Origin of the sequence: Chitinophaga solisilvae (assembly GCF_009928525.1) — a bacterium.
In the GTDB taxonomy this organism is placed as follows: domain Bacteria; phylum Bacteroidota; class Bacteroidia; order Chitinophagales; family Chitinophagaceae; genus Chitinophaga; species Chitinophaga solisilvae.
Genome location: NZ_JAABOK010000013.1, coordinates 1 through 57,671 on the forward strand (window position 1 = coordinate 1; position 57,671 = coordinate 57,671).

Annotated in this window: 48 protein-coding genes and 2 tRNA genes (1 of these 50 running past the window's edge); 25 read left to right on the forward strand and 25 right to left on the reverse strand. The window is 47.8% G+C overall.

Annotated elements, in window-relative coordinates:
* The 5 genes from GWG06_RS23565 to GWG06_RS23585 form a co-directional block, all read left to right on the forward strand.
* On the forward strand, window positions 1-325 hold a 325-nt coding region (locus GWG06_RS23565), incomplete at its 5' end, for an IS3 family transposase (protein WP_160716435.1).
* 112 nt (window positions 326-437) lie between these two features.
* Entirely contained in the window at window positions 438-1,334 is an 897-nt protein-coding gene (locus GWG06_RS23570; RefSeq protein WP_127044378.1) for a type 1 glutamine amidotransferase, read from the forward strand.
* Between the two features lie 29 nt (window positions 1,335-1,363).
* Window positions 1,364-2,560, forward strand: a complete 1,197-nt coding sequence (locus tag GWG06_RS23575) for a hypothetical protein (protein ID WP_127044377.1) — start codon at window positions 1,364-1,366, stop codon at window positions 2,558-2,560.
* Between the two features lie 212 nt (window positions 2,561-2,772).
* A complete protein-coding gene (locus GWG06_RS23580; protein ID WP_127044376.1) occupies window positions 2,773-3,894 on the forward strand; it encodes a hypothetical protein in 1,122 nt (373 codons plus the stop codon).
* Window positions 3,895-3,942: 48 nt separating this feature from the next.
* A complete protein-coding gene (locus GWG06_RS23585; RefSeq protein WP_160716437.1) occupies window positions 3,943-4,335 on the forward strand; it encodes a RidA family protein in 393 nt (130 codons plus the stop codon).
* 124 nt (window positions 4,336-4,459) lie between these two features.
* Here the strand turns inward: GWG06_RS23585 and GWG06_RS23590 are convergent, their stop codons facing one another.
* From GWG06_RS23590 to GWG06_RS23605, 4 genes are all read right to left on the reverse strand, one after another.
* A complete protein-coding gene (locus GWG06_RS23590; protein ID WP_127044309.1) occupies window positions 4,460-4,765 on the reverse strand; it encodes a rhodanese-like domain-containing protein in 306 nt (101 codons plus the stop codon).
* A 31-nt stretch (window positions 4,766-4,796) separates the two neighbouring features.
* Window positions 4,797-5,612, reverse strand: a complete 816-nt coding sequence (locus tag GWG06_RS23595) for a PASTA domain-containing protein (RefSeq protein ID WP_160716439.1) — start codon at window positions 5,610-5,612, stop codon at window positions 4,797-4,799.
* A gap of 148 nt (window positions 5,613-5,760) precedes the next feature.
* Window positions 5,761-6,747: a D-alanine--D-alanine ligase gene (locus GWG06_RS23600; RefSeq protein ID WP_160716441.1), complete on the reverse strand. Its 987-nt coding sequence runs from the start codon at window positions 6,745-6,747 to the stop codon at window positions 5,761-5,763.
* 184 nt (window positions 6,748-6,931) lie between these two features.
* Complete coding sequence (locus GWG06_RS23605) at window positions 6,932-7,279, reverse strand: 4Fe-4S dicluster domain-containing protein (RefSeq protein ID WP_127044312.1); 348 nt, start codon at window positions 7,277-7,279, stop codon at window positions 6,932-6,934.
* 90 nt (window positions 7,280-7,369) lie between these two features.
* Here GWG06_RS23605 and GWG06_RS23610 point away from each other — a divergent pair, with 90 nt between their 5' ends.
* Both GWG06_RS23610 and GWG06_RS23615 read left to right on the forward strand, forming a co-directional pair.
* Window positions 7,370-8,371 carry an acyl-CoA reductase gene (locus tag GWG06_RS23610; RefSeq protein ID WP_127044313.1) on the forward strand — a complete coding sequence of 334 codons (1,002 nt, stop codon included), beginning with the start codon at window positions 7,370-7,372 and terminating at the stop codon, window positions 8,369-8,371.
* 331 nt (window positions 8,372-8,702) lie between these two features.
* Window positions 8,703-10,280 (forward strand): trypsin-like peptidase domain-containing protein, encoded by a 1,578-nt coding sequence (locus GWG06_RS23615; protein WP_127044314.1) that lies wholly within the window; start codon window positions 8,703-8,705, stop codon window positions 10,278-10,280.
* Between the two features lie 241 nt (window positions 10,281-10,521).
* Here GWG06_RS23615 and GWG06_RS23620 read toward each other — a convergent pair whose 3' ends face one another.
* From GWG06_RS23620 to proS, 3 genes are all read right to left on the reverse strand, one after another.
* Complete coding sequence (locus GWG06_RS23620; protein WP_078672331.1) at window positions 10,522-11,283, reverse strand: LytR/AlgR family response regulator transcription factor; 762 nt, start codon at window positions 11,281-11,283, stop codon at window positions 10,522-10,524.
* Complete coding sequence (locus tag GWG06_RS23625) at window positions 11,280-14,222, reverse strand: sensor histidine kinase (RefSeq protein ID WP_160716443.1); 2,943 nt, start codon at window positions 14,220-14,222, stop codon at window positions 11,280-11,282. Before GWG06_RS23625 ends, GWG06_RS23620 begins: the two co-directional genes overlap by 4 nt.
* A gap of 163 nt (window positions 14,223-14,385) precedes the next feature.
* Window positions 14,386-15,861, reverse strand: coding sequence for a proline--tRNA ligase (proS, locus tag GWG06_RS23630; protein WP_127043956.1), 1,476 nt, complete (start codon window positions 15,859-15,861; stop codon window positions 14,386-14,388).
* A 284-nt stretch (window positions 15,862-16,145) separates the two neighbouring features.
* On the opposite strand from proS, the gene GWG06_RS23635 reads away from it, so the two are divergent.
* Window positions 16,146-17,162, forward strand: coding sequence for a hypothetical protein (locus GWG06_RS23635; RefSeq protein WP_160716445.1), 1,017 nt, complete (start codon window positions 16,146-16,148; stop codon window positions 17,160-17,162).
* Between the two features lie 157 nt (window positions 17,163-17,319).
* Complete coding sequence (locus GWG06_RS23640) at window positions 17,320-18,900, forward strand: OmpP1/FadL family transporter (protein WP_127043958.1); 1,581 nt, start codon at window positions 17,320-17,322, stop codon at window positions 18,898-18,900.
* A gap of 141 nt (window positions 18,901-19,041) precedes the next feature.
* Here GWG06_RS23640 and miaA read toward each other — a convergent pair whose 3' ends face one another.
* From miaA to GWG06_RS23665, 5 genes are all read right to left on the reverse strand, one after another.
* Window positions 19,042-19,938: a tRNA (adenosine(37)-N6)-dimethylallyltransferase MiaA gene (miaA, locus tag GWG06_RS23645; RefSeq protein ID WP_160716447.1), complete on the reverse strand. Its 897-nt coding sequence runs from the start codon at window positions 19,936-19,938 to the stop codon at window positions 19,042-19,044.
* 149 nt (window positions 19,939-20,087) lie between these two features.
* Window positions 20,088-20,663: an IS1096 element passenger TnpR family protein gene (locus tag GWG06_RS23650; protein WP_127044485.1), complete on the reverse strand. Its 576-nt coding sequence runs from the start codon at window positions 20,661-20,663 to the stop codon at window positions 20,088-20,090.
* Between the two features lie 104 nt (window positions 20,664-20,767).
* Window positions 20,768-22,204 carry a CCA tRNA nucleotidyltransferase gene (locus tag GWG06_RS23655; RefSeq protein WP_127044486.1) on the reverse strand — a complete coding sequence of 479 codons (1,437 nt, stop codon included), beginning with the start codon at window positions 22,202-22,204 and terminating at the stop codon, window positions 20,768-20,770.
* Window positions 22,205-22,276: 72 nt separating this feature from the next.
* Window positions 22,277-22,855: an L-threonylcarbamoyladenylate synthase gene (locus GWG06_RS23660; protein ID WP_160716449.1), complete on the reverse strand. Its 579-nt coding sequence runs from the start codon at window positions 22,853-22,855 to the stop codon at window positions 22,277-22,279.
* A gap of 7 nt (window positions 22,856-22,862) precedes the next feature.
* Window positions 22,863-23,990: a glycosyltransferase family 4 protein gene (locus GWG06_RS23665; RefSeq protein ID WP_160716451.1), complete on the reverse strand. Its 1,128-nt coding sequence runs from the start codon at window positions 23,988-23,990 to the stop codon at window positions 22,863-22,865.
* Window positions 23,991-24,234: 244 nt separating this feature from the next.
* Between GWG06_RS23665 and GWG06_RS23670 the strand changes: the two genes are divergently transcribed.
* From GWG06_RS23670 to GWG06_RS23685, 4 genes are all read left to right on the forward strand, one after another.
* Entirely contained in the window at window positions 24,235-25,047 is an 813-nt protein-coding gene (locus GWG06_RS23670) for a 2,3,4,5-tetrahydropyridine-2,6-dicarboxylate N-succinyltransferase (protein ID WP_127044555.1), read from the forward strand.
* Window positions 25,048-25,167: 120 nt separating this feature from the next.
* Window positions 25,168-25,251, forward strand: a tRNA-Leu gene (locus tag GWG06_RS23675).
* A 253-nt stretch (window positions 25,252-25,504) separates the two neighbouring features.
* On the forward strand, window positions 25,505-25,711 hold the full coding sequence (locus GWG06_RS23680) for a hypothetical protein (RefSeq protein ID WP_160716453.1): 207 nt from the start codon (window positions 25,505-25,507) through the stop codon (window positions 25,709-25,711).
* Entirely contained in the window at window positions 25,712-26,185 is a 474-nt protein-coding gene (locus GWG06_RS23685; protein ID WP_127044553.1) for a DUF6036 family nucleotidyltransferase, read from the forward strand. It abuts the gene before it with no gap.
* A gap of 636 nt (window positions 26,186-26,821) precedes the next feature.
* Here GWG06_RS23685 and GWG06_RS23690 read toward each other — a convergent pair.
* From GWG06_RS23690 to GWG06_RS23710, 5 genes are all read right to left on the reverse strand, one after another.
* Window positions 26,822-29,290: a TonB-dependent receptor gene (locus GWG06_RS23690; protein WP_160716455.1), complete on the reverse strand. Its 2,469-nt coding sequence runs from the start codon at window positions 29,288-29,290 to the stop codon at window positions 26,822-26,824.
* Window positions 29,291-29,532: 242 nt separating this feature from the next.
* Complete coding sequence (locus tag GWG06_RS23695) at window positions 29,533-30,378, reverse strand: hypothetical protein (protein ID WP_160716457.1); 846 nt, start codon at window positions 30,376-30,378, stop codon at window positions 29,533-29,535.
* Between the two features lie 37 nt (window positions 30,379-30,415).
* Window positions 30,416-33,775, reverse strand: a complete 3,360-nt coding sequence (locus GWG06_RS23700) for a TonB-dependent receptor (RefSeq protein WP_235938507.1) — start codon at window positions 33,773-33,775, stop codon at window positions 30,416-30,418.
* Between the two features lie 130 nt (window positions 33,776-33,905).
* Window positions 33,906-35,051, reverse strand: coding sequence for a FecR family protein (locus GWG06_RS23705; protein ID WP_160716461.1), 1,146 nt, complete (start codon window positions 35,049-35,051; stop codon window positions 33,906-33,908).
* Between the two features lie 146 nt (window positions 35,052-35,197).
* Window positions 35,198-35,761, reverse strand: coding sequence for an RNA polymerase sigma-70 factor (locus GWG06_RS23710; protein ID WP_160716463.1), 564 nt, complete (start codon window positions 35,759-35,761; stop codon window positions 35,198-35,200).
* A 293-nt stretch (window positions 35,762-36,054) separates the two neighbouring features.
* Here GWG06_RS23710 and GWG06_RS23715 point away from each other — a divergent pair, with 293 nt between their 5' ends.
* A complete protein-coding gene (locus GWG06_RS23715; protein WP_160716465.1) occupies window positions 36,055-37,077 on the forward strand; it encodes a hypothetical protein in 1,023 nt (340 codons plus the stop codon).
* Window positions 37,078-37,168: 91 nt separating this feature from the next.
* On the opposite strand, the gene GWG06_RS23720 is transcribed toward GWG06_RS23715, so the two are convergent.
* Window positions 37,169-38,536, reverse strand: coding sequence for a SpoIID/LytB domain-containing protein (locus tag GWG06_RS23720; protein WP_160716467.1), 1,368 nt, complete (start codon window positions 38,534-38,536; stop codon window positions 37,169-37,171).
* 293 nt (window positions 38,537-38,829) lie between these two features.
* The gene (locus GWG06_RS23725) at window positions 38,830-38,976 is read right to left on the reverse strand and encodes a hypothetical protein (protein ID WP_158631480.1); all 147 of its coding nucleotides are present in this window, start codon (window positions 38,974-38,976) and stop codon (window positions 38,830-38,832) included.
* An 11-nt stretch (window positions 38,977-38,987) separates the two neighbouring features.
* Between GWG06_RS23725 and GWG06_RS23730 the strand changes: the two genes are divergently transcribed.
* Window positions 38,988-41,372, forward strand: coding sequence for an ABC transporter permease (locus GWG06_RS23730; protein WP_160716469.1), 2,385 nt, complete (start codon window positions 38,988-38,990; stop codon window positions 41,370-41,372).
* A 129-nt stretch (window positions 41,373-41,501) separates the two neighbouring features.
* Here GWG06_RS23730 and GWG06_RS23735 read toward each other — a convergent pair whose 3' ends face one another.
* From GWG06_RS23735 to GWG06_RS23745, 3 genes are all read right to left on the reverse strand, one after another.
* Window positions 41,502-42,083 carry a methyltransferase family protein gene (locus tag GWG06_RS23735; protein ID WP_127038965.1) on the reverse strand — a complete coding sequence of 194 codons (582 nt, stop codon included), beginning with the start codon at window positions 42,081-42,083 and terminating at the stop codon, window positions 41,502-41,504.
* A gap of 88 nt (window positions 42,084-42,171) precedes the next feature.
* Window positions 42,172-42,774: an SMI1/KNR4 family protein gene (locus GWG06_RS23740; protein WP_160716471.1), complete on the reverse strand. Its 603-nt coding sequence runs from the start codon at window positions 42,772-42,774 to the stop codon at window positions 42,172-42,174.
* 20 nt (window positions 42,775-42,794) lie between these two features.
* The gene (locus GWG06_RS23745) at window positions 42,795-43,184 is read right to left on the reverse strand and encodes a nuclear transport factor 2 family protein (RefSeq protein WP_160716473.1); all 390 of its coding nucleotides are present in this window, start codon (window positions 43,182-43,184) and stop codon (window positions 42,795-42,797) included.
* Between the two features lie 175 nt (window positions 43,185-43,359).
* Here GWG06_RS23745 and GWG06_RS23750 point away from each other — a divergent pair, with 175 nt between their 5' ends.
* Complete coding sequence (locus GWG06_RS23750) at window positions 43,360-44,058, forward strand: hypothetical protein (RefSeq protein WP_160716475.1); 699 nt, start codon at window positions 43,360-43,362, stop codon at window positions 44,056-44,058.
* Between the two features lie 131 nt (window positions 44,059-44,189).
* Here the strand turns inward: GWG06_RS23750 and GWG06_RS23755 are convergent, their stop codons facing one another.
* Complete coding sequence (locus GWG06_RS23755) at window positions 44,190-44,687, reverse strand: YdeI/OmpD-associated family protein (RefSeq protein ID WP_160716477.1); 498 nt, start codon at window positions 44,685-44,687, stop codon at window positions 44,190-44,192.
* Window positions 44,688-44,771: 84 nt separating this feature from the next.
* Here GWG06_RS23755 and GWG06_RS23760 point away from each other — a divergent pair, with 84 nt between their 5' ends.
* The 4 genes from GWG06_RS23760 (at window position 44,772) to GWG06_RS23775 (ending at window position 47,406) form a co-directional block, all read left to right on the forward strand.
* Window positions 44,772-45,359 carry a Crp/Fnr family transcriptional regulator gene (locus tag GWG06_RS23760; RefSeq protein WP_160716479.1) on the forward strand — a complete coding sequence of 196 codons (588 nt, stop codon included), beginning with the start codon at window positions 44,772-44,774 and terminating at the stop codon, window positions 45,357-45,359.
* A gap of 61 nt (window positions 45,360-45,420) precedes the next feature.
* Window positions 45,421-45,792, forward strand: coding sequence for a DoxX family protein (locus GWG06_RS23765; RefSeq protein WP_160716481.1), 372 nt, complete (start codon window positions 45,421-45,423; stop codon window positions 45,790-45,792).
* A gap of 75 nt (window positions 45,793-45,867) precedes the next feature.
* Window positions 45,868-46,818, forward strand: a complete 951-nt coding sequence (locus GWG06_RS23770; protein ID WP_127038944.1) for a bifunctional helix-turn-helix transcriptional regulator/GNAT family N-acetyltransferase — start codon at window positions 45,868-45,870, stop codon at window positions 46,816-46,818.
* Between the two features lie 141 nt (window positions 46,819-46,959).
* Window positions 46,960-47,406 (forward strand): SgcJ/EcaC family oxidoreductase, encoded by a 447-nt coding sequence (locus GWG06_RS23775; protein ID WP_160716483.1) that lies wholly within the window; start codon window positions 46,960-46,962, stop codon window positions 47,404-47,406.
* Between the two features lie 3 nt (window positions 47,407-47,409).
* Here the strand turns inward: GWG06_RS23775 and GWG06_RS23780 are convergent, their stop codons facing one another.
* Window positions 47,410-49,677: an ATP-binding cassette domain-containing protein gene (locus GWG06_RS23780; protein WP_160716485.1), complete on the reverse strand. Its 2,268-nt coding sequence runs from the start codon at window positions 49,675-49,677 to the stop codon at window positions 47,410-47,412.
* 123 nt (window positions 49,678-49,800) lie between these two features.
* On the opposite strand from GWG06_RS23780, the gene GWG06_RS23785 reads away from it, so the two are divergent.
* A complete protein-coding gene (locus GWG06_RS23785; protein WP_160716487.1) occupies window positions 49,801-50,436 on the forward strand; it encodes a LysE family translocator in 636 nt (211 codons plus the stop codon).
* On the opposite strand, the gene GWG06_RS23790 is transcribed toward GWG06_RS23785, so the two are convergent.
* Window positions 50,437-52,032, reverse strand: coding sequence for a beta-N-acetylhexosaminidase (locus GWG06_RS23790; RefSeq protein ID WP_202183106.1), 1,596 nt, complete (start codon window positions 52,030-52,032; stop codon window positions 50,437-50,439).
* Window positions 52,033-52,217: 185 nt separating this feature from the next.
* Between GWG06_RS23790 and GWG06_RS23795 the strand changes: the two genes are divergently transcribed.
* The 4 genes from GWG06_RS23795 to GWG06_RS23810 all read left to right on the forward strand — a co-directional run.
* A tRNA-Leu gene (locus GWG06_RS23795) sits at window positions 52,218-52,301 on the forward strand.
* 509 nt (window positions 52,302-52,810) lie between these two features.
* Window positions 52,811-53,992, forward strand: coding sequence for an AraC family transcriptional regulator (locus GWG06_RS23800; RefSeq protein ID WP_160716489.1), 1,182 nt, complete (start codon window positions 52,811-52,813; stop codon window positions 53,990-53,992).
* 155 nt (window positions 53,993-54,147) lie between these two features.
* Complete coding sequence (locus GWG06_RS23805) at window positions 54,148-56,934, forward strand: TonB-dependent receptor (protein ID WP_160716491.1); 2,787 nt, start codon at window positions 54,148-54,150, stop codon at window positions 56,932-56,934.
* 21 nt (window positions 56,935-56,955) lie between these two features.
* On the forward strand, window positions 56,956-57,671 hold the 5' portion of the coding sequence (locus GWG06_RS23810) for a Ca2+-dependent phosphoinositide-specific phospholipase C (protein ID WP_160716493.1). The gene runs 472 nt beyond the window's last position; 716 of the gene's 1,188 nt are visible here — the first part of the coding sequence; it begins with the start codon at window positions 56,956-56,958; its stop codon lies beyond the right edge, outside the window.

Genomic DNA, 57,671 nt, shown 5'->3' on the forward strand with positions numbered 1-57,671 from the left:
AGCCTTTAAGAGGCTGCCAGCTGATAGTAGCCTAATATTACATTCTGATCAGGGATGGCAATATCGCATGGAAAAATATCAGACACTGCTTAGCGACCGGGAGATTTTACAGAGTATGTCTGCTAAAAGCAATTGTCTGGATAATGCTGCTATGGAAAGTTTTTTTAGTATCCTTAAAACTGAACTTTTCTATCTTCAAAAATTTGATTCAATTAAGTCGTTGAGACAGCAAATCGTTAAATACATCGAGTATTATAATAATGATAGGATAAAACTTAAACTAAATGGCTTGAGTCCAGTAAATTACCGTACTCAAGCCGCTTAATTTTTAAAATCTTATAAAAGTGTCCAACTTTTTGGGTGCACTCCAATTTAGCTCTTCGCTTTTACATTCGTAATTCGCAATTCGTAATTCGTAATTTATTTAACTTTGCATTATGGCTCCGATTAAAACCAACTGGAAAGTAGCAGTGCTGGATATGTACGAAGGTGTGCCCAACGAGGGAATGCGCTGTATCAGGGAGATTTTGATGCAATATGCTGCCATGCATAAGCTGGATCTGCATTTTGATGAATTTGAAGTGCGGCAGCAGGAACAGGTGCCGGATACCTCTTATGATATCTATATCTCCACAGGAGGGCCGGGCAGCCCGGTAGACAGTGAAGGCAGCAACTGGGAAAGGAAGTATTTTTCCCTGATAGCGGCGCTGCTGGAGTGGAACCGTACACAGGAAATGAAAAAACCGGCGTTCTTTATCTGTCACTCCTATCAGATCATGTGCCGTTATTATAAAATAGGGAATGTATGCAAACGCAAGTCGCCGGCATTTGGTGTTTTCCCGGTCCATAAAACCGCTGCAGGTATGCAGGAGCAGGTTTTCACAGCACTGCCCGATCCGTTCTATATTGTGGATAGCCGTAACTGGCAGGTGATTGAACTGAATTATGATAACCTGCACGCAATGGGCGGCCATGTGCTGGCGTTGGAAAAAGAAAGACCGCACGTACCGCTGGAACGCGCTACCATGGCGATACGGTTCAATGAGCACTTCATCGGTACCCAGTTTCACCCGGAAGCAGATGCGGACGGTATGTATATGTACCTGCAGCAGGATGAAAAGAAACAGCAGGTGGTGAACAATCACAGCCTGGAGAAATATAACAGTATGCTGGAACAGCTGACAGATCCCGATAAGATCATGCTGACCCACGACCGCCTCATCACCGCTTTCCTGGATTACGCCATTTACGGGGAGTTGTCTGACAGACTGGCCGCCATTGAACATCCCGTTCAGGTGCCTACCCACAACGATGATGAGAACACCTTTTTCTGATTTATTTTTTAGACACAATCCATATCATCATGATACCCGCTGTCAGAGCTACTTACAATCAGCAGTTTACCGATACGCAATACCAGCAGCTGCTGCAGGGAATTGCGCAGGACGCCGGTATTGCGCCCGCTTTCCGGGTGGCTGAAACACCGGTATTTGTGCCGGCTGAGCTGACAGACAAATTGGTACAGGCCTGCGAAGAAATCATCAATGTAGTGCTCCGGCCTGATTTCAAAACCATCACCCGCGACGCCATTCCGCCGCACCTGAAGGTGCCTCATGAAAATGAACATCCGCATTTTATAGTGATAGACTTCGCAGTATGCCGCCGCGATGATGGCACACTGATCCCTCAGCTGATAGAGCTGCAGGGCTTTCCCACAATGTATGCCTTCCAGGAAGTAATGGCCAGGCAGTTTAAAACACATTTCAATATCCCCGGTCAGCTCAGCAATTTTTTTAACGGCCTGGATGAAAACAGCTACTATCAGCTGTTACGCGAGATGATTATCGGTACATGCCCGCCGGAAGAGGTAATCCTGCTGGAAGTAAAACCTGAAGAGCAAAAGACGAAGATTGATTTCTACAGCACCGAAAAATACCTGGGAATCAGCGCTGTATGCCTCACCGACCTGATACAGGAAGGGAAAAAGCTATTCTATATGCGCGATGGCGTGAAAACGCCTGTTCAGCGTATTTATAACCGCATCATCTTCGACGATCTGCTGCAGCAGTCGCCGGACCTGCCCCCTCACGTAAACCTCTTCCAGGAGCTGGATGTGGAGTGGATCACACACCCCAACTGGTTTTACCGTATCAGCAAATATACCATGCCCTTTATCCACAGCGAATATGTGCCTAAAAGCTGGTTCCTGCACGAGTTGCCGGTGGTGCCCGCCGATCTTGAAAATTATGTGCTGAAACCCCTCTTCTCCTTCGCCGGACAAGGTGTAGTCATTGACGTTACCCAGGAAGATATTGATAAGATCACCGATCCGGAAAACTGGATATTACAGCATAAGGTGAAATATGCGCCCGCCATTGAAACGCCGTCAGGGCCTGCCATCTGCGAAATCAGGATGATGTATGTCTGGCCCGATAGTTCCCCCAGACCTATACTCGTACACAACCTTTCCCGTATCAGCAAGGGAAAGATGATCGGCGTCGGTTTCAACAGTAAAGACACCTGGGTTGGTGGCAGCTGCTGCTTTTTTGAGCACCGGTAGTAGTATTTATGGATTTTGGAATTTTGGAATTTTTTAAATGCAGCGGATAATTCCGCGGAGATCTTCGCTGCATTTAAAAAATTCCAAAATCCCAAAATCCATAAATCCGTAAATCCCAAAATGATTCCCTCCGGCAAATACAATGCGTACCCCTGTATTATCTTCGCAATAATATTTACATTTATACTATATGTCAACTTAATATCTATCCTATGTTTAGTAACCTTGCCATTGATGTAGCGCTGGGGTTAATTTTTATATACCTGCTCTATAGTTTGCTGGCGTCTATTGTACAGGAGCTGATAGCCCGCCTGTTTAATGCCCGTGCGCGTGTGCTCACCAAGGGTTTGCGCAGAATGCTGGAAGATGATGACCATAGCGGGGATCTCGGTTTTTTCGGGAGATTCACCTTTTTCAATTTTTTTTATGAGCTGGGATGGAGCGTGGTATACTTTTTCCAGCCGTTTAAAAACAGTCCCTTCCTGAAGCAATTCTACCAGTCGCCCGCCATCCGTTACCTGGGTGAAAACAGTGCGGCAGCAAGACCGGCTTATATCAGTCCGGCTATATTCTCGCAGACCATGGTACACCTGTTGCGCGGCCCGCATAAGGATAACCAGCTCTCCGACGCGGATGCCATCCGGGAATGCCTGGCACAGAACAGCCTGCAGCTGTCGGCAGATACCCTGGCGCATATACGGGATCTTTTTGAAGATGCCCGCCATGATATTACCGCCTTCCGGCTGTTGCTGGAAGCCTGGTTCAATGAAACCATGACCCGTGCCAGCGGGTGGTACCGCAAGCATACGCAGGCCTGGCTGCTGATACTGGGAATGGGCATTGCGGCAGCATTCAATGTGGATTCCATTGCCATTGCCCGCATCCTGATGAAGGACAAGAGCGTGCGCGAACAGATGGTGCAGCTGGCCATGAGCCGCCAGCCGCAATATGCGGCTATCACGGATACGCTTATACGAAAAAATGTACTTCACCGGGACAGCGCCTTTTTCCGCACAGATACTACCTGGAAGGTAATGGTCAGGGATACATCGCTGATAGGTGTGTACGGCATGCTCCGCAACGACCTCGGCGATGCTAAGAATGTGCTGGGCATCAGCAGGGCCTGTGTAACGGATACTACTGCCACCGGCCTGCCGGTGGTACGTTGTGGCTTCACGCATCCCTATCAGCGCAATGGCTGGCTCATTGCCGCCGGCTGGGCGATGACCGCACTGGCTATTTCGCTGGGAGCACCATTCTGGTTCGATCTGCTGGGTAAAGTGGTGAAGTTCAGATCTGCTCCGCCGCCCAACACAACGGTTACCGGAGAATGAGCAGGAAGCCGTAATTTTGTGCATCCTCTCACCTCAATATATTCTCTTATGAAACGTACCAATTATTCCTCCGGTGCTGTATGGGAAAGCAAAGTAGGCTATTCCCGTGCGGTAAGGGTGGGCAATGTGATCGAAGTATCCGGCACGGTGGCAACCGATAATGATAAAGTAGTCGCAGAAGGTAACGCGTATGAACAAACGCGGTTTGTACTGGCAAAGATAGAATCCGCCCTGATTTCAGCCGGCGCCAACCTGCACGACGTAGTACGTACCCGCATGTTCGTGACAGACATCTCCCGCTGGGAGGAATATGGCCGCGCTCACGGCGAATTTTTCCAGAGCATCAAACCCGCTACTACCATGGTAGAAGTAAGCAAGCTCATAAATCCGGGCTACCTGGTAGAAATAGAAGCCACCGCCATATGCAGAGACCCCCAATAATATTTTATTATTTAGTTATTTGAGATGTAGTTATTTGAGATTTAAAATAAAGCAAGATGCCTTCAGGATTGTTCTGAAGGCATCTTGCTTTATTTTAAATCTCAAATAACTAAATAACTACATGTTACTTGATTTTGTCCTGCCAGTTGAGCATACCGCCGGTGAGGTTTTTCACGTTGGTGAAACCCATGGTTTCCAGGATCATGCAGGCCTGACCGCTGCGGTTACCACTGCGGCAGTACACGATCACTTCCTGTTCCTGCAGCCCGTCGATTTCATCGATCTGCATGGTTTGTATCTGGCCTAATGGAATATGTGTTCCACCGATGTTGAATTCAGCACGCTCATGAGGTTCCCGTACATCCACGATGTTCAGTTGCTCTCCGTTATCGATGCGCTGTTTCAGTTCTTCAGCTGTAATATTCTGCATAGTTCATGTATTTGGTGTGGTTAATGATGCATTATTCTTCGGTTGGTTGCGGCTGCGGGGCTACAGAGTCTTTTACCGGCTTACTGGCTGACAGCCACAGGTCTACGCTTTCGCCGGCCCTGACCATGTTGAATTCACCGATGTCGTTCATGCGGGCAGGCACCTGTTTTACGATATAGGCATTGGCGGTGTCGCTTACACCCGGATCAATAATGATGGTTCCTGCACTGAGATTAGCGGCACTCAGCATTTCCCTGGCTTCCGCAAATGTAAGCCCTATAAAGTTAGGCACCGGATTTTCGATGCTGCCGGTACCGCTGCTGATAATCAGTGTGATATTACTACCCTCCGGAACAGGTGTACCCGGTTTTATCCTTTTACCATTCAGCAGCTGCTGCAGAATGGTATTGGCAGCAAAATCAGGTCTGTAAATAGTATCTCCTACATTGAGGCGCATACTTCTCAGCATCATCTCCGCGCTGCGGAAGGTCAGCCCTTCCAGGTCAGGCATCTTTACCATAGGCGCCACCACTTTATTCACTGTCAGGTAAATCGTTCTGCCTACTTTTACCTGTGCGCCTTTATCAGGTGTTTGTACCCATACAGACAACGGAGGGATAGAATCAATGTAAATAGAATCTCTCACATCCGCTTCAAAACCTGCTTTTTCCAGTAATGCTATCGCCTCATTTACATTTTTGCCGCGTACATCCGGCACCACCAGCTGTTGCCCATGCTTGGTGATTACACCCAGCATAGAGAAAAACAGCAGTGCCAGCGCAAAAAATAAAGCAATAACTACCAGAAGGTTAATTCCGAATGAGCGCTTGGTAATAAAGTCAAACACGTTGATAAGATTAAAGTTAAACTATGAATTACGAATTGCGAATTGCGAATTACGAATGATAAGCGAAGATCTACGCGAAGAAGTAAATGCTAACTCCTCTAAGATCTTCGCCTATCATTCGTAATTCGCAATTCGTAATTCGTAATTATTATTTCATGCATTCTTCCAGCAGCGTTCCATAAAACTCCTGGAGTGTTTTCCCTGCCGCCCTTACCTGCTGGGGCACCAGGCTATTTTCTGACTGGCCCGGCATGGTATTGATTTCCAGGAAAAACAGTTTCCCGGTACCTTCTTCACAGATGAAGTCGGCCCGCGCAATGCCTTTACAATTCAGTTTATCGTACAGCGCAGCAGCGGTTTTTCTGATGAGGTTAGCTAACTCTTCAGATATCGGTGCAGGCGTGATTTCGTTGGTGATGCCGGGGGTATATTTGGCTTCGTAGTCGAAGAATTCCTTGCTGCTCACAATTTCTGTGATAGGCAGCTGGGTGAGTGTTCCATTGGCCCTATACATACCGATGGTGAGTTCGCGGCCTCTGATAAATTCTTCGATGAGCACCTGGGAGTCTTCATTAAAGGCTTTTTCAATGGCAGGCTGCAGTTCTTCCGCTGTTTTCACTTTGGACATACCGATACTGCTGCCGCCTTCTGCCGGCTTAACGAATACGGGTAAACGCAGTTGTTGCAGGATAGCCGTGGTATCGTAGGGCTGATCGCGGAAAATATGCTCGGATTTTGATACGTTTACCACGTTCAGGGCAGCCACTACTTTATTGCAAAAGCTTTTGTTGAAAGTCAGCGCGGAGGTAACCATGCCGCAGCTGGTGTACGGGATACCCAGCATTTCGAAATAGCCCTGCAGGCGGCCATCCTCACCGGGAGTACCGTGGATACCGATAAATACGGCATCAAATTTTATCTTGTTGCCGTTGACGGTCAACGAGAAATCATTCTTGTCTATATCCAGGATACTGCCGTCGGCAGCCGTATAATGCCATCCTTCTCTTGTGATGATGATCTTATATATCGCATATTTGCTGCTATCCAGGTTTTTCTCTATTGTTACAGCACTTTGAACGGATATCACATATTCTCCTGAATATCCGCCGGCTACCAAAGCTATATTCTTCTTCATAAGATATTTTACAATAAGCGGGTAAAGTTAAAGGTTATTTGTTAATTGTCAACGGCAAGGCAGTGGCGGTTTTATTTTATTTCAGGCGCTTTCCGGCTCTCCGGTGACAGTTGGCAGCATAAATTACATAAAAAAGCCATCCGGAATGATCCGGATGGCCATAAATATGTTTGCTGAGAAAAGATTACAGGTGCAGTTTGTCTTTCTTAGCCATCAGTTCATCCACAGTTTCCTGGTACATTTCGTCCGGAACACAGCAGTCAACCGGGCAAACGGCAGCGCACTGGGGCTCTTCATGGAAACCCTGACACTCCGTACATTTATTGGGAACGATGTAATAAGTATCTACGCTGATAGGAGCATTGCGTTGATCGGCATCCATAGCGGAACCGTCCATGAGGGTGTAGGCACCTTTCACGGTAGTACCATCTGCCAGGGCCCACTCTACACCACCTTCGTATATAGCATTATTGGGGCATTCCGGTTCGCAGGCGCCACAATTTATACATTCATCTGTTATCTTAATTGCCATAGAATAAACTTTTTTAGAAGTAAGCCATTAATTTTGTGGACAAAAATAAAATTTTCCCGGTTTAATCAAGTCAAATATTTAAACAGTTTCATGAATATAGCAGAAAAAGAAGCAGCGTTGGTGCGCCTTGGCCAATATCTGGCGGGCAATAGTCCGGAATTGACAGCAGTAAAGGAACGTGCTTTTATAGCAAATGGCTGGTTTACACCTCCTTTTATTGATATCTCACTGGATAATATTTGCCGGTATTTCCTGGAACCTGCCGCCCTCCGGCAGTGGCTCAGCCGGTACCCCGCGGTTGAAAACACCAGGGAGCCCCGGCAGGTAGGTATCGTAGCTGCCGGCAATATTCCGCTGGTAGGCTTCCACGACTGGCTCTGCGGGTTCGTGAGCGGCCACCGGGTCAAAATGAAACTATCTTCCAAAGATGAAATACTCATGAGACATATCCTGGACAAAATGACCGAATGGTATCCGGAAACAGCCGGCCAGACGGAAGTGCAGGACATGCTTAAAAACTGCGACGCCTACATTGCCACCGGCAGCAACAACTCCGCCCGCTATTTCAATTACTACTTTTCAAAATATCCCAACATCATCCGTCACAACCGAACCTCTGTGGCGGTTCTTACCGGTACGGAAAGCCCGGAAGAACTGGAAGCCCTGGCGGACGACGTGATGCTCTATTTCGGTCTTGGCTGCCGCAATGTCACTAAAGTGATGGTACCGGAAGGCTATAACTTCGACGCCCTCCTGAATGCCCTCCGCAAATACGATTACCTGGCCGATCACCACAAATACAAGAACAACTACGATTATAACCTGGCACTGCTGCTGCTCAACAACAGCCCATACCTGACCAATGGCTGCATACTGCTCCACGAGGCGGAATCGCTGTTCTCCCCGCTGAGCGTACTCCATTACGGCTACTACAAAGATATTCAGCAACTCCGCCATGACCTTGCAGCCCATCCCGAATTGCAAACCATTGCAGGCAACGGCTTCACTCCCTTCGGTCAGGCCCAGCAGCCCTCACTGAATGACTACGCGGATGGAGTTGATACGATGGCGTTTCTGCTTGGTCTTTCTTAGAATAATTACGAATTACGAATTGCGAATTACGAATGCAGAAGCGAAGATTAAAACGAAGATTAATGGGGATAACTATAAAACATCTTTTAATCTTCGTTTTAATCTTCGCTTCTGCATTCGTAATTCGCAATTCGTAATTCGCAATTCATGCCTAATTGTCATATTACTTTTAGTTCTGTTTAACGATTGATATAAAAATGTGTTAAAGTAAACGGAGGTTGTTGTGTTTGAGATGGGGTCGCTATTAAATTTGTATCCCGAGGCACACAAATTGATTAAATCCGCGTAATAAAATTTAAATTTAGTTACACAACGCTAAACACACTATAATATGAAATTCAAGCAAATTGCTACAACTGTGTTAATCAGTAGTATCACTGCAGCTGCCGCCATATTTGTGTACGGCAAGTACTTTGAAACCCGGCAATCAGGCGCATTACAGAATGGCTCCAATGATATCCCCGTAAACTATGCAAGGTATATGCCCGGTACGGAACGCGGCGCCAATGCAGTTCCCCCTTCAGATTTTGTGACAGCGGCCAGGGCAGCAGTTCCCGGAGTAGTCCACATCAAAACGAAAATCAATCCCCGCCAGATTACAAACGGTAATAACCTGCAGAGAAGACGCAGCATCCTGCAGGACCTCTTCGGCGATGATTTCTTCGGTGATGAATTCAACGGCGGCGGTGGTGGCCGTAAATACTACATTCCCGGCCAGATGGCTTCCGGCTCTGGCGTGCTTATTTCCGATGACGGCTATATTGTTACCAATAACCACGTCATAGCGGATGCTGATGAAATCAACGTATCTCTCAGCAACGACAACAAAACCTTCAAGGCCAAACTGGTCGGCACAGATCCCAGCACGGATCTGGCGGTGATCAAAATCACCGGTAAAGGATTTCCCTATCTGCTCTATGGTAATTCAGACAACGTGGAAATTGGTCAGTGGGTACTGGCAGTAGGCTATCCGCTTAACCTGGATGCTACCGTAACAGCCGGTATCGTAAGCGCAAAATCCCGCTCCATTGGTATCAACAAAAGCGGCGGCCGTATCAACAACTCCATCGAATCCTTTATTCAGACAGATGCCGCGGTGAACCAGGGTAACAGCGGCGGGGCACTGGTAAATACTGCCGGCGAGCTGGTGGGCGTCAATTCCGCCATCGCATCCCCGACCGGTTCCTACGCAGGTTATTCCTACGCTATCCCGGTAAACCTCATTAAAAAAGTGGTAAACGATATCCTGAAATACGGCAGCGTACAGCGTGCCTACCTCGGTGTGAAATATGCCTCTCCTTCTGCTATCGCTTCTATGAGCGATGACCAGCTGAGAGATATCGGTATCAGAAGAGATGTTAACGGCGTGCAGATCACAGAAGTGGTGGACAATAGCTCCGCCGCTACCGCCGGCCTGAAACAGGGCGATGTGATCATCAAAATAAACGGCGTCAACATCCCCGGCCCTTCCCAGATGAGCGAGCAGGTAGCCCGCTACAAACCAGGCGATAAGATCAGTATCAGCTACACCCGTGGCGGCAAGGAATATACGGCAGAAAATGTAACGCTCAGGAACCTGCAGGGTAATACCGATGTGGTAAAGGTGACTTCCATTGACCGCCTGGGCGCCGACCTGTCAGAACTCACTGCCGAAGAAGCCGCCAACATCGGCGTAAAAGGTGGTATCCGGGTAAATGACATCGGTACCGGTATCCTGAAAAAACAAACCAGCATGGCGCCGGGCTTTGTTATCCTGAAAGCCGGCAATACCGCGGTCACCTCCGTCAACTCCCTGGGCAGCATCCTTGATAAACAGAAAAATGTACAGCTGGTAGGTTTCTATCCGCAGAGAGGCGGTAATATCTACTATTACAATATCGTTACAGGAGGCAGTGCAGAAAACCTCTGATAAAAGCTATTAAATGAAAAAGCCCCATTCAGTGAATGGGGCTTTTTCATTTAATACAAGTAAGGTCTGGAAAAACCAACGAGTAATAGCTAGATCTATGAAAACCCATAATGAAAATAAGATAAGTATATGATGTTCTTTTATATTATTTCGTAAACACATATATTCTTACCGGGAACGCATAAAAAAGCCGGTTAAGCGTAAAGCCACCGGCGCAAAATTTTTATGGAAAAAGATAAGATTACAGGTTGATGACTCCTTTCAGTTGTGTAAAGAATTCATCTTTTTTACGGGAAGAGATAGGAATATTCTTCTGATCGCTCATCACCACGGCGGTTCCCAGCCCTTTGATGATTTTCACGATATGATGAATATTGATGAGGAAAGATTTATGGACCCTGTAAAAGCCTTTATCAGAGAGCATTTCCTCATATTCCTTCAATGACTTGGATATCAGGTGGGAAACATTGTTGATCAGCTGTATTTTAGTATAGCTGTCAAATGCTTCACAGTAAATAATATCCTTCAGGTCTATAACATTATACCCGTCATTTACCGGAATAACTATTTTAGAGAAAGCGTTGTCGTTATTCTTTACATAGTCCTTCAGGATGGAAGCCAGTTCATTCAGTCTTCCCTTCTTGCTTTTCTTCACCTTTTCCAACGCATCTTCCACCTCGCTGACCTTAATTGGTTTCAGCAGGTAATCGAGCGCTGCAAACTTGATGGCCTGCAAAGCATATTCCTGAAAAGCGGTAATAAAAATGACTTCAAAATTCAGTACCGGAAACATTTCCAATAGCTGAAACCCATTGTGCGGTGGCATCTCAATATCGAGGAACAGTACATCAATGGGGTTATTCTTAATCATTTCCGCCGCCTCATTAATGTTTTGCGCTTCTCCGACTACTGTAACATCCTTGCAGTAGTTCTCTAAAATATTACGCAAAATATGAATGTTGCGGACTTCATCGTCTACAATGGCAGCTTTAATATTACTCATAACATCTTAACAATGGGAATCAGTATTTCAACTAAGGTACCTTCCTTATTGCCGAAACCAGATTTAAATTTATCAATAATTTCTAACTTTCCAACACTTCCATTAAAAGATTTTATAATCTGCAACCTTTCCTTTATCACGCTTAACGCGGTGGATTCGTGTTTGATAAGCCGGGAGCTCTTGATGCTGTTGGACTTATCCCAGCCTATTCCGTCATCGTCTACAGAGCAATACAACAGGTCGTCTACCATCTCCAGCCTGATTTCCAGGTAGCCGCTGCTGTTCTTTGGCGCCAGTCCGTGCTTGATGGCGTTCTCCACAATGGGCTGGATAATCATGGGGGGAATATAGACGGTATAGTCCTTCAGCGCATCTTCCATAATGAAATGGTAAGTAAAGGAATGTGCGAACCGGATTTTTTCCAGTTCCAGGTAGCGGGTCAGGAAAGCGATTTCTTCTTCCAGCGAAATATATGATTTGCGGGAATTGTTGAGCATCTGCCGCATGAGCGTGGCAAAGTCCGCCAGGAAGTTGAGCGCCTGTTTTTCTTCCTTCTCCAGAATCAGGTGCTGTACTGAATTCAGGGAGTTGAAGATAAAATGCGGGTTCATCTGGTTGGTCAGCGCTTTGGCTTCCAGCTCTGCAATGCGGCGGTTGTATTCTGTTTTGCGTTTCTCCGCCTGCTTGATTCTTCTCACAATAAAGCGCAGCACTACCAGTATGAGCAGCAGAGCAGCTACCAGCAGAATGCCTCTCGCCCACCATTGCTGGTACCATTGCGGCAGTATGTTCACATTCATGCTGAGCGGCTTTGACCAGTCGCTTTTATACTTGCGGGCCCGCACCATCAGCCTGTAGGCGCCAGGCGGCAGGTCCGGGAACGGGAAAATGTTTGACATGGTAGTTACCCAGCCATTGGTGCTGTCGCCGGAGAAGTTATACTGGTACTCCACCAGGTCGGGCAGGTCGAATACGATGGTGCCGAATTCTACTTCAAAGGACGCTTTACGTTTATACAGGTGGGTAAAGTCGGTGGCAGGTAAAAAAGTACTGTCGCCGTACCGGATATTGCTCAGGTAAATAACCGGCGGCACCGTGTCTACCGGCAGGTTGTTGCCTTTGAAGTAACACAGTCCGTTCGAGGTGGCGATATACAGCATATCATGATCGGCGTATACGCCGCGTATATCGTCGGACATGAGTCCGTCGTTGGAAGTGATATTGCGGGTAATAGTCCTTGTTTTCACATCAATCACCGAAACGCCTTTGTTGGTGGCCACATACAGGTGTTTGCTGCCATCGTAGTAAAGCTGCTGGCAGATGTCGCTCGCAAGGTTGTTGGCCGACGAGAGGTGCTTGACCACTTCGTCCCTGTACATCACATAAATGCCCTGGTCGCTGGTGCCTACCCACAGGTAGCCATTGATCCACTTCAGGTCCTTGATGCTGAGTTTACGGAAAGTATCGTTGCCGGCGGGTTGCAGCTGCCGGCGGTTATCCGAGCAGAAGTAAAGGCCGGTATTGGTGCCTACATAATACGTAGAATCTGTTACGCTGGCAATGGAAGTTACCATCATATCCAGGTCGCTGATGGCATATTCATCCAGTACGATCACCTGGTTTTTGGCGGCGATCCTGATTTTACCGGAGGGGGTGATGTCTACATCTTTCAGCATTCTGACAGACTTCAGCAATCTGGCTTTCTGGGCGGCGGTGTTAAACAGCAGGAGTCTGTTATCCGTGCCTATCAGCATGTCATTATCGCGGTAGGGTAATATGGTCAGCAGGCTGTTACGTCCGCTGGCTGTATCCAAGGTGAACTGGTTAATATTGCCGCTGCTGCTGATAGTATTGAGGATGCCTGCGTTCTGTCCGACCAGCAGCATATCTGTTTTTTTATCTTTACAGATGCTGAAAATGGAATGGGAATACAGTCCGTTGGTGTTATCGAGATAGCTGAAATAAAAATTCTTGTAGGGGATATAATATACGCCGTCGCCGAAAGTGGTAATCCAGATATTGCCATCTCTGTCTTTCAGCAGGGAGGTGATATAGTGGTTATCCAGGAGTTTAATGACTTTCTTCTCTCCGTTAAAAAAATCACGGATGAAGTACAGGGCGCGTTGGGTGCCTACCCAGAGGTTATTATTATCTATGCAGACATTGCTGATATCTTCGCGGATACCCCATGCCGGCCCGTTGAAAAAGCAGATGGCATCGGTGGCGGAGTAAGAGTACAGTGCGTTACGGAGCATGAGTACAGGCCGCTGGTGGATGCGGGCAGCCAGGGCGGTATCTGTTAACGGGTACGGGCATACGGAGTGTACCACGAGGTTCTCATTACCGGGGTCTTTCAGCGACTCTACGTGGAAGGCATTCTGCAGCGGGCGAAAGAGGCCATCGTTGCGCAGCAGCCAGAGCAGGGCCACATCGCCCCGTCCGAGTTTATCGTATACCACCTGTTTACCGGTATACTGAATAACGCGGTTATTGGTGTTATAGAACCAGACTGCCTTTTCCTTCCCTCCTTCCCTGTCTTCGAAGGCCGACTGCATATAGTGGCTGCGGTTATTGAAGCGCAGGGTAGAATCGTTATCGCTGTTATGGATAATGGATTTGTAGTAGAAGGATAATTTTCCGTTAAGGGTAAAAAACCAGAGGCGGCCTTTGGAGTCGGCGGCCAGCCTGAAAACATCGTTATCTGTCAGGCCGTCTTTTTTGGCGTAATTCCGGAAGCGTTTCCCGTCGAATTTACTGACGCCGGTAGGCGTAGCAAACCAGATAAACCCGTCTCTGTCCTGTACGGCAGCATAAACAGTCGCATTTGCCAACCCATCTTTCACATTATAGTTCCGGATCATCAGGCCCTGAGCCAGCGCGTGCGTACTTGTGCAAAAGATGACCAGCCACCATAACAGTATGTAACGGGTAAAGGACATCGGATATCATTAATGGTTAGACTATGTGTAATTTGGATTTGGTCATTTGAGATTTGATTATTTAAAATGCAGCGAAGAATTTCGGGATGATTTTCGTGTAGAATATCATGAAGATCATCGCTGCATTTTAAATAATTAAATCTCAAATAACCAAATCTCAAATTTAGTATGCTTTTGCAAACAACACCCTTTCTTTTGACGGTTTGCCGGTCAATACACAGGTACCCGCTTCCTGAGGATTATTCAGGGGGATGCAGCGGATGGTAGCTTTTGTCAGCTCCTTGATCTTTTCTTCTGTTTCGGCAGTACCGTCCCAGTGGGCGGAAATGAAGCCGCCTTTTTCTTCCAGTATCTGCTGGAATTCTTCAAAGGTATCTGCTTTGGTGATGTTGTTATCGCGGAATGCTTTAGCCTTATCGAACAGGTTTTGCTGGATTTCACCGAGCAGTTCCTGGATGCGTGCAGGCAGGCCGTCGAGAGACAGGCTCATTTTCTCTTTTGTATCACGACGGGCTACTTCAGCCACATTATTTTCCAGATCTCTCGCGCCAATGGCTATACGAACAGGTACGCCTTTCATTTCGTATTCAGCGAATTTCCAGCCGGGGCGGTTGTTATCGGAATCATCGTATTTCACGCGGATACCGGCGCGTCTGAGTTCAGCCACGATTACGTTTACTTTTTCATCCAGACCGGCTTTCTGATCGGGGCCTTTATAGATAGGCACGATCACCACCTGAAGGGGGGCTATTTTAGGGGGCAGTACCAGACCCTGGTCATCGCTGTGTACCATGATGAGGGCTCCGATCAGGCGGGTAGAAACGCCCCAGGAGGTAGCCCAGACATAGTCCAGTTTATTTTCCTTATTGGAGAACTGTACATCAAAAGCTTTCGCGAAGTTTTGTCCGAGGAAGTGGGAAGTACCTGCCTGCAGGGCTTTACCATCCTGCATGAGAGCTTCCACGCAATAGGTTTCCACCGCGCCGGCAAATCTTTCGCTGGGAGATTTAACGCCGCGTACCACGGGAACAGCCATATAATTTTCGGCGAAGTCCGCGTATACGTTGAGCATCTGTTCTGTTTCCGCTACTGCTTCTTCGGAGGTAGCGTGCGCGGTATGTCCTTCCTGCCAGAGGAATTCGGTAGTACGGAGGAACAGGCGGGTACGCATTTCCCAGCGCACTACGTTGGCCCACTGGTTGATGAGCAGGGGCAGGTCGCGGTAGGACTGAATCCAGTCTTTATAGGTATTCCAGATGATTGTTTCTGAAGTGGGACGAACGATGAGTTCTTCTTCCAGTCTGGCTTCCGGGTCAACGATTACGCCGGCGCCACCGGGGTCATTTTTCAGACGGTAATGAGTTACAACAGCGCATTCTTTGGCGAAGCCTTCCACGTGGGCGGCTTCCTTGCTGAGAAAGCTTTTCGGGATAAACAGCGGGAAGTAAGCGTTCTGGTGGCCGGTTTCCTTGAATTTACCGTCGAGAACGTCACGCATGGCTTCCCACAGCGCGAAGCCGTATGGTTTGATTACCATACAGCCTTTAACGGCAGAATAATCTGCCAGGCCGCCTTTCAGCACCAGGTCGTTATACCATTTTGAATAATCTTCCGAACGGGCTGTAATCTCTTTACTCATAGAAAAAATAGATAATTTATATGTCGTTTTATTTAAGCGATTAAACAATCAATTTGTCTTGATGAAATTTATCCGGCAGGTAGCCGGAAACACATTACAAACTGGCTTAATTTTTGTCTTTATATTCAAAAAGAAAATGTCACAAACCTACATGAAAATCATAAAGGTGCAAATAGTTGTTGTAAAATAAAATAAGGCGACGTTGTTATTGTAACTTTGTACTGCCCGATTCCGTTTTAAAAGTGTAAATTTACTATATAGATCACGTTTAAAATATATTTCAAATGAAACCTATACTATACATTGCACTGGCCGGTTCGCTCGCACTGGGTGCCTGTTCCAGTACATACCAGGCGACAAGTACCCCGGACGATGTATATTATTCTCCCCGGCAGAAGACCAACGGATATGCCTCCAACAATGGCTCCAATGGTAATTCCAGGCAGGATGAGAATGCCAACTATACACAGTCAGCTGATGAAGATGGCGGTACTTACGTAACGTACCAGGATGATGACCAGGGTGATTATCAGCGCAGGCTGAACCGTTTCGGCAGCAACAGCAATTACAGCGGCGGCTACTGGGATGGTTACAATGCGGCGTCTAATCTTTACATGAACAATTACTACGGTGGTGGTTTCAGCCCATACGGCGGTTTTGGTTACAGCAGCCTGTGGGGTCCTTCCCTGAGCATTGGCCTGGGCTGGGGTTCCCGCTGGGGTTACAGTCCGTTTTACAGCCCCTGGAGCTATGGCTACTATGGTGGTTACTCTCCCTGGGCCTGGGGTGGCGGATGGGGTGGTTACCCTTACTACTCCCACTGGTACGGTGGCGGCGGATATTACGGTGGTGGCTACTATGGCCATGGCGGCGGATATTACATCAACAGACGTCCGACTAACTCCTATGGTCCTGTAAGAAGCGGCAGCGAAAGAATCATCAGCGGCGGTAACTATACCAACAGCGGCGGTAACGGCGGTGGCGGATATGTTCGCCCGGCCAGAGGTTCTTACCAGCCTGCCAACGGTAACGGCGGTTATGTGAATCCTAACAGCGGTACTGACAGACCACGCAGGATATTCCAGCAATCAGGTTCTGAAAGAGTTATTTCCAGACCTACCTACAATAACGATAATGGCGGCGGTTATTCCCGTCCGCAACGCAGTATGGAATATTCCAGACCTGCACCTTCCTACCAGCCCAGCACACCAAGCTATACGCCCAGCTCAGGAAGCGGCCGCGTTAACAGCGGTGGCGGCGGAGGCGGTGGTTACTCCCGCCCGGCAAGAGGAGGCCGTTAATTCAGACAACACATTACAGGATAAGCGTAGCACAAAAACTACGCTTATCTTTTTATACGACATAAGTTTTGCCCTTTACAAAACGTTATTACCATCGCAGCACGTTATTACCTGCAGCAAAGCAGACCAAGCAAATCTCATTTTTAAGTTTTAGTATATGATTAAAAGAATTTACCCTCTTTTAGGAGGAATCTTTTTATCCGTTTCGGCCATAGCCCAGAGTTCAAATGATGCCTTGCTCTATTCGCCCAACCAACCGTTCGGAACAGCCAGAAACCAGGCATTAGGCGGCGCAGGCGTAGGTCTTGGAGGAGATTATTCAGCAGCACACAGCAACCCTGCCGGTATAGGCATGTTCAAGACAGGAGAATTTTTCATTTCTGCCGGCGTAGGTATCACCAACAACAATTCAAATTATCTTGGTAATAACCGGCTCGACAACAAAGGCAATAAAACCAACTTCCAGATGCCAAGCATCGGCGTAATTTTCGCCAGCAATAAAGGCAGCGGCAGCAACTCCTGGAATAATGTCACCTTCTCCCTGGGCTACACCCGCCTGGCGAACTACAACAATAAAATTGCCGTAGCCGGCTATAATAACTTCTCCTCCTACTCCGATATCTGGGTAGATCAGATGTGGGGTATCCAGGACTCCGTTGCCTATGAAAACGATTACCCGCTGGGCGCCAGCCTTGCCTACCGCGCCTTTGTACTGGACAGGTACAAAAAACCGGGTACCAATATCACTGAACCCATGAGCAATGCCTCCCCTACCCGCCAGGTAGGCGGACTCACGGCAGTACAGCAACGCGGTATCCTCGAAACCAGCGGTGGCCTCGATGAATTTGCCTTTGCTATCGGCGGCAACTACGGCGACCGCCTGTACATTGGCGCCAGCGTTGCCGTTCCCAATGTCAACTACCGGGAAACCTTAACTGTCAGTGAAGACGATGCCACCAACAACGGACAGAATAAACCTAACAACGAGTTCAACTACTTCGATTATAAAAGATATCTCCGCCGCACCGGTATTGGTATCGGCGCTAAAGTAGGGATCCTCTACAAGCTGTCTAACAGATTCAGACTGGGTGGCGCCTTCCATACGCCTACCTTTTACAGCCTGCATGACTCCTACCATGCGGATATGACCGCCGACACAGAGAACTACGGCGGGAAACAGTCCGTATACTCTGAAGATATGACCAATGGCTACCCGGTAGAAAGCGATTACAACTACACCACTCCGCTGCGTGCCATGGGAGGCGTATCCTACTTCTTCGGAGACATTACTCATGTCAGCAATACACAAGGATTTATCACCGTTGACTACGAATATGTGAACCAGGCATCCGGTAAATTCAGGATGAAAGACAGCCGCGGCGATCAGGATGCGCTGAACTCCAATATCGGCGCACTTTATCAGGCTGTATCCAATATCAAAGCGGGTGCTGAACTGAAATTCGCTACCCTGTACGCCGTACGCGCAGGTTTCGGTTACTATGGCAACCCCTATAGTAATGATGGCTACAACGCCGGCATAGATGGCTCCCGCAAAGTATACAGTGGCGGCTTCGGCTTCCGTAACAAAGGCCTGTACGCCGATCTGACCTACAGCTACACCCAGGCTAAAGACAGATACCGCCTTTATACCAGCGGCACTCCAGGTATTGAACCACCGGCTGCCAGCCTGGATTATTCGAGAAGTAATATTTTGCTTACAATAGGGCTTAAGTTTTAATTACGAATTACGAATTGCGAATTACGAATGTAGAAGCGAAGATTAAAATGAAGATTAATGGGGATAAGTATTAAGTATCACCTTTAATCTTCGTTTTAATCTTCGCTTCTACATTCGTAATTCGCAATTCGTAATTCGTAATTATTGCTTTTTAACCCAATCCACAATCTCATCCGCATTACGCGGATCAAACCATGTAATGGTTTTGTCTTTACGGAACCAGGTGAGCTGGCGTTTGGCGTATTGCCGGGTGTGGGTTTTAATGTCTTCTATGGCTTGTTCCAGCGGTATTTTTCCATCCAGGTAATCAAAAACTTCCTGGTAGCCTACGGTACGCAGGGCATTATGTTCCCGGTAAGGGAGTACTGACTTCACTTCTTCCAGCAATCCTGCCTGCATCATAAGATCTACGCGATGGTGTATCTGCTGGTGTAATATTTCTTTGGGCGGGGTGATACCAATTTTAATGATCCGGAAATCTCTCGGGGTGGTGGTGGCCGTGCGGAAGGCCGTAATAGACTTTCCGGTAGCCTCCAGCACTTCCAGGGCACGGATCAGGCGTTGCGGGTTATAAATTTCTGCCGTGGCATAAAACGCCGGATCGCGGTGCTGCAGTTGCTCCTGCAGCCAGGACAGTCCCTTTTCCGCATACTGTTCGTTCAATGCCGCCCTTATTTCCGGCGGGATAGCAGGCATATCATCAATACCTTCACAGAAAGCACGTATATACAACCCTGTACCACCGCACATAACAGCCACATCGTGTCCGGCAAATATCTCCTGCGCATATTGCAGCGCCAGTTTTTCAAAGATACCTGCATTTACTTCCTCCTGAATACTGTGAGAATCAATAAAGTAATGCCGCACTGCCGCCAGTTCTTCCGGAGAAGGCTTGGCCGTGCCGATGCTGATTTCCCGGTAACACTGCCGGGAATCTGCTGAGATGACTGAGGTATTGAAAAGCTGTGCAATTCGTATAGCCAGCGCCGTTTTACCCGAAGCGGTAGGACCGGATATGATGATGGCTGTTTTTTGCATGGTCACTCTGTGGAGAATTACGAATTACGAATGATGAATGGCGAGTTATAAGCGGAGAAATAAGCGGAGAAAATTTCATGTCCGCTTATATCTCCGCTTATAACTCGCCATTCATCATTCGTAATTCGTAATTCGTAATTCGTAATTAATTAAAAATTATTCTCATCTTCATTGCTGCTGCCGAATTCATCAGCGCTATCGCTTGTATCTTCTTCGCCCTCTTCTCCAAAGCCGTCTTCGTCCATACCTTCTTTGTTGAGGTCGTATTTTTCTTCCATTTCCACGAGTTTATCGCCGACGAGGCCCTTGGTACCGTATTGGCTGGGCGCGAGACCTTCCTTGCGGACGCAAACGGGATAGGTAAGTTTGCTGTTTTCGTCTTTGGACACGCCGATCAGTTCCACGAGGAAAGCCCAGTTTTTGGCGAAGTCGTAGAGGTAGATGAATTTCTGGTTAGGCGCTTTCACGGCCTCTCCGATAGTAGTTTCAGACATCAGCAGCGGTTCCACCTTGCGGGGTTCTTTATCAGCCTGAAGGATGATTTCACGGCCGCGCTGCCAGTTATCATTACTGCGGAAGAAGGTAGCTAAATGCTTGGTATCAAATTCAAAGGCCTGTAAAATAGCCATATGAAATACTAAAAACGTCTGATTCGGCTTAATGACAATGTCTCTGTAAACACTTTCATCTTCTTCCCAGTATACTCTGAATTTCAAAACCGGCATGACAATTTGATTAATAGTTGAATAAATATGTGTCTTCCCGGCGCTTAGTCAGGGCGCCGGTATGATAGTATCAAAATAAATCCTACGCTGTAAAATTACCAATTTTATTTAACCGGGGTAAGACCGGAGTCTTTTGCTTTTTCGAGCATGAAAGCGTATGCGGCCTCGTAAGTGTTTGGGATTACGCCATCGAGGATAGCTTCCCGGATGGCACTTTTCAGATCACCGACGATTCTGCCAGGCTGGAGTGCAAATGTTTCCATGATCATTTCTCCGGTAACCGGTGGTTGCCAGTTACGGATACGGTCGCTTTCCTCCACTTCCTTCAGCCGTTTGCGTACCAGTTCAAAATTTTCCAGGTAACGTTTGACTTTGGATTTATTTTTTGAGGTGATATCAGCTTCGCAGAGCATCATGAGGCCATCGATATCATCGCCGGCATCGAAGAGGAGTCTGCGGATAGCCGAATCCGTTATATTTTCTTTGGTGAGGCTGATAGGACGCAGGTGGAGTTCCACCAGTTTCTTTACCAGCTTCATTTTATCATGTAAAGGTAATTTGAACCTGGTAAAGATACGGGGGACCATTTTCCCTCCCACCGCATCGTGGCCATGGAACGTCCAGCCGTGGCCCGGCTCGAACTTTTTGGTAGATGGTTTGCCGATGTCGTGTAACAGGGCGGCCCATCTGAGCCAGAGGTCCCGGGTATTCTCCGAGATATTATCCACTACCTGTAAAGTATGGTAAAAATTATCCTTATGTCCTTTTCCTTCATACATTTCCACGCCTACCATGTCTATCATCTGGGGGAAGATGATTTTAAGCAGTCCTGCCTTGTACAGCAGATCCAGTCCCACGGAGGGCCTGGAGGAGAGCATGATTTTATTGAATTCGTCAGAAATTCTTTCCTGGGTGATGATACGGATACGTTCTGCATTTTCCCGGATGGCGTTGAAAGCGCTTTCTTCAATGGAGAACTGGAGCTGTGACGCGAAGCGGATGGCGCGCATCATGCGGAGCGGGTCATCGCTGAAGGTCTGTACCGGCGCCAGGGGGGTGCGGATGATTTTTGCTTCGAGGTCCGCCAGGCCGTCAAATGGATCGATGAGTGCGCCGTAATTGTCTTCCCGCAAGCTGATAGCCATTGCGTTGATCGTGAAATCGCGGCGGTTCTGGTCATCTTCCAGGGTGCCGGCCATTACTTCTGGGTTGCGGGAGTCCTGGCGGTAGCTTTCCTTGCGGGCGCCGACGAATTCTATTTCCAGATCGTTCCATTTTACCTGTGCAGTACCGTAGGTTTTGAAGAAACTGACGGGGATATTTTCACCCAGGCTCTCCGCCACCTTATGCGCCAGGGCGATGCCATCGCCGACGCATACCACATCCATATCCTTTGTTCTTCTGCCCAGCAGTTTATCGCGCACGAAGCCGCCTATCAGATAGGCAGGCACTCCCAGGTCGCGGGCTGCCAGCGCTATCTTTTCCAACACTTTCCGTTCCTGCAGGGAGCAGGGAATGTCCAATGGCTTGCTGCTGATCATATAATTTAAAAACGCTGTTAAAATTTAATCCTTTCGCTGAAATCAGGGCGCAAATGTAAATAAATTAAAATTTTAATCCCGGATTATCGCTATTGATCCGTCTTTTCCGATCCTGATTATCCTGGAAGCCACGCCTGCAGCGGCTTCTTCCTGGCGGTATTTTACTACATAGTCAGCCCCCTGCAGGATAGGTACGGCGATGTCGCTGAACTGTGCGGGGGATGGTTGTCCGCTGATATTGGCGGAAGTAGATACCAGCGGTTTGCGCAGGCGTTTCAGCAGGTGCCTGCAGAAGGTATCCTGTACGATGCGGATAGCTACGGTACCATCTTCATTAATCAGGTTGGGGGCCAATCCCAGTGCGCCTTCATAGATAACCGTAGTGGGCCTGGTAAAGCCGGCCAGGGTATCTGTAATATCCGGAGGCGGGTTGGATACATAATGCAGGAGGTCGCGCGGGTCTGGCAGCAGTACTACCAGGCTTTTGCTTTCGCTGCGTTGTTTCAGTGCAAATACTTTGCTCACAGCGGATTCGCTGGTAGCGTCGCAACCGATACCCCAGATGGTATCGGTAGGATATACGATCAGTCCGCCGTTACGCAGCACTGTCAGGGCATTGATAATATCTTCTTCAAAAATCGTTTCCATCATTGCTGCATTATTTATTCAGGCTGGTATAAACTTTCATCATACCGGCCGCACATTTTTCCGGCGTGAACAGGTGTGCATGTTTCCAGCCTTTTTCGCGCATATCCTGTACCAGGGAGGTATCGCCGGCTATGCGGCGCATAGCGGCGGCAATATCTTTACTATCCAGCGGATCCACGTACAGAGCGGCGTCGCCGCCGGTTTCCCCGAAGCAGGAGCCGTGGGAGGTGATAACAGGCGTACGGCTCCACAGCGCTTCCAGGATGGGAATGCCAAAGCCCTCAAACACAGAGGGATAGAGCAACGCCAGGGCGCCCTGGTACAGCAGTGGCAGCTCCGCATTGGGGAGCCGGGTCTGCTCATTCAGCCAGATGACGCGGTTAGTCAGCCCGCTGGCTTCCAGGTATGCTTTCACCTTTTTTTTGTACCCGCTGCCATTGCCCAGTACTACCAGCGGTATGTCCAGCGTACCTTTCAGTGTATGCATGGCCGTTACGATGCCCAGCAGGTTTTTACGTTCAATTACCGAGCCGACATATAAAAAATACTGCGGCGGCAGCTGATAGCGGGTGCGGAACGCTGCTACAGCGGCTTCCGGATGCTGCGTAGCAAAGGTGGGATCACAGCTCTGGTACACCACTTCTATTTTATCTGCCGGTGTATCATAAAAGGAAATGAGGTCCTGGCGGGTCTGTTCGCTGATCGCTACTACCTTATCCGCATAGCGGCAGGCATACTTCGCTTTGCGGCGGTAGGTCCACACATCGATAGGATTATATTGCTCCGGATATCGCTCGAAGATCAGGTCGTGCATGGTTACCACTGATCTGACGCCGCTCTGATGAATACCAAAAGGTATTTCATGACTGAGTCCATGATACAGATCTATATGCAGCCGCTGCAGATCGCTCACCACGTACCTGCTGCGCCAGGCTGACTTCAGCCAGCGGTGCAGGCTTTTTTCAGGCAATATCACCGGTGTAGGTCCGGCTTCATACATATCTGTTCTTTTCGGGGCAAAGAGATAATATTCATGCTCCGGGAAGCCCGCCACCAGGGAATTAATCAGGCTCCGGCTGTAATTACCCAATCCTGTATTGTTCTGGTATGCGCGCTTGGCATCAAAACCAATTTTCATATGTCGCGAAATTAGGAATAAAGGGGAATAATTACGAATTCTAAACTCCAGGGGAGTTAATTACGAATTACGAATTGCGAATTACGAATGAGGAGCGAAGATGTAAGCGAAGAAGTAAATTCTTTATCCGCTTAAATCTTCGCTCCTCATTCGTAATTCGTAATTCGTAATTCGCAATTAACCCCACGGGAGTTTAGAATTCGTAATTATTTATTTAACTTATTATTTTTGCAAAAAAGTACAAATGGATTTACAACAACAAATACAGGCTGCGTGGGCCAACCGGGCTCTTTTACAGGAAACGCAATACAGTGATGCTGTGAAGACAGTGATAGAGGCTGTAGATAAAGGCCATCTGAGAGTGGCTATGCCAACGGAAAATGGCTGGGTAGTAAATGAATGGGTAAAACAGGCTATTCTGATGTACTTTACCATTCAACCAATGGAAACCATGACGCTTCCTCCTTTTGAGTTTTACGATAAGATGAAGCTGAAGACCAATTATAAAGATCTGGGCGTACGTGTAGTACCTCACGCGATAGCGCGTTATGGCGCTTTTATCGCTAAAGGTTGTATCCTGATGCCTTCTTATGTGAATATCGGCGCTTATGTAGACGAGGGCACCATGGTGGATACCTGGGCTACCGTTGGTTCCTGCGCACAGATAGGCAAGCATGTGCATCTGAGCGGCGGCGTAGGCATCGGTGGTGTACTGGAGCCTTTACAGGCCAGCCCGGTTATCATTGAAGACGGCTGTTTTGTTGGTTCCCGCTGTATTGTTGTAGAAGGGGTGCATGTGGAAAAAGAAGCAGTACTGGGTGCAAACGTAGTATTGACGCAGTCTACCAAAATCATTGATGTAAGCGGCAGCGAGCCGATTGAATATAAGGGCCGTGTACCAGCCCGCAGCGTGGTAATTCCGGGTACCTATACCAAGAAATTCCCTGCCGGCGAGTACCAGGTTTCCTGTGCGCTGATTATCGGACAGCGGAAAGCCTCCACTGATCTGAAAACGAGTCTGAATGATACGTTGCGTGAGTTCAACGTAGCCGTATAAACGTAAAAGGCAGTACTCCGGTACTGCCTTTTTTATGCCATCTCAAAAAAAATTTGGTTAATTCAAAAAAGCGCTTACCTTTGCAATCCGTTTTACAATAGTCGTACGACGGACTGCGATGCCCAGATGGCGAAATTGGTAGACGCACTGTGTTCAGGTCGCAGCGCTCGCAAGGGTGTGCTGGTTCGAATCCAGTTCTGGGCACAAAAATGGACAAATCGAGATTATTTTCGGTTTGTCCATTTTTATTTTGAGGACAACCTATGTTCAGCGCATATATTAGCTTAACAACTTCGTTGAGTTGGGGGAGGCGATAATTGGTTTTGTCAAAAGTGAGTCTTTCAGGGAAAATCGAACCATCTTTCACTTTGTAAATGAATAATTCTACTACGGCCAACTTTCAATTAACTCTTAAGCTTCTAGCATTATCCGTATATTTACCCATATAACCTTGCATATGACGGACTTTAAACTTGACAGGACAGCATTTAAAATCAGAACTTTCAAAGAAGCAGATGCAGCAAATGTATTTGGTAAAGAAGTTCCATATATTGAACGTTTGCGACAGGCATATTACCTGGTATCTCAGGCATACGGATTTTCAATGGCAGATCAACCCAGATTAGATAGGGAATATTTTACCAGTAGAAAACTTAATAAGTAAATGGGCACTATTTTCAATGATGATTTCAGAGAGTTTATTCAGGCACTGAATAATCATGATGTAGAGTATATTCTTGTTGGAGGCTATGCTGTGATTCTGCACGGTTACCGAAGAGTAACCGGGGATATGGATATTTGGGTTAACAGAACAAAAGAAAACTATTCGAAACTAACCCATGCATTTCAGGAGTTCGGTCTGCCCATCTTTGATATGACCGAATCAAAATTTCTTGATGCCGATACAGCAGACGTTTTTTCTTATGGGCGACCACCGGTAAGTATTGACATCATTACAAAACTCAAAGGTGTTGATTTTGACAATGCTTACCCTCTAGCTCAAGTTTTCAATGAAGAAGGATTGATGATCAGATTTTTACACCTGAATAATCTTATTGAGGCAAAAAAAGCAGCAGGCAGACATAAGGATCTGGACGATATTGAGAAGTTAACTTCCAGAGAGCAAAGCGACATTTAATTGATACCTCGTAACTGCTATAAACAACCTGTCAGTTGGTCTTCTAATTAACGGTAGTTTTGGTTCTACCAAAACATAGCTGGCAACCCGGACTCTTGGTCTATCAATATAGATCTCTTTTCATCAGCAAATAAAGTCTAGATTACCCGGTTCGAGGATGATGAAAAGAAAATAGTAATTTACTCGATCACATATCCCAAGACTTATTACTTATATCCGGTAAAAAAATACTAAAAAGTGGTTCGAGAAAAGTGTACTCCGGTGCACTAGAATAGACAAACTTAGGTTTGTCCATTTTTATTTCCGGGAAAACCTGCGTCCGACGTTATATTGTTTGTATTCTTTGTGACCTCCATTAATCTGGCAGCCAGTTGCATAATTCTTTCTTCTTTCCCGGTTTTGATTGCCATATAGCCGGTAGCATCAATTTCTTCTTTCAATAGCAGTTTCCTTGCTTTTGCTACATCGTTCCGAGCTGCTGAGAATTTTGATTTTTCATGGGAAAATTTGCCCCGGAATGTCCATTTTACAGCGCTACCGTTTTTTTGGAGAGAGGCCGCACCTCACACCATCACATAAAAAGCGAATGGCATCAAGGTATGCACCCTGATGCCATTCTCCTGTAATTATCTGTGATTAAAATCTTACCGTCAGGTTTGCAGATGCGTTGAAAGGCAGCTGCGGACTGATAACTCCCTGGCCAGTGAAACATTGTTCATCGGTGATGTTGTCGAACTTCAATCCTAGCCTGAATTTGTTGGCATCATAAAATGCAGTGGCATTGATGAGGGTATACGGTTTGAATACAAAACGACCGGTGGTAGCTGAATTGGCAGTAACGTGCTCGCTCACATAATTAGCACCAGCGCCAATACCGAGCCCTTTCAGTACTCCCTTGTAAAGGGTGTAGCTCAACCAGAGGTTACCGATGGTGGGAGGACCGGCACTGGAAGGACGGTATCCATCAGTGTCTTTACCGGTAGTATTCAGTTGGCTGTCGTTATAAGCATAACCGGCAATGAGGTTCAGCCCTTTAAACGGAACCGCCATCACTTCCACTTCTGCTCCTTTACTGCGCTGGGTACCATCCTGTACGGTAATCGTATACTCGGTACCGTTATCTACCAGCGCAGCCGGACGGATCATATTCTTCACCTTGATGTCGTAGTAGCTGGCAGTTACCGTCAACCTGTTCTGCAGGAGATTCAGCTTCACACCGCCTTCCAGCTGATTGGCATACATTGGCTTGAAGTTTCCGTTTACATTGGCCACCGGCTGTGTCACCGGGGGAACATTCATAAACCCGTTCATATAGTTACCGAAGAGGGATACCATTTCCGGAACGATTTCATATACCAGTCCCAGTTTAGGCGACAGGGAAGTCTGATAGAACCTGCTGTCAGGCAGCATTTTACCGGATACATGGTTCATGGTTCCATTGCTGGCAAAATAATCCAGGCGCAAGCTAAGTAGCGCTACCAGGTAACGCGTAATGTTTACTGCATCCGAAACATAGGCACCATAAATATTATTGGAAGTATAGTTTTTAACCGGTGCAGCCCCGCTCATGACAATCTTATTGATGGCATTGGCCTTTGACAGCAGACTGTACTTGGCGAAGTTTGGATTGGAACCGCTGATGGTGTCAAACTTCACAATGCCGGAGTAGTTGTTAAAAGCGTTCTGGTTCAGGTAGTCTAATCCAACCACCAGGCGGTTACGGATACCGCCTATATGAAAATCGCCGGTAAAGTTTTGCTGAATACTGGTGGTAGCAGCATCTGCCTGCTGCAGCTGCACGTTCCGCTCTACCAGGTCATCACTGGCATTTCCACGGATAAACTCATACTGGTAAATACCATCTGTTTTCCTGGTATTCCGGGAGAAATTGGTGCTCGACACCCATCCCCTACCCAGTTTATAATCGATGCGGCCATGAATATTGGAAGATGGCGCCTTTAAGGTAATATCGTTATTGGTATAGGACCTGTTCCAGTCGAAATTCATTTCGGCCGGATTGGTGGCAAAAAACTTACGGGTTCTGCTCAGGAAGATAATAGAAGGATTGGTACCCTCATAGGAATAGATTTCAGCACCCAGGGTAATATCCAGGCGTGCGGTAGGTTTATAGTTAATTACCGGGGCAATGAAGAACGATTTCCTGAAACCTGCGTCCTGTGGGGAATTGCGGATATGGTATGCCGTATTCAGCCGGGCCGTTAATGTTTTGCTCTTGTTCACCGGGCCATATACATCTGCAGTAAGTCTGTTGAGATTATAACTGCCACCAGTATACGAAATTTCACCACCTAAAGTATCTAATGGTTTTTTGGTAACTACGTTGATTAAACCGCCGAAAGAAGTGACAGCGCCGCCAAACAAGGTGCCAGAGGGACCTTTTATTACCTCTACTGACTGAATATTGGCCATATCAATTTCGCCATTGGTCTGACCGGGAAGGCCATCCACCATAGATACACGGGTAGGGAATCCACGGAGATTGTAGTATACGGCGCCATCGCCACCGCGACCAATACTTCCCTGCATTTTAATCAGGCCGGGCGCATTTTTCAATCCTTCACTGAGGTCCGTAATAATCTGTTCTGTCATCAGTTTATCGGACAGTGTGGTATATACCTGCGGATTTTCCATGTACTTCAATGGAAGTTTGGAAACAATACGGCTTTCCTTGTTCAGTTCTTTACTGATCGTACGGGTACTGATTTCAAATTCCTGTAAGCCGATAGTGCTTTCCTTTAATATAAAATCAGCCGTAGCACTGCCGTCAGCCGTAAGGGTTACGGTGCGTTTCATTACCGGCAATCCCAGTAAGGTAGCTTTTAGCGTATAATTTCCTTTCCGGAGATGATCAAAGCGGTAGTCGCCCTCTTTGTTGGTATATGTTTCCTGGTGTGTTTCCACCAGCATTACGAGTACTTCCCCTACCGGCTGTCCATCGGAAGAGGTGATTTTTCCCTGAATAACAGCATTGGATTGTGCCATCAGCTGACCGGCAGCAAGCAAGAAAAATAAAAACAAAAGGATGCGCGTGTGAATAGCCAGGCTGACACGCAGGCCTGACTTACATAAGCAGAATAGTTTCATTAGCGTTGAATAGAAGTTAGTGCACACAGTATATTTGCCCGGTTACCGGAGCACCGCAAAGCTAATATGATCGCTATTCTTACCGCAATCGGATCGGGAAAGCAATTTATTCATTCGGGAAAAATATGTTTAAACTTATTATGTTCTATCCTTTCCACAGGCACTTTACCGGGTTCATTGGCAGATAAACAGGAAAGCCATCAGTACGCTGACTGATGGCTTTATCTGACCTGTGTAATTTCTTAATTTACAAAAAGAACACTCGTAGCTATCTCATAAAAAGTAGCTCCCTTTTTGATAAAGGGAGGAGCTTCGCCCCAGGTTTCCCTTGCAACCATATATAGCGTAAACACATTCCGGACAGGTAACGGTGTAATACCGGAGGGCGACAGGGCGATATTGGAATAAGCTGTTCCTCCATAATTGAGCAGCGGCTCCCCGGTATCGCCATTCAGGAACTCGAAGATATAGTTGTAGCCAATTTCCGGCACAGGATCCGGTACGCCATCCGGCAGCAGATGGTAGGTAGCCTTGTCAACAGCGTCCTGTACATCTTTGATTATACCGACTTCTGTAATCACTTCATTCCAGTCGGCATCAAAATAACTGATAGATACTCTGATATCCAGGTGCGCAAAAGGAATAAGCTCTTTTGCATAGTTGGCTACTTTCAGTTTGATCTGACCGGCCGGAGCAGGGCTTTCGTTATCCTGTGCACCAGGATCGATAAAACTGACAGGCGCCTCCATCGTTGGCTGGAAAAGCGTATACTGCTGACCGCCGCCGGCTTTCACATCGATTACTCTTTCTGCTACTACCCTTCCGTTACGGGTATCGTAAAATTCGAATTTCCCCTCTCCTGCTATTACTTTCATCTTTTTGCCGGATACATCCCAATCAATCGGGTGCCCGTTGTACCTGGCCGCAATGAACACTCCCGCTCCATTGTTTCTCAGGGCCGTTTTATCAGCATCAAAATACACATCTGCAAATTCCGTGAAAGGTACTGCGAACTCCCCTTTCCCGCAGGAATACAATACTGCAGACAACAGAACAGCAGTTATTATCTTCTTTATATGGCATTTCATTCTTTATCTTTTTAATTCATCAAAAGGTGACCGGAAATTAAAAGTTGTAGTTAAAACTCAGGCTGTATCTTCGTCCATCTTTTCTCTGATACGTGATAATATCGCCGTCTTCCTTACGGTATCTGACAGATCTGCCTTCCTTCAGCACAGAGAATTTTGTATCATCCTGTGTATAATCATGAATATTCATATAGAATCGCGTATAGTCATTCAGGAGGTTCGACAGATTGAGTTTAACTTCCATTTTCCGTTTGAAAAAGCGTGCGTAAAGCTGTACATCCAGTTGTTTGGGCGCCAGTTCATATTCCACCCTCGCCATATTGACGTTTGCCAGATTAGTCCGGTGTCCGCGGTGATTGTAACTGATGGTAGCGCCTATATAGTCTCCCCAGTATCCAACGCCCAGGTTGAGCAACCATGGCGACTGCCCCATCAATGGCCGGTCCTGGTTAGGATAGCGGGTCTGCACCCGTTCTGCCTTTTGCGTTTCAGGGTTGTTGATCCATTGCCAGTGGCTTAATACATTCACCTCGGATTTGAGCAATGTACCATTTGCATAAATAAACAGCTGCTTTAACCAATCCTTATCAGACAGAAAGGAGAAGTCTTTCCGGATCTCCATTTCCAATCCGAAGTTCTTCGCATTTTCCATGTTGGCAAAGGTGTAATTGGATGCTTCCGAATGGATCAATTCGATGGGTTTATCCAGCTTTTTATAAAATCCGGTTACAGAAAGAATTTCTCCGGGAGACGGATACCATTCCAGTCTGACATCCATGTTATCAATCAATGTTGATTGCACATGTTCTCCATATACGTAACCATCTATTTCAAAATCATACATCCCAAACATGCCGATCTCCCTGAAATCAGGACGTATAACCGTTCTCGAATAACTACTGCGGATATTCAGTTCAGGCGTCAGACTATAGGTAGCGTTGATCGATGGAAGAAAGCGCCAGTTATTCTCCCTGACGCCGAACCGGTGTCTGAATTCATCATCGGGATTCAGTTCCGGTTTTTGGGAAGCTCTTTGGAAAAGGGCTTCCTGCCTGGAATTTAAATCGAAGTACTCGGCACGCACACCATATGCCAGCCGCAGTCTGCCCCAGAGCTTTTGATCCGCCATCAGGTATAAAGCGTGTGATCCCATACTACCGTCATAGAACCTTCCGCCAAGTGCATCTGCATAGTAATAGGCCTGCCCGTTTCCGTTCCCGATGTTGCTGCCAGCGAATAACTGGTCATAGCTTTTTTCAATGGCAGGCGGCAGTTTATTCGTGGTGCCTTCCGCCCAGGACCTTGTCCAGGGAATGAACTTGAATACATCCAGCGATCTTTTTTTCGACCAGGCCTGATATCCGAATTTCACGAGCGTAGCTACCTTTTTATCCTCTCCGAACTTGCGGGAAAATGCAGCGCTCCAGTTATAATCCGTTTCATCGATCGATGTCCACATTCTCCAGTCTTTCACAGTTCCGCCCACAGAGGCAAAGCTGTTGGTCATCAGGGCAGGGGTCTGAAAATATGGTTTACCGCCGATGACCGTCGTCAATTGATAGGAGAGTTTACGCTCATCCAGTATCTGTTGCCTGATCCTGTTAACCGTAAACATTCCTTCTGCCTTGATTTTCCAGGGTAACTGCCAGCTGCCGGTCAGCTGATGCTGTTGCAGCAACATGGCTTCCGGCAATTGATAGGTAAGTTTATTGGCGATCGGGTTGGAATCATCATAAGGCTTCCTGACAGATTCATTGTAATGGTCGCTGTAGGTACGCGCATATATATTCTTCAGCGCAATCCTGAATGTTTTGCCCAGCCATCCCATATTCGCTACCAGCCCCATGTTGCTGTTAAACCGGTAAGAGGTACCGGCGCCATTGTCTCCGATCCCGGTGCTATCCATATAATTACCTTTGGTTGAAGACCGGGTGTTATTAAAAGTCACTATATTCTGCTCATTTCTGACGTTTGCAGTAGCAGCAAACCCAAAGCGGTTCCCATTCCCCAGGTCATAGACGCGCCCTAGTGAAAAACGCATATGCTGATTAGGTTGAGCCTTATATTTATAGGACTTCAACGCATCATTATTTAACTTCCGGGATTGAGCGATCGCATCCAGGTCATTGTATCTGACGTTATTCCCATATTCAACCTGATTAAGCGGCACATTATTCAATTCGGGATCTGACAGATGATAACCCGGCGGCACATCGAGCTGCATGGCGCGATTATCCCAGATCCAGGTTCTCATACCTTCCGGCCTTTGGGCGGATGGGTTACTAAAACCGAAATACTCGCCGGCAGATCGCTGACCCAGGCGGTAGAAATCTTTTCCAACCGTTTGTGAATTGCCGCCGATCCCATACTGCATGGAAGTAAAATTCCGTTCAGGGATATCAATGGTGTTCACAGATACCTGTCCGCCGGAAAATTCAGCAGATACGTCCGGTGTAGCTGTTTTGTTGACCACCACGGAGCTCACCATTTCAGTCGGAATAATATCAAAGGAAAAATCCCTTTTGTTCTGGGATGTACTCGGAACAACCACGCCATCGAGCATGGCCTGGTTATAGCGGTCAGACATACCGCGTACAACCACATTGCGATTGTTTATCGTTGTCAACCCGGTGACTCTTTTCAGCACCTGTCCCATGTCATTATCCGGTGCACGGGAAATCTGTTCTGCAGATATACCATCTGTTACAGAAGCCGCATTTTTTTGTGCGGCGTACAACCCTGCCACGCTCTCCTTTTTGAAGGTGCCGGTTACCACTACCTGCGACAGTGTGCTGCTCGTTGTCTTCAAAGCGATGTTGAGGTTTGTGAGCTGTCCTGCTTTTACTTCCACCTGGGTAATTTGCCGCGTCTGGAAAGAGATGTAGCTGACTTCTACGGTATAGCTGCCCGGAACAATATTGAAATTGTAACTGCCGTCTACACCGCTGAGGGCAGTCTGGCCGGTCTGTATAACCTTTACGCTTGCGCCTGGAAGTGGTGCACCGCGGTCATCGATAATTTTTCCGGCGATACGGCCGGGTTGCCGGTGTACAGTATTCACTATAACGGGCCTGGTTACGGCTGCGGTGATAACTACCCATTTGTTATCGATCGTATAACTATAAGGCTGTCCTTTAAACAGGGCATCGAGCACCTGTACTACCGTGGCGTCAGTAACCTGCAGGCTGACAGGCTTTGCCTTGCTGAACAGGTCTGTATCATAAAAAAAGTCATACTTTGCCTGCTTTCTGATATCCTCCAGTACGGTTTGGATCGTACAATGTTGCCGGTTTATACTGATGCGCTGGGCATAGGAGCCGGCACTGACCTGCAATAGCAAGCAGGTGATGAGAAACATGGTGATCTTCATAACACGCATGCATTGATAAAAATTCATACTTTTGAAAATGTTAAACGCTGTTGATGATTATTGTTGTCGCAATGTCTCCGATAAGCTTTAACGATCCGGCCAGAGGTGTTCCACCACCTTTGGCTATTATTTCAGCTTGTCAGTTTCGGGTCTTGTATTAATCTGTCACTATTAACCTCCTTTCCTTTATTGTTACCGATGCTTTTTTTGTCGATTGTATCATGCCGATGATGGCAGAGAGTGGTTGTGATCTTGATATCATCCCGTTAAAACGCAATTGCCCGATATGCGGCGGATATTCTGCCGACACATCATACCAGCGTCCCACCTGCCGCAATACGCTTTCAAGGGTTTCTCCCCGGAAAACAAAATCACCGCTGACCCATGCCAGCTGTTCGGTGATATCTGCAGGTTGCACAGTCAGTTGCTTTGCCAGAACAGCTTGCTGACCGGGTTTCAGCAGCACAGAACGGCCGCCGGCTGACCGGACTTTTACGCTGCCTTCCGCCAGTGTTGTTTTTACAGCGGGTTCATCGCTGTATGCATTGATGTTGAAATGTGTACCTAATACCTGTACTTCCTGTCCGGCTGATTCCACGAAAAAGGGAACATTCTCTTTTCCGCCTGGCATCTTTTGCTGCCTGATTTCGAAATAGACTTCTCCTGTCATTTTTACGCGGCGTTCCTTTTCAGCAAAGCATACCGGATAGCTGAGGGAGGATGCCGCATTGAGCATGGCTACCGATCCGTCAGGCAGGATGATACGGTATTGTCCTCCTCTGGGTGTGGCGATAGTATTGGTGGCTGCAGGCATTACTCCTGTCCTGGCTTCCGCATGATAGCGGATATTTCCGCTGGTATCTTTTTCAATGCGAACGCCTCCCTGTAGGGCAATGGTCCCGTTCTGCACGCTGTCCAGCGCAATAACAGAGCCATCTGACAAGGTAAGACTGGCAATGTTGTTTCCCGGCAGAATTTCGTGCCGGCCGTTGTTCCCGGTTTTACCCGGCCGGAGCCAATATGCACCGGCCAGCAGGATAATTCCTGCAAGCAATGCAGCAGCAATGCGCCTGAAATCTTTCAGACGGAAACGTTTTGTTTGCCGGCTTGCAATGATGTGGTCTATCCGGCGGCGCAGATCGCGTCCCGTTTCTGCTGACAGCGCGTCTTCCTTTTCGGTTGCGGTCAGTTCTTCTTCCAGCAGCTCATCATATCCCTGCTGCAGCAACACTTCTTCTTCGGGGCTAAGCGCCCGTCCGTCTGCATGTTTCTGTAATAGCTTTTTGAATATTTCGTTATCCATCTTTCTATTTCTTCTTTCCGGTTTTTGCCGGTATTGGCATACGCCCTATACATACAATCCGGAAACAGACGGTTACCCCTGGCCGGCAAGACAATTTTTTTTAAAAAAATGTAACGGCAAACAGGTGAACAAGATTAAAAGAAAGATTAGACGAAAAGAGAAAGCATCAGCAGGAGTGCGCCGCCGATACGCTGGCGTATGTGCCGGAGCGCTGTAGTAATGTGGTATTCCACTGTTTTCGGAGAAATGCCCAGCTCAAAGGCAATATGTCTGATAGAAAATTTTTCATGCCGGCTCATGGTGTACACCCGGCGGCATTGTTCGGGCAGGTTGTCCACACAGGCTTCTACCACCAGCTGTAGTTGTCTTGTTTGTATAGACTCATCTGCTTCTCCGGCAAGGGGTTCGGAATATTTTGCCAGCTCAATGCGTTCAATGGACTGCAGCTGTTTCAGCTTTTTGAGAACCAGGTGATAGGATGTGGTAAACAGCCATCCTTTAATATTTGTATGAGGCATGTTCCAGTGTTCCCACAGCTTGATGAAGGTGTCCTGAACAATGTCTTCAGCCGCCTGTTCATCTTTCAGAATACGGAAAGCCGTACGCAACAAAGGCTTCCAATACTGCGCATAGACCTGATCGAATGTAACGGCATCCTCCTGTTGAAGTGCTGTTCCTGATCGCGATGGTCCTGTGCTTTTTGTTTCCACTGATGTATACCATTTGTCAGGACAAAAATATCAGTTAGACTTCAGGAGGCGGAGAGATGTTGTGTTACGTTTCTATTAATTTATAAATGAACCCGCTGGAAAAATCTTTCCCTGTTTAAAATTATCAGCTTCAAAAAATATTAGCGAATACAATTTTTCTTATAGAACTTCGCTTTACGGAGAAGGAACCATGAAGAGTACAGGCATCTGCGCAGGAGAATGTTAACCGGTTCATATGCACTCATTTTCCCTTTACTGAATATATCCGATTGATAAAATCATAAACAAGTTACATGAAGTATCATTTATCCCTTTTGCTGCTCCTGGCAGGAGCGGGCCTGAAAGCACAGACGAACGTCATCAAGGAAACCGGCAAGGTTGGTATTGGTATTACCACTCCATCAGATTACCTGCAGGTACATGGTGGCAACATCAGGGTTTCCAATTCCAACGGGTATCCTTTCGGCGTTTCATTAGATATGGATGCTACCGTATCATGGGCCAGAGAGTTCAGTTTTACACATAGCAATGCCGGTAAGATGGCCTGCTTTGGCGTGTATTCCATCGGATCTAATATGAACTACGCATACATCGGAGGCAATACTACCGCTACTACTGCACATGCAGCACCCTGGATGACGTTTAAACCCAACGGTTATGTTGGTATCGGTACTACTAACCCGCATACGATCTTCTCTGTCAGCGGAGGCGTAACGATCTATGCTCCTATCAACTCTGCCGGCCCCCGGCCTGCGCTGGCGCCAGGCACTATTACCGGCGAAATCAGGGGAACCAGCCCGGGATGGTATGGCGGCGATGACGGGTTCATGAGGTTAAGTGCCGGCGGCGGCACCAATGCGGGCACCAAGTCTTTTATTGATTTGTCAGGATATACTGCCACTCAGCCGGATATGTTTCAGAATATCGTTATGGGCACATCAGGTGCAGAGAGATTACGGATTGCCTCCAACGGAAATGTGGGCATTGGTACCAATAACCCCGGTGCGAAACTGGCTGTGAACGGAGATATCAAAGCACAGAAAATAAAAGTAACAACAACAGAGTGGCCCGACTATGTATTTCAATCCGACTATAAGCTGCCTGGACTACTGGAAGTAGCAGACTTCATTACCGCCCACAAACACTTGCCTGGCGTACCTTCTGAAGCAGACGTTAAAAAAGAAGGCAGCGTGGATGTAGGTCAGATGAACGAAATATTACTGCGGAAAATAGAAGAATTAACGCTTTACATGATTGAACTGAAAAAAGAAAATATCGCTTTAAAAGGCCGGCTGGAGAAAGTGGAAGCCAGATAAACACTGACTCAATCTTCCGTAAAAAAACAAACAAAACCCGCTATAACAGCGGGTTTTGTCATTTCAACATTTATCGGGAAGACCTGTAATGCTATTGTACTGTTACGCCACCGGGATTGTAATAGTGATTCAATATCCAGCGATAGTCCTTATCGCTGGCCCAGAAACTTGAGCCCCACTGGCACATTCCTCTTCCATGGCCATTGGTAGCACGGCCTGCGCAGCGTGCGTCAGAGATACAGGGCCAGGAGCTGCCCGTACCGCTGTAACCATTTCCGCAGCCGGCATTGTTATTTTCAGCAGAATACTCAGATCTGAAAATGGCACCGCTTTTTGCCAGATACACGCCTGCTGTAGCCCTTGCCGCATTAATGGTGGAAGAAGCGGTTTCACTGCCCCAGGCTTGTGAACAGGGCGTACTGGAAATATCGTAGTTGCTTCTTATCGGATGCTGCACATGCCAGGCGCCATAAGAACGGTAGGCTACCGCCCCGGCCTGCAGCGACGCGGCCTTCCAGCTGGAAATCCATTCGTTGTCAAGACCAGACTCCGTATAGGCTTCAAGGCTCATCACCTTTACGCTGCTGCAGGAAAGACAGGAGCAGCTGAGCCCCACCCGGATGCTGGCGGGTAAACTCAATGCAGCGGCTTTCGCAAGCGTACCTGTCATGCTTTCTGCTGCAACAGCAGCAGCGTCTCTTTCCAGTGATTCACCTGCTGTCCGGTCAAATAAGCCTTGCCGCAGATATTCTACATCTTCATTGCCCGCCCTGCCGTTTACAGACGATCCAGTGGTACGCATTGCCATTTTAAAAGTGTAGGCGCCGGGTACCAGGTAAAAATTCTTCAGCACATGTGTTACATATCCGGGCCTGACAGCGCTGATAGCAATAGTTGCCGGCTTTGTCTCCGGGTTCACCTCATCTGCAGCAGCAGGTATGCTGACAGAGAAAAACCCTCTGGCATCCGTTCTGGCGCTATAGGCGCCCAGATTTAATTCCACATCCGCCAGCGGCGCATGTTCGGCCGCATCACTTAAATATCCGCTCACAGTGACCATATCTTTGCCCGTTGTTCTGGCAGCAGCAGCTGTAGCAACATTAACAGGATCCAGGTCAATACCTGCACGGATAACATCCTCTTCTCCGGTGGAAAAATAAGTCTGCAGCGGGTTGTATCCTTGTCCGCCTACTGTAAATGTGAACTTACCATTTACTGCCAGAAATGATACGGTACCATTCTTTCCGGCTTTCAGCAGGCTTTCTTTTCCGTCGGGTGCCTTGACGGTAATGGCGGCTTCAGGGATGGCATAGCCTGTAACGCCATCAGTAATAGTGAAGTCAATACGGGTGGAGGGCTTATCCTGCGGCATATCCAGGGTACCGGCAGTATCCCGTTTACCACAGGAAGTAACAATGGCACATCCGGCCAGGGCAATCATAAAGAATTGTTTTTTCATGTATTCAGATTTTGGGTTAAAAGGTGTTCGGGTTTTCAGCCAGCTGATACAATAGTGGAATTTACCATTCAGCTCAAGGTCACCGGAAAACAATATGGTTTTATCGTTACAACATGCTCTTTAAAATTTTCCGGCTGGAAAATCAATATGAATAAAGCTCGGGGGGAATTAGTACTTTGATTCGTGGAACGGGCTTTTGGTACAAATGGATCGGGTACGTCAAAACACAAACTTATCTGAAGATACTATTTTTCCGGATAATTATCATGTGCATACGGACATTAAAAAAACTTTTACTGCTTCCACCACCGGTTATCCTGTATCCGTTCATTTTCAGACAGCAGATGTCCGCCAGCGGACACCTGCTGTTGCAGAAAAATACAGGATGCGGCACTGTAGCCACTTTCCGGAATGGCAGTATTATTGTCGTTCAGCTGCAAACACGTAAGGAATGTTAAGGAATCATACTAAAGTTGCCTGGAGGAATCTCCTCAACAACAAAACTTTTTCCCTGCTCAATATTGCCGGCTTATCAACCGGTCTGGCAGTGGCGTTGCTGATCGGCCTGTGGATTTATGATGAAGTGACCTTTAACAAACACCACGCGAATTATGACCGCATTGTTGCCGTGATGCAACACCAGACCTTCAATGGAGACGTTGGTACGCAAACAGCTAATCCTTATCTGCTGGGTGAAGAGATCAGGAATAAATACGGGAGCGACTTCAAACATGTAATCATGACGTCGTGGCCGGATAAACACATTCTGGCTCAAGGCAACCACGCGGTTTCCAAAACAGGTAATTTCTTTGAACCTGATTTTCCGGAGATGATTACCCTCCGGATGCTGAGCGGTACCCGCGGAGGATTAAAGGATCCTTCCTCCGTGATGTTATCTGCTTCTACAGCCAGGGCTATGTTTGGCGACACGGATCCGGTTGGCCAAATCGTAAAAATGGATGGCAGGCTGGATGTAAAAGTGAGCGGTGTATATGAAGACCTTCCCCACAATTCGTCCTTCGGCGACCTGGAATTTATAGCGCCCTGGGAATTGTACCTGATCAGTCAGCCGTGGATAAAGGAAATGGAAAATCCGTGGCGTTCTAATTTCACCCAGACATATGCGCAGCTGGCCGATAACGCTGACCTGGAAAAAGTATCTGCAAAAATAAAGGATGTAAAGCTGCACAAGGTGCGCGCCGAGGACGCCGCTTTCAAACCGGAAGTATTTCTGTTTCCGATGAGTAAATGGCACCTGTATTCGGAATGGAAGGACGGAAAAAATACCGGCGGACGTATTCAGTTTGTCTGGCTTTTTGGCGGCACCGGCCTGTTTGTGCTGCTGCTGGCCTGTATTAACTTCATGAACCTGAGCACCGCGCGTTCTGAGAAAAGGGCCAGGGAAGTGGGTATCCGCAAGGCGGTGGGCTCTGTCCGCAGTCAGCTTATCTCCCAGTTTCTGAGTGAATCAGTGATGCTGGCCTGCGTTGGTTTCGTACTGGCGTTACTGTTAGTATATATCAGTTTACCATTTTTCAACAGTCTGGCAGACAAAAGAGTCAGCATCCCTGTCCGGCAACCGTTATTCTGGCTCATTGCCTTCGGTGTTACTTTTTTCACCGGAATAATTGCCGGCAGCTATCCGGCATTTTACCTGTCCTCCTTTGAGCCGATCAAAGTGCTGAAAGGAACATTCCGCGCCGGCCGGTATGCGGCCGTTCCCCGCAAAGCAATGGTAGTACTGCAGTTTACTGTATCTGTTATACTGATTACCGGCACGGCAGTAGTATTCAAACAGATACAATATGCCAGGAACCGCCCTACTGCCTATAACCGGGAAGGATTAATCACCATCCCGATAGCCACTCCCAAACTGTACGACAACTTCGAATTTATCCGGCAGGAACTGACTGGCAGCGGCGCCGCACAGGCAGCAGCCGTGACTTCCGCTCCCACCACCCGCCTGAGTCAGATCAACAACGGATATACCTGGAAAAATATGCAGCCCGGCACACAGGGTAATTTCGGGGTGCTGAACGTCAGCCACGATTTCGGACAAACCATCAAATGGCAGATTATCGCCGGCAGAGACTTCTCCCGTAATTTTACTACAGACAGCAACGCCATTATACTGAATGAAACTGCTGTGAAGTTTATGGGACTTAAAAACCCTGTGGGAGAAATCGTGAAGAAGGACAACCAGCCATTTACCGTGATCGGCGTAGTAAAAGACATGGTGATGGAATCGCCCTATCAACCGGTATTCCGCACCATATTTGAGCTGGATAGTAAAAACGTTAACTTTATCAACATCCGGCTGAATCCTGCCAAACCTGTGACAGCAGCGCTGGCACAGGCAGAAAGCATTTTCAGAAAATACGATCCGGGTGTTCCCTTCACTTATACGTTTGCTGACGACGATTATGCTATCAAATTCGATACAGAGCAACGTATCGGTAAACTATCCAGCTTCTTCTCCGTACTGGCTATCTTTATCAGCTGCCTGGGACTGTTTGGCATGGCTTCTTTCATGGCAGAACAACGTACAAAGGAAATAGGCGTCAGAAAAGTACTGGGCGCATCCATCTTCAACCTGTGGCGGCTGATGACCAAAGATTTCGCTTTGCTGATACTCATCGCCCTGAGCATCGCCGTTCCTGTAGCCTGCTACTGTATGAACCGGTGGCTGCAACATTACGACTACCGTACCGATATTTCCTGGTGGATACTCGCAAGCATCTGCGGCGGCGCCCTGGGAATAGCACTCCTTACCGTTAGCTATCAATCCATAAAGGCAGCGATGATGAATCCTGTGGAAGTACTTAAATCTGAATAATTACGAATTACGAATTGCGAATTACGAATGAGGAGCGAAGATTTAAGCGGATAAAGAATTAACTTCTTCGCTTAAATCTTCGCTCCTCATTCGTAATTCGCAATTCGTAATTCGTAATTCCTGTATATTTTACCAGATAAACGGAATCAGCTTCCTCGTATGTTGCTGGTATGCAGTGTATGCTTCGGGGAAGAGGTTGCTCAGCAGGATTTCTTCCTGGTTGATTTTAATGCATAAGCCGAGGGCAAAAATGAGGGTCATGATGATGGCGGCGAGGCCGCCGGTAACGAGGGTGGTGCCGGTAACTGCCGTGATGAAGCCGGTATAAATGGGGTGTCTTACAAAGCGGTAAGGCCCTGTCATTACCAGTTCATGGTCTTTTTTGGCGGTTACACCGCCGCTCCAGTTTTTGCCCAGGAGGTAGCGGGACCAGATGCAGATGAGGATACCTGTTATGCACAATACAACGCCGGCTGTTTGCAGTACTACGTCTGCAGGCAGGATGCGGCGGCCGATCCCTCCGGTCATCAGCAAAGGTGCATACAGGGAAGAAAAGATGAGGAAATAGCCGAGAGCACCCATAAAGCGCTCCTTAGCGGTTCTTACTTTAATATTTTCTTTGGTTTTATTACGCAGCAACAGCCAGTAACTACAGAACAGGATCCAGCAGCCGATAGTGATCCAGGTAAATATGGTCAGCGAATGGGTCATAAACAGGGTTTTATAACCTGCTGAAGGTAGGCGATAATCGCTTAAAAGCTCCTGTTCATTTTATTCATTCCTCATATCAGGCATTCGTCTATGGTGTAAGCCAGTACTTAATTCCGGAGGGAACCGGTGTTGGTTTAAATGCGGGTTTTCCTGCCAGCTCCGGGAAGATGTGGGTGGCAATCAGTTTGCTGATATTATCTGTCCAGTAGATAATATCGGATCCATACATAGACAGTACCGGGTTACCGGGAACATCCACCAGCATAAACCGGTGCCCGCAAATAGGGAAGATACGCGAAATCCCCTCTGCCCTGAGCCGACCCGCGGTGATATTATTAGCCGAATAAATCCACTGCAGGAGGTTCTGTATGCGGTCCATATCATTAGGAAAAGCATAGAAAACAGGTGTATAGGCCGGCGTATGCCCGCTGCTGCCGTAGATATTTACGCCGGGCTTATCCAGCCCGTTCATGACCTCATAGAAATGCCGCAGCGGGGCAGGGAAAGTGAATCCCACAGCCGCTTCGAAGGCCTTCAGCTCTGCTGCAGACAAACCGGGATTCCATGTTGTTCCCGGCTGTACCTGGAAGCCGAAGATATCATGATCCAGGGAGCTGCCGGCCCAATGGCGGTCAGACAGTTCCCGGAGCTGTTCAAAAAAAGCGATGCTGTCGTCCGGAGCTATTATCATCTCTCTAAAATACGAATCTTTTATGGCTGCAATGCCTTCACCAGGCCATATCCTTCTTCCAGCAAACGGTATTTTACAATGAGATCATTTTCTATGGTCATGGAGGTAAAGAAAATGGACTCATATAGTTTGCCGGTCTGTAACATACGCGTGGTAAAACGGCCGGCGGTGAGGTTAACATTTTCCTGTGTAAAGGAATGATCTATATGCCCTTCCACCGCTTCCGTATTTTTCCATAACATCCTGTAGAAGTCTGCTATGGCTGCTTTTGTGGACCGATGGCCCAGCCAGGGCGCTATTGCTTCATTGCCGGGAATGTACCAGTCAATTTCATCTGCGATCAGCGCTAAAATATCATCCAGGTTACGCTGCGCCATGGCGGCAAAAAATTTATTAACGATGTGTTCCATATAATCATTTTTCTACCACAAAGTTCCGTTTCCTGTTTTGTTAACGCTTACCTATACACGCCGTATTGTTATCTTTTCACGTCACATGATAAAGAAGCAACAAGTAAAAAAAAGTTATTGTAACAGAAGCGTTAATTTGTACCTGCAAATATTCCGGACCCAACTCCTTTTGACTATGAAATACTTATTAGTGGCTGCTGTCAGCCTTTTGTCCCTACCCGCTTTTTCTCAGATTATAGAAAAAAACAACAATGTAGGAATCGGTATAGAACCGGTTTCCAAACTGGAAGTAAATGGTAATATCTATACGCACGGCGGGCTTTCCAGCAGTGCAGGCGGCCCTGTAGGCGGATTTATTCATTTGCTGAATCCCACTAAAACCACTCCCGGAACGGCCATGCGCTGGAGCATTTATAATATGACCGGCACCTATGGCAACAGCCTGCAGTTCTGGGCATATGACCAGAAAGAATGCACCCCTGGCGGTTTGTGTGCATCCCGGCTGACGATACTTGATAACGGCCGGGTAGGCATCGGTACTAATGTTCCCCCGTCAGAACTGGGTGTTGCAGGCACCATCACAGCGTATAAAGTAAAGGTAACAACCAACTGGGCTGATTATGTTTTCCATAAAGATTACCAGCTTCCCAGCCTGGAATATGTGGAACAACACATCCGTGAAAAAAAGCATCTGCCCGAAATTCCATCTGAAGCAGAAATCAGCAGAGACGGCCTGGACCTGGGCAGTATGCAGCAAAAGCAGATGCAGAAAATTGAAGAACTCACCCTCTATATCATTGAGCAGCACAAAGCCATTGCTGCCCTACAGGAAACCGTGAAAAAGCTGAGTGCACAGACAGCACAAAAATTTTAATATTTGGTTATTTGAGATTTGGTTATTTAAAATGCAGCGGAGACTAAAGCGAAATTTTAAATTGAGTATCCGCGTTGGTCTCCGCTGCATTTTAAATAACCAAATCTCAAATAATAAAATCTCAAATTTTCCTAGTTTTTTTTGGTGGGATGTGCGGGCAGGCCGGCGGCGAGGTTGTTGATAGCGGTGGCCATCCGTTGAATGCGGGCATCGAGTACATTTACTTCCATGAGCCAGCGGATACAATCCTGCTGTTCTTTTTCCGGTAGCTGCTGAAAGGCTTTCCAGGCGGCAGGTTCATCTTTGAGACATTCCAGAAAATCTTCCGGGATCACTTCCTGCGGCTCATCGGCGGCAGCATATAATACTACCTTTACCATATCGCCTTCCTGTTTGCCGATCCGCTTGCGGATATCTGCTTTGACCGGCAGGAACAAAACACCTTTTCCCATCGGCATCAGGGTGCCGTCTTTTAATTCATAGCTGTCAATAAATCCGTGTATCTTCTTTGCGCCGAAATAGCTACGCTTGTCCTGAGGAATATGCGGCATACGGATGTATGTCCAGCCGCCTTTTCCGGGGAAGCGCTCCATCGTTAATTCCTGGTTGACTAAGGGTTGCTGATCCATGATGTAAAGCTAATATCTTCTCTCCTAATTTGTTACTGTCTGATGAACCGGATGCTGTATTTTTATGTCCGAACAACGAAATATATGTCATACGATCCTGCACTGAATGATTTCTTTGAAACCATTAAAAGTTTTATCACTTTATCCGCCGACAGCCGGGAGGCGCTGGCCTCAGTCATGAAAAGGTCTGAGCTGCCGAAAGGCACCGTACTGGTAAATCCTGGCAGTATCTGCAAATATATCTACTACATAGAAAAGGGGCTGACAAGAACCTGGTATGTGAAGGACGGGAAAGATGTGACGGACTGGATCAGTGTGGAGCGCACATTTGCCACGTCTATTGTAAGTTTTGTTACCGGGCAGCCGGATATCCGCGGTATAGAGTTGCTGGAGCCGGCAATTATATGGGCTATCGGGCATGATGATATACAACGGTTGTATGACAGCAGCCATGAGATAGAACGTTTTGGCCGGCTGCTGGTGAGTCTGGGGCTGGTGCAGATGCAGCAGCGTTTCGATGAGCTTCATTTTGCCACGGCGCGCGACCGTTACCGCCGGCTGATGGAGCAGCACCCCGGCATTATACAACGTGCGCCGCTGGGTATCATTGCTTCTTACCTGGGTATTACACAGGAGACGCTGAGCCGTATCCGGGCAGACTTCTCTTTTTGATAATTGTCAAAGGAATAACCTGCCGGTGTCTGCAACTTTGTGACATAAAATCATTCAGGATATGAATACGTTATTATGGACACTACAGGGATTGCTGGCACTTGTTTTCGTTTATTCCGGCATCATGAAATCCACACAGCAGCGGCAGAAGCTGGTCAGCATGGGACAAACCGGTGTTGCCAATCTGTCTTACCCCGTTATCCGGCTGATAGGCATTACCGAAACGCTGGGCGCGGTGGGTATACTGCTGCCCTGGGCTATTGATGTGGCGCCGTTTCTGACGCCGCTTACTTCCACCTGCTTCGCTGCTATTATGGTGATGGCTGCTCCTATCCACTACAGGCGCCGGGAATACTACTCCGTGGCCTTCAACCTGACACTGCTTGCTATGGCTATGCTGGTAGCGATAGTACGTTTCGGCCAGTTATCATAATTTTTTTGGCAGAAAAAGAAAGCGGCGTATATTTATGTAACTGGTTACATAATTAGTTACATAAAATGATGGTATATGAGCTTTTTTGATACTGCGGGCAAGATGGCCATAGGCAGCAGACTACGTTTGCTGACAGAAAAAATCACGGAAGACGCCGGAAAGATATATGCACTGTTTGGCGTAGGGCTGCAGCCGAAATGGTTTCCCGTTTTCTATATGCTGGCCAACAACGAAGCCCTCACTATTACCGCCATTGCAAAAGAGATAGGACACTCCCATGTGTCTGTCAGCAAGATTGTCAGGGAGATGGTAAAGCATGGGCTGGTAAAGGAAAAGAAAGATAAATCAGACGGGCGGCGGAATATGGTCACCTTATCCGCTGCCGGCAGGGAAGTGAATCAGCGGCTCAGTGAGCAGTGCGTAGATGTAGGCAGCGCCATAGAAGAGCTGTCGGCGTCAGCCACCCACAACCTGTGGGAAGCAATCGGAGAATGGGAGTTTCTGCTGGAACAGCGCTCCCTGCTGCGCCGTGTCATGGATCAGAAGAAAAAACGGGAAGGGCAGGAAGTCACTATCGTCCCCTACAGCCGTAAATACCAGCAGGCCTTCCGCGACCTCAACGAAGAATGGATCTCCACTTATTTTAAGATGGAAGCGGCTGACTACAAGGCATTGGACAATCCCAAAAGTCATATACTGGACAAGGGAGGTATCATACTGGTGGCGCTGTACAAAGAAGAGCCGGTGGGCGTATGTGCACTGATCAAAATGAAGGATCCTGACTATGACTATGAACTGGCCAAGATGGCTGTTTCTCCCCGTATGCAGGGCAAGAGCATCGGCTGGCTGCTGGGCAGCGCCATCGTGGAACAGGCGCGGGCGCTCGGCGCACGGAACATCTATCTGGAGAGTAATACTATGCTGAAACCCGCCATCAGCCTGTATCACAAACTAGGATTCCAAAAAGTGGCCGGCAGGGCTACTCCCTACGAACGCTGCAACATACAAATGGAACTGATATTTTAGCCGTAAACAGTCTGCCAGGCGGCAGACTGTTTTTTTACCGGTACATTTACCGCTTTCACCGAAAAACCGGGGCCGTCAACCCAAAACGACTGTTCCCGTAATGGCCGGACGAATAGTTTTGTGTCTGTAAATTCAAATGACATGAATACTGCTTTCGAATTCAATGCCATTCAACAGATCAACAATGAAATTTACCGTTGCTTTGAAACGCAGAACTTCAGGTCTGCCGCGCATCATCTTACCAGTGACTGCGACTATATCACCTTCAACGGCGAACACCTGCGCGGCCGCGATGCCTATGTCACCACGCATGAGCAGCTGATGAACAACTTTATTTTCAGAGGCGCCAGGCTGGAAGGGCATATAGAACAAATCCGTTTCCTGAATGACAGAACAGCTGTGGTCATTGCCTATGGCGCTATCCGTTTCCGCTGGCAGAAGAAAGCACCGGAAAGCCGCCAGTCAGTGAATACTACCCTGTGGATTAAAAACGGGGAAGATCACTGGCAGATGGCCACCTTCCACAATTGCCGCGTGAAAAAGATCAGCCGGTTTGGACAGTGGCTGATGACGCTGGGCAGGAAATAACCATCATCCGTTCTTCAGGTATTGCTGCAGGAATTTTCCGGTAACAGACTGCCGGTGTTTCAGCAGATCGCGGGGCGTACCTTCAAATACAACTGTACCGCCCTGATGGCCTGCTCCCGGCCCGATGTCTATAATCCAGTCGGCCTGACACATCACATTCAGATTATGTTCAATTACGATGACCGTATTACCATTATCCACCATCTCACCGAATATCTTCATCAGCCTGGCGATGTCTGACAGATGAAGCCCGGTAGTTGGTTCGTCATATACATATATTTCTCCCTGGTGCTGCAGCTCGATAGCCAGTTTAATACGCTGGCCCTCACCGCCGGAAATGGTATCCAGCGACTGGCCCAGGGGGATATATCCCAAACCTACTCTGGATAAGCGTTCCAGCACACCGGTAATTTCCGGCGCCGTAAAAAAGGATAAGGCTTCTTCTACCGTCAGCTGTAATACCTCGCTGATATTTTTACCGCGCAGCCGGTGCTGCAGTACAGCAGCCTGATAACCACTGCCGCCGCATACTTCACAGGTTTCTTCCACATCTTCCATAAAAGCAAGATCCAGGGATATGATACCCAGCCCCCTGCATTCCGGGCATGCGCCCGCCGCATTGGCGCTGAAAAGCGATTCGCTGACGCCGTTCTTCTTCGCAAACATCTTCCTGATCAGATCAAAAATACCGGTGTAAGATGCCAGGTGCGAACGCCTGGAACCCCGCAGGGCACGCTGATCTATCACTTTTACTTCGGGGTACTGCTGCGTCAGTACATGATTAATCAGCGAACTTTTACCGGAGCCGGCCACGCCGGTCACCACCGTGAATACTCCCCGCGGAATCTTCACCGTTATATGCTTCAGGTTATGCAGGGATGCATCGGCAATCACCAGCTCTCCTATCGGTTTCCGCGGATGGGTATTTATCTCCGGGTGCTTTGACAGGTATTTACCTGTCAGGCTGCCGGATTTTTTCAATCCCGCCAGCGTGCCTTCAAACACAACAGTTCCCCCGTGTTTGCCTGCATGTGGTCCCATATCCACCACATGATCTGCAATAGCGATTACATCAGGGTCATGTTCCACAATCAGTAATGTGTTGCCTTTATCGCGCAGCTGCTGCATATGCGTATTCAGCTTGTGCACATCGCTGGGATGCAGGCCGATACTGGGTTCATCGAAAATATAGGTAAGGCCGGACAGGCTGCTGCCCAGGTGTTTGACCATTTTGATGCGCTGCGACTCGCCGCCGGACAGTGTGGATGTTTCCCGCGACAGATTCAGGTATGGCAAGCCAATGTCTACCACATGCTGCAGGCGGCCGGTCAGTTCGTCCAGCACGGTTTTCACGTTAGACGCCCTGATGCCGGACAGAAAGCGGATCAGTTCATCCGCCTGCATGGCGCTGCAGTCTGCAATATTTTTCCCGTTTATCCGGCACGAAAGTATTTTCTGATTCAGTCTGCCGCCATGGCATTCCGGGCATTCCCTTGTAGTCACAATACCTGCCAGCTGCTCCGCATTCCGGATGTTCTCCTTTGATTCCCGCTTCAGGAAACTTTTCTCAAACCGGGGAATAATTCCCTCATAGGACGCAGTTTTGGGCCAGTCCTTGTGCGGATGTTCCGGTTTATGCGGCGTAGCATACAACAGCATCTCTTTTTCTGCCGCCGTATAATCCTTTATCTTTTTATCATTATCAAAATATCCGGAACGCACATACCGGAGCCAGCGCCAGGAGCCGGGTGTAAACGAGGGAAAGCGGATAGCGCCGCTGTTCAGCGAAGCATTATAGTCGATCAGTTTGCTGACATCAATGGTATTGACTTTACCCAGCCCTTCGCAACGCGGGCACATCCCCAGCGGATTATTAAAGGAAAATACATTGGAATATCCAACGAAAGGCTGGCCTGTGCGTGAAAACAGCAGGCGCAGCAAAGTGTAGATATCTGTGATGGTACCTACGGTAGAGCGTGCATTGCCGCCGATACGTTTCTGGTTAATGATGATGGCCACAGACAGATTCTCCAGGCGATCCACCTCCGGCTGGCCGTAGTGCGGCAGGCGGTGACGGATGAAGCTGTCGAATGTTTCATTGAGCTGGCGCTGTGATTCCGCCCCGATAGTATCGAATACCAGCGAAGACTTACCGGAGCCGGAAACGCCCGTGAACACAGTGATTTCGTTCTTTGGTATCTCCAGTGAAATATTTTGCAGGTTATTCTCCCTTGCTCCTTTAATGATTATTTTATTATGCAGGTATTTCATCAGATGAATATTTTGCTACTCACTTACGAGGTAAGAAAATGTAAAACAAGTATCATTTAACAAGAATGATGCAAAGGTAAACGGTCACATCGCTTATTTTAGCAGGTCAAATTTTCTGCAGCTATGATTCCATTACAGCAAATAATCCTGTTTTTCCTGGCAGCCCTGGTGATGGTGCTGACGCCCGGGCCCAATATGATTTATCTGGTGAGCAGGTCTGTTTCCCAGGGTAAAAGGGCAGCGATGATCTCTCTGGGCGGTGTAGCCTGTGGTATGCTTTTTCATATATTGCTGGTATCACTGGGACTGACCACTATTCTGATGGCGGTGCCGTATGCATATACTACGCTGAAAATGACCGGGGTTATTTACCTGTTATATCTGGCCTGGCAGGCCGTAAAGCCGGGAGGGAAAAACGTGTTTGAGGCCGGCGCCGCCCTTAAATATGATTCACCGCTCAGGTTGTTCAGCATGGGGCTTTTTACCAGTGTGCTGAATCCCAAGATTGCCGTATTCTATCTGTCTCTTTTTCCGCAGTTCATTAAACCGGAGTATGGGTCTATCCTGGTACAGAGCCTGGAGCTGGGTTTCATACAGGTATTCACGAGTGCTTCCGTCAACGCACTGATTATTTTTTCCGCCGCGGGTGTTACGCGCTGGTTCAGCGCCAACCCTAAATGGATACGTGCCCAGAAATGGTTTATGGGCAGCATATTTGCCGGACTGGCGCTGAAGATGGCGCTGGATAAGGGAAAATAATCAGTCGATATATTTTTCATTAGTAGGCTTACCGGTTTCCGGATGTTTGTCCGGAGCGGACATATCGAAATAATACAAATGATGTTGCTGATATAACTGCAGATGTGATTGCAGTCTTTGAAAGAACTGCGCCGCATTCTTTTTCTCCGGGGCTGTCCAGGCGGTTTCCGCCAGCGCAGAGATGCGGGGGAACAGCATGAAATCGAGGCGGCGGTTATCAGTAATTACTTCCGTCCACAGGCAGGCCTGTACGCCGAGGATATTGTTGCTATGGTCCTTTGCAGCCGGGAGGCGGCTGGCATCAAAATCGTATACGGACTGAATATTGTTCAGTTCTCCTTTCGCCCAGCGGCGGCCTATCTTATGGGAGCTGTCCTGCACAAAATCGAAATAGAACGGCAACCGCGGGCACAATATTACCTGGTAGCCTTTGTCCAGCGCCATGCGCAGATTTTCGGGCTTATCCTGCCTCCACCAGCAGACAATTGTTTGATTGACCGGCAAAGTAGCCGTTGCTACTTCATCCCATGCCAGCACCTTATTATGCATCCGTATAACGGTATCGGCCATACGCTGAATGAAATAGTCTTCCACCGCCTTGCGGGAAGTAAGCCCGTGCGACTGCATCAGCCGGATAACGCCGGTATCTGACTCCCAGCCTTTATTGCCGAAGGTGACCTCATCGCCGCCGAGGTGTATCATCTGTGAAGGGAAGAGTGCATCTGTTTCCTGCAGTATGTTGGCCAGGTATTGATAGGTGCCTTCCCTGCCGGGGTTGAAAGTAAAGGAGGGATATTTTTCCGTACCACCGCCATCGAAGGCAGGGTAAGCCCTGTTGGCGGCGCTGGCGTGGCCGGGCATATCAATTTCCGGGATCACGGTAATGTATCTGGTTTGTGCATAGGCAACAATTTCCCGGATATCCTCCTGTGTATAGAATTGAGCGGGAGCTTCCGGATTATGATGATTACCGATGCCACCGATGGTTGTCAGCAGCGGATATTTCTTTATTTCCAGCCTCCAGCCGGGAGCGTCCGTCAGGTGCCAGTGGAAGCGGTTGAGTTTATAGAAGGCCATCCAGTCGAGAATGGATTTCACTTTTTCTTTTCCGAAGAAGTGCCGGGATTCATCGAGCATGAGTCCGCGCCAGGTGTAGTAAGGCTTATCATCGATATTCCAGGCAGGGATATAGAGGGCGTCCTTTTTACGTGTAGCCGATGCCGTTAGTTGCAGCAGGGTAGCTACGGCGTTGAAGGCGCCTTCCGGGCCGGCAGCGGTGATGCGGATATTATTCTCCGACATGCGCAGCGTATAGGCGTCCGCCGGACCACCGTTACTGTTATGTTCCAGTATGATTTTATTAGCGGTAGCTTTACCGGCCGGCAATTCATATTGCTGAAGCAGCTGTTTCCGGAGAAATGCCGCCACTGGCTGCAGGGATGCGTCTTTAGCGATGACGGCCGTCCGCTTACTGAGTGCGAAGGGTTCACTGCCTGGCTGGTATTGAGCCGGCAGCGGTATAACAGGGCATGTCTGCGCAATGGCCTGTAACAATGTAAAAAGAAAGAGTGCACTGAAGAGCAACGGCTTCATCATGGAATTCGGATTTTATAATTTTTCATGTTCACCGGTGCAGGGAGGGCTAACCCTACCGTATACACGCAGCAGATAGTTACGGCACAAGATACTGTTTGCCATATTTTTCTGTTAGTATTAAAAATAAATTTGGCAGAATGAATTGTATGCTTATCTTTGCACCCCTGACACACAAAATCAGAGTTGCCCAGATGGCGAAATTGGTAGACGCACTGTGTTCAGGTCGCAGCGCCTGCAAGGGTGTGCTGGTTCGAATCCAGTTCTGGGCACTTCACTGGCCAAACGGTTTAAACACTGTTTGGCCAGTTTTATTTTAGGGAAGTTTATAACTGGCACAGGTTTCCCTTAACGGTTCATCAAACCAGGAAGTTCCAAAAAACAAATGAAATTATCTTACGGCATTAACCTGCAATTAACGCTTGCCATTTAATCCCTATCTAATTTTCGTGTCATTCATTCAACATGAAAATCCAACTTCCCGGGATCAGGAGCATTTTCTATCACCAGGACCTTACGAATAAAATTGAAAGAATCATCCTATGTATTATTCTATAATTCTGCACAATGGCTAACCAGGCAATATTACGATGCTTTCAAGGAAGAAGAATTGGCAGCAATCAGTGAAAGATTACTAAACCTTATGCTCTATGAAATCAATAAAAGTTAAAGCAAATAGTTAGCAGAGATAATATCTAATAGACTGTATCGCTCCCGGTTGGTAATAATTTCTTAATAATGGTTATGTAGCTTCACGCCCGAAATCATAAACAGGGATGTCATGAAGTATATTATTCTACTGGGAGCCTTCCAGGCATTGGTGATATTCAGTATATTCATCATTAACCATAAGAAAAGGTCTTCCGATAATATATTGAGCTGGTTTTTAATATTGGTGTTTGTTCACCTGGGTGCGGGATTTACGCTGCACACGTTGTTTCCGCATGCAGAAATTCATAAACAGTATTACACATTTATTACGCTGATGTATGCACCGGTGCTGTGGATGTACACCACCCATCTTTCCGGCAGGGACCAGCAGGACAAACGGAGAAGCTATCTCCACTTTCTGCCGGCGATGGCGGCGGCCGTGGCATACTTTACAATTGCCGGTTATATCATTGCCCATGAGGGGAAAACACCTCCCGCCATCATATATTATAACCAGACAGTGGGATATATGGCAATGGTGTCTTTTCCGTTATATGGAATTTTATCGCTGCGGGAAGCCAGGCGCATTCCGGCTTTCTGGCATTCGGAGATACAACTGGTACGGTTTATGGCGATTGTATTTATATCTACCATGCTTTTTAGTTTGATACTCACCGTTAACAATTACCTGCCGGCGGCCTCCCGTTTCATCATTGATTCTCACCTGTGGGGCAGAATATTTACTTACATCTCCCTGTTGAGTATCTGTCTTGCTATCGGCAGGACAAGGATTTTATTGCTGATGGATACCGGAACAACACTGCCGTTGCTGGAAGATACTTCTCCTGCTGTAACAGTGACCGAAGAAACCGTAACGGATACTTCGGCATTACCCCGGAAATCCATCCTGTCCGCTTCACAGCAGGCCACCATTGCAGCACAGGTAAAACAGCGGATGTATGAAAAAGCACTGTATAAGGATCCTGAGCTGACGCTGGATAAGCTGGCTGCTGTCATGGAGATATCACGGCATCATCTTTCAGAAACACTGAACCAATATCTCGGGCAATCCTTTTACCAGTTTATCAACGAATGCCGTATCCGGGAAGTGGTAAAACTGCTGGATAGATACCGGCAGGACAGAGAAACACCCAACATCCTCTCTCTGGCTTTTGAAGCCGGATTTCATTCCAAGTCCTCGTTCAATCAGTACTTCAAAAAAGTGACCGGCACTACCCCTTCCGCCTATATGAAAAGTAAAAATACGGTGGTGATAACTGCACAAAGTACTGTAAACAGTGCATTGACCTGAATAGCTTAACAATTCCGTAATGTTTTACAAACAATTGATTATCAACAAATAAAGAATCTATCTGTTTCCCCCGATCTATAAAGTCGTACGGATTTATCTACAAGGACGACTTCCGCTGACTGCTGTTTCAACTTTGCAGAAAAATATTTTCGCACATGAGCAGCCGGCTTTTATTACTGATTTTACTCCTGCCTGTTTTCGGTACGGCACAACAGATCAGGGGGAGTATTTTATCCAAGGAAGGACCCTTACCTTCCGCCACTATCATCATCGATGGTGCGGGAACGCAAACTGATCTTTCCGGTGTGTTTAACATTACGCTCCGGAAAACGGGGAAAGTAACACTTAAAATTAACTATGTAGGGTTTGCTGTTAAGACAGTTGAGGTAGATGTTAAACCGGGATTAAACCAGGTGGGCGCCATCATGATGGAACCTGCCAGCGATGTGCTGGGAGAAGTAGTAGTGAAAGGCGCTTCTGCCGGTTCTCAGATACGGGCTATCAGTATCAAAAAGAATGCACCGGGAATTATGGAGGTGCTGGCGGCCGATGCTATCGGCAAACTGCCGGACCGTAATGCAGCAGAAGCGGTGCAGCGTATACAAGGCGTGTCTATTGAGCGTGACCAGGGCGAAGGGCGCTATGTGTCTGTACGTGGTACTCCTATCCAGTGGAGCGCCACACTGCTGAATGGAAACCGTTTGCCTACAGCCAGCCTCGATTACACCGACCGCCGTATTCAGATGGACATCTTCCCGTCAGAACTGATAGAATACGTACAGCTGTCCAAAGCCATCACCCCGGATATGGAAGGGGATGCCATCGGAGGCTCTGTCAACTTCATCACCAGGGCTGCGCCACAATCGAAGATGCTCCGCATCAATGCCGCCGGCGGGTACGGTGATCAGGCCCGTAAAGGCTCCTATAATGCCTCCGTTGTATATGGTGACCGTCTGCTGAAAGGCAAGCTGGGATTTGTAGTGTCAGCCGTTATCTGGGACCGCACTTCCGCTCAGGACCGTTACAATATGAACTATGATTTCGCCAACCCCAATGAAAAGCAGTCCTATTCCATCACCGACCTGCAGCTGCGCGATTATATCGCCCACCGAAAAACCACCGGCCTGAATGCCGGGCTGGAATACAAATTCAATGACAGGCACAGGATACAATTCAAAGGTATCTACAGCTCCTTTCTTGATGGACAGCAGGTGCGGGAAACGTATTTCTATTTCAATAATAAAAATGCTACCATCACAGACAGGGCATCCAATTACTTCACGGACCTGTATTCCGGGGAGCTGAGCGGGCAGTCGGTTATCTCCGGCAAACTGACACTGGATTGGGCAGCCAGTATGGACAAGTCCGGATTCAGGTTCAAAGATCCGGGATATTATCCTATGGCCACTTTCCAGCAGGCGGTTACTTACGAAGGACTGGCAGCCGACGGTAAAAAGTACCTCGCCATGGACGCACCTGACGGAAAGGGAGATGTAATAGACGCCGTACTGCCGCATATTTCCGCCACTTCGCCCATCACTGCCGATGCCATGAAGCTGTCACAGGTGATTATGCTGCGTGCCACCAACCGGGAAGAAAATAAGCGCTTCAGCTTCAACCTGAAATACACACCATCAGAAGTTCTCCAGCTGAAGTCCGGTGGTAAGTTCATTCATAAAGACAAGCTGGTGCAGTCTCCCTATAACATCTACCTGGCTGGTATGCAGGGAGCAGCACCTTCTATGGCCAGCCTGGGCACAGAGCCATTTCCCTATAACGGCGGCTTCCTCTCTGAAATACATGCTCCCTATAACAATGTGATCATCGATCATATGGCACTGGAGAAGCTGAGATCGCTGGTAACACCGGAAGGTATCGGCCAGTACAAACAGTATCCTTTCCAGGTGGATTCCGCTACTAATGCGTCAGGCGCTACCAAATACTTCAACGGTACAGAAAACGTATATGCGCTTTACGTGATGGGAGAATATAAAGTCTCTGAAAAGCTTATACTGACAGGAGGCATCCGCAACGAGTACAACAAAGTGACCTTCAACGGCAGTATGGTCAGCGGTAAGCAGGTAACAGCCATTACACAGGACAACAGTTACAATGCCTTTCTGCCGATGCTGCATATAAAATACAACCTGACCGATAAGGACATTATCCGTGCGGCCTATACCCGCAGCTTCGCCCGCGCAGACTTTAACAACCTGAATCCCGGCACCACACAGGACGATGCCAACAAACTGATCACCCGTGGCAACGCCGGCCTCAAACCCACGTTCGCCAATAACTTCGATCTGATGGCAGAGCATTATTTCGGCGGTATCGGTATGGTCAATGCAGGGGCTTTCTACAAAAAACTCACAGACCTCGTATATACGAACCAATCTACAGAAAACATCAACGGTATACCATACACCGTCAGCGAGCCACAGAACCTGCAAGAAGCATGGCTGGCGGGCTTCGAGGCTGGTTTTGTGAAAAGGTTTACCGGCCTGCCCGGCTTCTGGAAAGGATTTGGGGTAGATGTCAACTATACCTATACCGATTCCCGGGTAAAAATTCCCCGGTTCGCAGGTAACGAAAAGCTGGAAGACAACAGTGTTATTCCCAAACAGGCAAAACACCTCTTCAATGCGTCACTGCTGTATGAATACGGGAAGTTCATGGTCAGAATAGCCGGTAACTATAAGGGTAAATACCTGGATGTTATCCGGCAGGCCGCCGGCCCGGATCATTACCGCTGGTACGCAGAAAATTTCACGGTGGACTTTTCTGCCTCCTGCGCTATTACCCCAAGGATCCGCACATTCCTGGAACTGAATAATATCACCAATGCACCGGTGCGCTACTATCATGGCACTTTCGACCGGGTGGAACAGGCTGAATGGTATTCTATCCGGGGACAGATAGGCGTAAGCGTTAAAATCTTCTAACTACTAAAAAATCAACTGATCATGCAGATAACTATTACCCGCGCATTGGGAACAATGCTGATGGCTTGTGCTACCTCCGTTTGCGGCGCACAGTCGATGGAAACACTAAAAATAAATCAGGTGCAGGTGCTGGGTACCCACAACAGTTATGCGCGTCCTGTAGACTCCGCGGTACTGGCTTTAATTGATCCCATCTTTGAAAAAATGGGGCAGACATATATGAAAAGTATGCCTAAGGAGCAACTGGCGGCATTTCAGGAATTTCATCCCAATATTGTAAAGATGAGTGAGGGGCTGCATTACAACCATCCTCCATTTGATGTGCAGCTGGATGCCGGCGTGAGAAGCATAGAGATAGATGTATACAACGACCCTACCGGCAACCGTTTTAACGATCCGGCCGCTTACCGGGTGCTGCGCCAGAAAGGCATTGATAACCTGGCGCCTTTTGATAGCAAAGACCTGGATAAGCCGGGCTTTAAAGTATTGCACATGGCCGATGTTGATTTCCGGACCCACTATACCACTTTCAAAGGAGCGCTGGCAGCCATGCGCGCCTGGTCTGATGCGCATCCCGGCCATTTCCCTATTTATGTGATGATCGAGGCCAAGGACAAAGGCATTCCTTTGTTCCCCGGCTCAGCACAGGTACTGCCTTTCGATGAGAAAGCCTTCGATGCGCTGGATCAGGAGGTAATTTCAGAGCTGGGCAGGGACAAACTGATCACGCCCGACGA

Excerpts from the sequence above, each read along its gene's own strand:
- GWG06_RS23570 (WP_127044378.1), top strand. The coding sequence starts at position 438 with ATGGCTCCGATTAAAACCAACTGGAAAGTAGCAGTGCTGGATATGTAC.
- GWG06_RS23575 (WP_127044377.1), top strand. The coding sequence starts at position 1,364 with ATGATACCCGCTGTCAGAGCTACTTACAATCAGCAGTTTACCGATACG.
- GWG06_RS23580 (WP_127044376.1), top strand. The coding sequence starts at position 2,773 with ATGTTTAGTAACCTTGCCATTGATGTAGCGCTGGGGTTAATTTTTATA.
- GWG06_RS23585 (WP_160716437.1), top strand. The coding sequence starts at position 3,943 with ATGAAACGTACCAATTATTCCTCCGGTGCTGTATGGGAAAGCAAAGTA.
- GWG06_RS23590 (WP_127044309.1), bottom strand. The coding sequence starts at position 4,765 with ATGCAGAATATTACAGCTGAAGAACTGAAACAGCGCATCGATAACGGA.
- GWG06_RS23600 (WP_160716441.1), bottom strand. The coding sequence starts at position 6,747 with ATGAAGAAGAATATAGCTTTGGTAGCCGGCGGATATTCAGGAGAATAT.
- GWG06_RS23605 (WP_127044312.1), bottom strand. The coding sequence starts at position 7,279 with ATGGCAATTAAGATAACAGATGAATGTATAAATTGTGGCGCCTGCGAA.
- GWG06_RS23610 (WP_127044313.1), top strand. The coding sequence starts at position 7,370 with ATGAATATAGCAGAAAAAGAAGCAGCGTTGGTGCGCCTTGGCCAATAT.
- GWG06_RS23615 (WP_127044314.1), top strand. The coding sequence starts at position 8,703 with ATGAAATTCAAGCAAATTGCTACAACTGTGTTAATCAGTAGTATCACT.
- GWG06_RS23620 (WP_078672331.1), bottom strand. The coding sequence starts at position 11,283 with ATGAGTAATATTAAAGCTGCCATTGTAGACGATGAAGTCCGCAACATT.
- GWG06_RS23625 (WP_160716443.1), bottom strand. The coding sequence starts at position 14,222 with ATGTCCTTTACCCGTTACATACTGTTATGGTGGCTGGTCATCTTTTGC.
- proS (WP_127043956.1), bottom strand. The coding sequence starts at position 15,861 with ATGAGTAAAGAGATTACAGCCCGTTCGGAAGATTATTCAAAATGGTAT.
- GWG06_RS23635 (WP_160716445.1), top strand. The coding sequence starts at position 16,146 with ATGAAACCTATACTATACATTGCACTGGCCGGTTCGCTCGCACTGGGT.
- GWG06_RS23640 (WP_127043958.1), top strand. The coding sequence starts at position 17,320 with ATGATTAAAAGAATTTACCCTCTTTTAGGAGGAATCTTTTTATCCGTT.
- miaA (WP_160716447.1), bottom strand. The coding sequence starts at position 19,938 with ATGCAAAAAACAGCCATCATCATATCCGGTCCTACCGCTTCGGGTAAA.
- GWG06_RS23650 (WP_127044485.1), bottom strand. The coding sequence starts at position 20,663 with ATGCCGGTTTTGAAATTCAGAGTATACTGGGAAGAAGATGAAAGTGTT.
- GWG06_RS23655 (WP_127044486.1), bottom strand. The coding sequence starts at position 22,204 with ATGATCAGCAGCAAGCCATTGGACATTCCCTGCTCCCTGCAGGAACGG.
- GWG06_RS23660 (WP_160716449.1), bottom strand. The coding sequence starts at position 22,855 with ATGATGGAAACGATTTTTGAAGAAGATATTATCAATGCCCTGACAGTG.
- GWG06_RS23665 (WP_160716451.1), bottom strand. The coding sequence starts at position 23,990 with ATGAAAATTGGTTTTGATGCCAAGCGCGCATACCAGAACAATACAGGA.
- GWG06_RS23670 (WP_127044555.1), top strand. The coding sequence starts at position 24,235 with ATGGATTTACAACAACAAATACAGGCTGCGTGGGCCAACCGGGCTCTT.
- GWG06_RS23680 (WP_160716453.1), top strand. The coding sequence starts at position 25,505 with ATGACGGACTTTAAACTTGACAGGACAGCATTTAAAATCAGAACTTTC.
- GWG06_RS23685 (WP_127044553.1), top strand. The coding sequence starts at position 25,712 with ATGGGCACTATTTTCAATGATGATTTCAGAGAGTTTATTCAGGCACTG.
- GWG06_RS23690 (WP_160716455.1), bottom strand. The coding sequence starts at position 29,290 with ATGAAACTATTCTGCTTATGTAAGTCAGGCCTGCGTGTCAGCCTGGCT.
- GWG06_RS23695 (WP_160716457.1), bottom strand. The coding sequence starts at position 30,378 with ATGAAATGCCATATAAAGAAGATAATAACTGCTGTTCTGTTGTCTGCA.
- GWG06_RS23700 (WP_235938507.1), bottom strand. The coding sequence starts at position 33,775 with ATGAATTTTTATCAATGCATGCGTGTTATGAAGATCACCATGTTTCTC.
- GWG06_RS23705 (WP_160716461.1), bottom strand. The coding sequence starts at position 35,051 with ATGGATAACGAAATATTCAAAAAGCTATTACAGAAACATGCAGACGGA.
- GWG06_RS23715 (WP_160716465.1), top strand. The coding sequence starts at position 36,055 with ATGAAGTATCATTTATCCCTTTTGCTGCTCCTGGCAGGAGCGGGCCTG.
- GWG06_RS23720 (WP_160716467.1), bottom strand. The coding sequence starts at position 38,536 with ATGAAAAAACAATTCTTTATGATTGCCCTGGCCGGATGTGCCATTGTT.
- GWG06_RS23730 (WP_160716469.1), top strand. The coding sequence starts at position 38,988 with ATGTTAAGGAATCATACTAAAGTTGCCTGGAGGAATCTCCTCAACAAC.
- GWG06_RS23735 (WP_127038965.1), bottom strand. The coding sequence starts at position 42,083 with ATGACCCATTCGCTGACCATATTTACCTGGATCACTATCGGCTGCTGG.
- GWG06_RS23740 (WP_160716471.1), bottom strand. The coding sequence starts at position 42,774 with ATGATAATAGCTCCGGACGACAGCATCGCTTTTTTTGAACAGCTCCGG.
- GWG06_RS23745 (WP_160716473.1), bottom strand. The coding sequence starts at position 43,184 with ATGGAACACATCGTTAATAAATTTTTTGCCGCCATGGCGCAGCGTAAC.
- GWG06_RS23750 (WP_160716475.1), top strand. The coding sequence starts at position 43,360 with ATGAAATACTTATTAGTGGCTGCTGTCAGCCTTTTGTCCCTACCCGCT.
- GWG06_RS23755 (WP_160716477.1), bottom strand. The coding sequence starts at position 44,687 with ATGGATCAGCAACCCTTAGTCAACCAGGAATTAACGATGGAGCGCTTC.
- GWG06_RS23760 (WP_160716479.1), top strand. The coding sequence starts at position 44,772 with ATGTCATACGATCCTGCACTGAATGATTTCTTTGAAACCATTAAAAGT.
- GWG06_RS23765 (WP_160716481.1), top strand. The coding sequence starts at position 45,421 with ATGAATACGTTATTATGGACACTACAGGGATTGCTGGCACTTGTTTTC.
- GWG06_RS23770 (WP_127038944.1), top strand. The coding sequence starts at position 45,868 with ATGAGCTTTTTTGATACTGCGGGCAAGATGGCCATAGGCAGCAGACTA.
- GWG06_RS23775 (WP_160716483.1), top strand. The coding sequence starts at position 46,960 with ATGAATACTGCTTTCGAATTCAATGCCATTCAACAGATCAACAATGAA.
- GWG06_RS23780 (WP_160716485.1), bottom strand. The coding sequence starts at position 49,677 with ATGAAATACCTGCATAATAAAATAATCATTAAAGGAGCAAGGGAGAAT.
- GWG06_RS23785 (WP_160716487.1), top strand. The coding sequence starts at position 49,801 with ATGATTCCATTACAGCAAATAATCCTGTTTTTCCTGGCAGCCCTGGTG.
- GWG06_RS23790 (WP_202183106.1), bottom strand. The coding sequence starts at position 52,032 with ATGATGAAGCCGTTGCTCTTCAGTGCACTCTTTCTTTTTACATTGTTA.
- GWG06_RS23800 (WP_160716489.1), top strand. The coding sequence starts at position 52,811 with ATGAAGTATATTATTCTACTGGGAGCCTTCCAGGCATTGGTGATATTC.
- GWG06_RS23805 (WP_160716491.1), top strand. The coding sequence starts at position 54,148 with ATGAGCAGCCGGCTTTTATTACTGATTTTACTCCTGCCTGTTTTCGGT.